49 protein-coding genes and 1 pseudogene (1 of these 50 running past the window's edge) are annotated in these 57,671 nt (G+C 72.4%); 23 read left to right on the forward strand and 27 right to left on the reverse strand.

Features of this window, described 5'->3' with window-relative positions:
• Positions 1-123 precede the first annotated feature (123 nt).
• A complete protein-coding gene (locus MUE36_09950) occupies positions 124-1,518 on the reverse strand; it encodes an amidase (protein ID MCU0311253.1) in 1,395 nt (464 codons plus the stop codon).
• 86 nt (positions 1,519-1,604) lie between these two features.
• On the opposite strand from MUE36_09950, the gene MUE36_09955 reads away from it, so the two are divergent.
• Both MUE36_09955 and MUE36_09960 read left to right on the forward strand, forming a co-directional pair.
• Positions 1,605-2,393 carry a thioesterase family protein gene (locus MUE36_09955; GenBank protein MCU0311254.1) on the forward strand — a complete coding sequence of 263 codons (789 nt, stop codon included), beginning with the start codon at positions 1,605-1,607 and terminating at the stop codon, positions 2,391-2,393.
• Positions 2,366-3,364: an LLM class F420-dependent oxidoreductase gene (locus tag MUE36_09960; protein MCU0311255.1), complete on the forward strand. Its 999-nt coding sequence runs from the start codon at positions 2,366-2,368 to the stop codon at positions 3,362-3,364. The genes MUE36_09955 and MUE36_09960 overlap by 28 nt, the downstream gene beginning before the upstream one ends.
• 30 nt (positions 3,365-3,394) lie before the next feature.
• Here MUE36_09960 and MUE36_09965 read toward each other — a convergent pair whose 3' ends face one another.
• From MUE36_09965 to MUE36_09980, 4 genes are all read right to left on the reverse strand, one after another.
• Positions 3,395-5,269: a DUF4914 family protein gene (locus MUE36_09965; protein ID MCU0311256.1), complete on the reverse strand. Its 1,875-nt coding sequence runs from the start codon at positions 5,267-5,269 to the stop codon at positions 3,395-3,397.
• Positions 5,270-5,412: 143 nt separating this feature from the next.
• Entirely contained in the window at positions 5,413-5,730 is a 318-nt protein-coding gene (locus tag MUE36_09970; protein ID MCU0311257.1) for a hypothetical protein, read from the reverse strand.
• A complete protein-coding gene (locus MUE36_09975; GenBank protein ID MCU0311258.1) occupies positions 5,727-6,731 on the reverse strand; it encodes an LLM class F420-dependent oxidoreductase in 1,005 nt (334 codons plus the stop codon). Before MUE36_09975 ends, MUE36_09970 begins: the two co-directional genes overlap by 4 nt.
• Before the next feature lie 37 nt (positions 6,732-6,768).
• Entirely contained in the window at positions 6,769-8,256 is a 1,488-nt protein-coding gene (locus MUE36_09980) for a serine/threonine protein kinase (protein ID MCU0311259.1), read from the reverse strand.
• A 134-nt stretch (positions 8,257-8,390) separates the two neighbouring features.
• On the opposite strand from MUE36_09980, the gene MUE36_09985 reads away from it, so the two are divergent.
• Positions 8,391-8,561 carry a hypothetical protein gene (locus tag MUE36_09985; GenBank protein MCU0311260.1) on the forward strand — a complete coding sequence of 57 codons (171 nt, stop codon included), beginning with the start codon at positions 8,391-8,393 and terminating at the stop codon, positions 8,559-8,561.
• Between the two features lie 77 nt (positions 8,562-8,638).
• On the opposite strand, the gene MUE36_09990 is transcribed toward MUE36_09985, so the two are convergent.
• The 5 genes from MUE36_09990 to MUE36_10010 form a co-directional block, all read right to left on the reverse strand.
• A complete protein-coding gene (locus MUE36_09990) occupies positions 8,639-9,997 on the reverse strand; it encodes a WS/DGAT domain-containing protein (GenBank protein ID MCU0311261.1) in 1,359 nt (452 codons plus the stop codon).
• A 59-nt stretch (positions 9,998-10,056) separates the two neighbouring features.
• Positions 10,057-10,656: a DsbA family protein gene (locus tag MUE36_09995; GenBank protein MCU0311262.1), complete on the reverse strand. Its 600-nt coding sequence runs from the start codon at positions 10,654-10,656 to the stop codon at positions 10,057-10,059.
• Between the two features lie 67 nt (positions 10,657-10,723).
• Positions 10,724-11,419 (reverse strand): phosphatase PAP2 family protein, encoded by a 696-nt coding sequence (locus tag MUE36_10000; protein ID MCU0311263.1) that lies wholly within the window; start codon positions 11,417-11,419, stop codon positions 10,724-10,726.
• Positions 11,416-12,294 (reverse strand): PD-(D/E)XK nuclease family protein, encoded by an 879-nt coding sequence (locus tag MUE36_10005; protein MCU0311264.1) that lies wholly within the window; start codon positions 12,292-12,294, stop codon positions 11,416-11,418. Before MUE36_10005 ends, MUE36_10000 begins: the two co-directional genes overlap by 4 nt.
• Before the next feature lie 48 nt (positions 12,295-12,342).
• Positions 12,343-13,176, reverse strand: coding sequence for an alpha/beta hydrolase (locus MUE36_10010; protein ID MCU0311265.1), 834 nt, complete (start codon positions 13,174-13,176; stop codon positions 12,343-12,345).
• 41 nt (positions 13,177-13,217) lie between these two features.
• Here MUE36_10010 and MUE36_10015 point away from each other — a divergent pair, with 41 nt between their 5' ends.
• Positions 13,218-13,664 carry a nuclear transport factor 2 family protein gene (locus MUE36_10015; protein ID MCU0311266.1) on the forward strand — a complete coding sequence of 149 codons (447 nt, stop codon included), beginning with the start codon at positions 13,218-13,220 and terminating at the stop codon, positions 13,662-13,664.
• A gap of 47 nt (positions 13,665-13,711) precedes the next feature.
• On the opposite strand, the gene MUE36_10020 is transcribed toward MUE36_10015, so the two are convergent.
• Entirely contained in the window at positions 13,712-15,547 is a 1,836-nt protein-coding gene (locus tag MUE36_10020; GenBank protein MCU0311267.1) for a sodium:proton antiporter, read from the reverse strand.
• A 174-nt stretch (positions 15,548-15,721) separates the two neighbouring features.
• Here MUE36_10020 and MUE36_10025 point away from each other — a divergent pair, with 174 nt between their 5' ends.
• Complete coding sequence (locus MUE36_10025) at positions 15,722-18,268, forward strand: FtsX-like permease family protein (GenBank protein MCU0311268.1); 2,547 nt, start codon at positions 15,722-15,724, stop codon at positions 18,266-18,268.
• A gap of 25 nt (positions 18,269-18,293) precedes the next feature.
• Here MUE36_10025 and MUE36_10030 read toward each other — a convergent pair whose 3' ends face one another.
• Entirely contained in the window at positions 18,294-19,196 is a 903-nt protein-coding gene (locus MUE36_10030; protein ID MCU0311269.1) for an SDR family NAD(P)-dependent oxidoreductase, read from the reverse strand.
• 138 nt (positions 19,197-19,334) lie between these two features.
• Here MUE36_10030 and MUE36_10035 point away from each other — a divergent pair, with 138 nt between their 5' ends.
• Complete coding sequence (locus tag MUE36_10035; GenBank protein MCU0311270.1) at positions 19,335-19,703, forward strand: hypothetical protein; 369 nt, start codon at positions 19,335-19,337, stop codon at positions 19,701-19,703.
• Positions 19,704-19,768: 65 nt separating this feature from the next.
• Positions 19,769-20,800, forward strand: coding sequence for an LLM class F420-dependent oxidoreductase (locus tag MUE36_10040; protein ID MCU0311271.1), 1,032 nt, complete (start codon positions 19,769-19,771; stop codon positions 20,798-20,800).
• An 18-nt stretch (positions 20,801-20,818) separates the two neighbouring features.
• Here MUE36_10040 and MUE36_10045 read toward each other — a convergent pair whose 3' ends face one another.
• The 5 genes from MUE36_10045 to MUE36_10065 all read right to left on the reverse strand — a co-directional run bounded on the left by MUE36_10045 (position 20,819) and on the right by MUE36_10065 (position 24,964).
• The gene (locus MUE36_10045) at positions 20,819-21,781 is read right to left on the reverse strand and encodes a nitronate monooxygenase (protein ID MCU0311272.1); all 963 of its coding nucleotides are present in this window, start codon (positions 21,779-21,781) and stop codon (positions 20,819-20,821) included.
• 105 nt (positions 21,782-21,886) lie between these two features.
• Positions 21,887-22,768 carry a hypothetical protein gene (locus MUE36_10050; protein ID MCU0311273.1) on the reverse strand — a complete coding sequence of 294 codons (882 nt, stop codon included), beginning with the start codon at positions 22,766-22,768 and terminating at the stop codon, positions 21,887-21,889.
• 51 nt (positions 22,769-22,819) lie between these two features.
• On the reverse strand, positions 22,820-23,287 hold the full coding sequence (locus MUE36_10055) for a DUF983 domain-containing protein (protein MCU0311274.1): 468 nt from the start codon (positions 23,285-23,287) through the stop codon (positions 22,820-22,822).
• 7 nt (positions 23,288-23,294) lie between these two features.
• Positions 23,295-23,819 carry an NUDIX domain-containing protein gene (locus MUE36_10060; GenBank protein ID MCU0311275.1) on the reverse strand — a complete coding sequence of 175 codons (525 nt, stop codon included), beginning with the start codon at positions 23,817-23,819 and terminating at the stop codon, positions 23,295-23,297.
• The gene (locus tag MUE36_10065; protein ID MCU0311276.1) at positions 23,816-24,964 is read right to left on the reverse strand and encodes a DUF2332 domain-containing protein; all 1,149 of its coding nucleotides are present in this window, start codon (positions 24,962-24,964) and stop codon (positions 23,816-23,818) included. The genes MUE36_10060 and MUE36_10065 overlap by 4 nt, the downstream gene beginning before the upstream one ends.
• 68 nt (positions 24,965-25,032) lie before the next feature.
• Here MUE36_10065 and MUE36_10070 point away from each other — a divergent pair, with 68 nt between their 5' ends.
• Positions 25,033-25,512, forward strand: coding sequence for a DUF983 domain-containing protein (locus MUE36_10070; protein MCU0311277.1), 480 nt, complete (start codon positions 25,033-25,035; stop codon positions 25,510-25,512).
• Between the two features lie 28 nt (positions 25,513-25,540).
• Here the strand turns inward: MUE36_10070 and MUE36_10075 are convergent, their stop codons facing one another.
• A complete protein-coding gene (locus MUE36_10075) occupies positions 25,541-26,152 on the reverse strand; it encodes a protease inhibitor I42 family protein (GenBank protein MCU0311278.1) in 612 nt (203 codons plus the stop codon).
• Positions 26,080-26,263, reverse strand: a pseudogene (locus MUE36_10080) (hypothetical protein). Before MUE36_10080 ends, MUE36_10075 begins: the two are co-directional and overlap by 73 nt.
• A 16-nt stretch (positions 26,264-26,279) precedes the next feature.
• Here MUE36_10080 and MUE36_10085 point away from each other — a divergent pair.
• Together MUE36_10085 and MUE36_10090 are read left to right on the forward strand one after the other, a co-directional pair.
• Positions 26,280-27,512, forward strand: coding sequence for an acyl-CoA dehydrogenase family protein (locus tag MUE36_10085; protein ID MCU0311279.1), 1,233 nt, complete (start codon positions 26,280-26,282; stop codon positions 27,510-27,512).
• A 70-nt stretch (positions 27,513-27,582) separates the two neighbouring features.
• Positions 27,583-27,990, forward strand: coding sequence for a PH domain-containing protein (locus MUE36_10090; GenBank protein MCU0311280.1), 408 nt, complete (start codon positions 27,583-27,585; stop codon positions 27,988-27,990).
• A gap of 48 nt (positions 27,991-28,038) precedes the next feature.
• Here the strand turns inward: MUE36_10090 and MUE36_10095 are convergent, their stop codons facing one another.
• The 4 genes from MUE36_10095 to MUE36_10110 form a co-directional block, all read right to left on the reverse strand.
• Entirely contained in the window at positions 28,039-28,899 is an 861-nt protein-coding gene (locus MUE36_10095) for an amidohydrolase family protein (GenBank protein ID MCU0311281.1), read from the reverse strand.
• Positions 28,900-29,063: 164 nt separating this feature from the next.
• A complete protein-coding gene (locus MUE36_10100) occupies positions 29,064-29,276 on the reverse strand; it encodes a hypothetical protein (GenBank protein MCU0311282.1) in 213 nt (70 codons plus the stop codon).
• Positions 29,277-29,421: 145 nt separating this feature from the next.
• Complete coding sequence (locus tag MUE36_10105) at positions 29,422-30,549, reverse strand: flippase-like domain-containing protein (GenBank protein MCU0311283.1); 1,128 nt, start codon at positions 30,547-30,549, stop codon at positions 29,422-29,424.
• A gap of 68 nt (positions 30,550-30,617) precedes the next feature.
• Positions 30,618-31,847: a CoA transferase gene (locus MUE36_10110; protein ID MCU0311284.1), complete on the reverse strand. Its 1,230-nt coding sequence runs from the start codon at positions 31,845-31,847 to the stop codon at positions 30,618-30,620.
• Between the two features lie 143 nt (positions 31,848-31,990).
• Here MUE36_10110 and MUE36_10115 point away from each other — a divergent pair, with 143 nt between their 5' ends.
• The 10 genes from MUE36_10115 (at position 31,991) to mptB (ending at position 47,505) form a co-directional block, all read left to right on the forward strand.
• Complete coding sequence (locus MUE36_10115; GenBank protein MCU0311285.1) at positions 31,991-32,185, forward strand: ferredoxin; 195 nt, start codon at positions 31,991-31,993, stop codon at positions 32,183-32,185.
• Positions 32,186-32,225: 40 nt separating this feature from the next.
• Positions 32,226-33,458 carry an FAD-dependent oxidoreductase gene (locus MUE36_10120; protein MCU0311286.1) on the forward strand — a complete coding sequence of 411 codons (1,233 nt, stop codon included), beginning with the start codon at positions 32,226-32,228 and terminating at the stop codon, positions 33,456-33,458.
• Positions 33,455-33,961 (forward strand): NUDIX domain-containing protein, encoded by a 507-nt coding sequence (locus MUE36_10125; protein ID MCU0311287.1) that lies wholly within the window; start codon positions 33,455-33,457, stop codon positions 33,959-33,961. Before MUE36_10120 ends, MUE36_10125 begins: the two co-directional genes overlap by 4 nt.
• Before the next feature lie 10 nt (positions 33,962-33,971).
• On the forward strand, positions 33,972-34,613 hold the full coding sequence (locus tag MUE36_10130) for a lysoplasmalogenase (protein ID MCU0311288.1): 642 nt from the start codon (positions 33,972-33,974) through the stop codon (positions 34,611-34,613).
• A gap of 21 nt (positions 34,614-34,634) precedes the next feature.
• A complete protein-coding gene (locus MUE36_10135; GenBank protein MCU0311289.1) occupies positions 34,635-36,212 on the forward strand; it encodes an FMN-binding glutamate synthase family protein in 1,578 nt (525 codons plus the stop codon).
• A 50-nt stretch (positions 36,213-36,262) separates the two neighbouring features.
• The gene (locus MUE36_10140) at positions 36,263-38,305 is read left to right on the forward strand and encodes an alpha-1,4-glucan--maltose-1-phosphate maltosyltransferase (GenBank protein ID MCU0311290.1); all 2,043 of its coding nucleotides are present in this window, start codon (positions 36,263-36,265) and stop codon (positions 38,303-38,305) included.
• Positions 38,306-38,358: 53 nt separating this feature from the next.
• Entirely contained in the window at positions 38,359-41,730 is a 3,372-nt protein-coding gene (gene treS, locus MUE36_10145; protein MCU0311291.1) for a maltose alpha-D-glucosyltransferase, read from the forward strand.
• A complete protein-coding gene (malQ, locus tag MUE36_10150; protein ID MCU0311292.1) occupies positions 41,727-43,850 on the forward strand; it encodes a 4-alpha-glucanotransferase in 2,124 nt (707 codons plus the stop codon). The genes treS and malQ overlap by 4 nt, the downstream gene beginning before the upstream one ends.
• Entirely contained in the window at positions 43,847-45,772 is a 1,926-nt protein-coding gene (glgB, locus tag MUE36_10155) for a 1,4-alpha-glucan branching protein GlgB (protein ID MCU0311293.1), read from the forward strand. The genes malQ and glgB overlap by 4 nt, the downstream gene beginning before the upstream one ends.
• An 83-nt stretch (positions 45,773-45,855) precedes the next feature.
• Positions 45,856-47,505: a polyprenol phosphomannose-dependent alpha 1,6 mannosyltransferase MptB gene (gene mptB / locus MUE36_10160; GenBank protein ID MCU0311294.1), complete on the forward strand. Its 1,650-nt coding sequence runs from the start codon at positions 45,856-45,858 to the stop codon at positions 47,503-47,505.
• Here mptB and MUE36_10165 read toward each other — a convergent pair.
• From MUE36_10165 to MUE36_10175, 3 genes are all read right to left on the reverse strand, one after another.
• Positions 47,481-48,710: a glycosyltransferase 87 family protein gene (locus tag MUE36_10165; protein MCU0311295.1), complete on the reverse strand. Its 1,230-nt coding sequence runs from the start codon at positions 48,708-48,710 to the stop codon at positions 47,481-47,483. The two genes, mptB and MUE36_10165, sit on opposite strands and share 25 nt — an antisense overlap.
• Before the next feature lie 101 nt (positions 48,711-48,811).
• Complete coding sequence (glgX, locus tag MUE36_10170) at positions 48,812-50,995, reverse strand: glycogen debranching protein GlgX (GenBank protein MCU0311296.1); 2,184 nt, start codon at positions 50,993-50,995, stop codon at positions 48,812-48,814.
• A gap of 35 nt (positions 50,996-51,030) precedes the next feature.
• Complete coding sequence (locus MUE36_10175) at positions 51,031-53,670, reverse strand: M1 family metallopeptidase (protein ID MCU0311297.1); 2,640 nt, start codon at positions 53,668-53,670, stop codon at positions 51,031-51,033.
• 24 nt (positions 53,671-53,694) lie between these two features.
• Between MUE36_10175 and MUE36_10180 the strand changes: the two genes are divergently transcribed.
• Positions 53,695-54,705, forward strand: coding sequence for an adenosine kinase (locus tag MUE36_10180; GenBank protein MCU0311298.1), 1,011 nt, complete (start codon positions 53,695-53,697; stop codon positions 54,703-54,705).
• A 47-nt stretch (positions 54,706-54,752) separates the two neighbouring features.
• Positions 54,753-55,589 carry a crotonase/enoyl-CoA hydratase family protein gene (locus MUE36_10185; protein MCU0311299.1) on the forward strand — a complete coding sequence of 279 codons (837 nt, stop codon included), beginning with the start codon at positions 54,753-54,755 and terminating at the stop codon, positions 55,587-55,589.
• Between the two features lie 42 nt (positions 55,590-55,631).
• Here the strand turns inward: MUE36_10185 and MUE36_10190 are convergent, their stop codons facing one another.
• On the reverse strand, positions 55,632-56,237 hold the full coding sequence (locus tag MUE36_10190; protein MCU0311300.1) for a hypothetical protein: 606 nt from the start codon (positions 56,235-56,237) through the stop codon (positions 55,632-55,634).
• A gap of 128 nt (positions 56,238-56,365) precedes the next feature.
• Between MUE36_10190 and MUE36_10195 the strand changes: the two genes are divergently transcribed.
• Positions 56,366-57,671: the 5' portion of a ferric reductase-like transmembrane domain-containing protein gene (locus tag MUE36_10195; GenBank protein MCU0311301.1), read on the forward strand. 5 nt of this gene lie beyond the right edge of the window; the window shows 1,306 of its 1,311 coding nt (coding positions 1-1,306); the start codon lies at positions 56,366-56,368; its stop codon lies off the right edge, out of view.

The following is a 57,671-nucleotide window of genomic DNA, read 5'->3' on the forward strand; positions in this document are numbered from 1 at the left end:
AGGACTCTCCAAGAAGGAGATCATCCGCTGCCTCAAGCGCTACATCGCCCGAGAGATCTACAACGACTTGCGCAACCTCAATCAATAGGAGCATCAGTCACCTGCGGGCGGGGTCGGCTGAGCTCAGACCGGTGCCCCGGGCGCGACGAGGGGCCAGGGCCGCTCCCGCTCCACGACCCCGGCCAGGTCGAGCAGCAGGTCGTCGGCGTGGTGGCGGGCGATGAGCTGCATCCCCACCGGCAGCCCGTCGATCACCCCGATCGGGATCGACACCGCCGGGCATCCCGTGATGTTGGCCGGGATCGTCAGCGCGCCGTTGTTCTCGGGCCCGACGCGTTGCTCGCCCACCCTGGTGTTCAGCGTGACCCCGGCCGGGTAGGCGACGTCGGGGTTCGTGGCGCACAGCACCAGGTCGACCTGGTCGAACACCGCGGCCATGGCCTCGTTGGCCGCGGTGCGCCGCTCCAGGACCCGGGCCGCCATGGCCAGGTCGAAGTGCTCCTCGGCCACCTGCACCCCGAAGGCCATCTCCTCGGTCAGGAGCGGACGGTCCTCGGGCCACCGGTCGCCGAGGTCGGACAGCACGCCGGCCAGGCCGCTCATCGCCCACTCGAACCCGAGCCCCGGGACGTCGACGACCACGTCGTCCACCCGGCGCAGCCCGGCGGCCGCGACGAGCTGCTCGCCGGCGTCACGGACCATGGCCTCCACCGCAGGGTGCACCACGGCGGTGGCCAGGTGGGGCACGACGGCGATGCGCAGCCCGCGCAGGTCGTGGGTGCCGAGGCCGGCCTCCCAGCCCCCCGGTGAGGGCAGGCTGTACGGGTCGCGGCTGTCGTAGCCGGCGCAGACGTCGAACCAGCGGGCGGCGTCGCGCACCGATCGGGCCAGGCAGCCGACGACGACCGTGAAGTTGCCGACCTGCGTGTACGGCCCCCGCGGGATGCGCCCGATCGTGCCCTTCAGCCCGAGCAGTCCGTTGAACCCGGCCGGGATGCGGATCGAGCCGCCGCCGTCCCCGCCGGTGGCGATCGGGACCAGCCCACCGGCCACGGCGGCGGCACTGCCCCCCGACGAGCCGCCGGCGGTGCGGGTGGGGTCCCAGGCGTTGCCGGTGACGCCGTTGAGCTTCGTGACGCTCACGTTGAGCCCGCCGAACTCCGATGCCGTCGTCTGCCCGACCGCCACGGCACCGCCCTGCTCGACCGCCCGGCGGACCATGGTGGAGGTGTGCCCGGCGACCCGGTCGGCGAAGACCAGCGACGCCTCGGTGTGGGGCCACCCCTCCACGGGGGTGAGCTCCTTCACGCCGAGGGGGACGCCGCCGAAGGGCTCGTGGACGTCGGCGACGGCGGCCCTTTCGAGGGCACGGTCGCCGTCGACGAACGAGAACGCGTTGAGCGCGCTCGATTCCACCGCCCGGAGGGTGGCCTCGAGCTCCTCGACCGGTGAGCGTTCCCCGGCACGGAACGCCTCGACGAGAGAGACCGCGTCGCCTGTCCACGGTGCGTCGGCCATCGGGCGACCCTAGTGCCGGACGGGTCGGCGGCCTCGCCCCGGTGCGTCCCCTGAGGCGCCCGGCGCCCCCTTGTAGAGTCCCGCCCGTGAACGCACGTGAGTGGCTCGGTCTGGAGCCCACGCACAACCCGATGCGCTGGTACCTGCCCGTCACCCCGGGCATCTGCAGCGGTCTGGGCACGCTGTTCGGGGGCTGTGGGCTCGGTGCGGCCATCGAGGCCCTCGAGCGCACCACCGGGCGGCCGGTGGTGTGGGCGTGCGCCCAGTACCTGAACTACACCCGCCCCCCGTCGGTGGTCGACCTCGACGTCCACATCGGCGCCCACGGCCGGTCCACCACCCAGGCCCGCGTGCTCGGCCAGGTGGGCGACACCGAGATCTTCACGGTCAACGCCTCGCTCGGGAGGCGGGACTTCCACGAGGAGGGCCAGTGGGTCACCATGCCGGACTCGCCCGGGCCCGAGGAGTGCCCGCCCCGCGAGTACCGGTTCGATCCGGGCAACACCATCGCCAGCCGCCTCGAGTCCCGCATGGCCGTCGAGTCGCCGGGCACCGGTCGCACCGCGTTCTGGACCCGCATGCCCGGGCTCTCCATGAACTCCGCAGCGGCCCTCGCCATCCTCGGCGACTTCGTACCGATGGGCCTCGGCCAGACCCTCACCAGCGAGATCAGCTCCAACAGCCTCGACAACACGCTGCGGGTGCTGCACACCGCCGCCACCGAGTGGGTCCTCGTCGACGTGCGCATCGAGGCCGTCGCCCGGGGCTTCGGGCACGGCCACATCTACCTGTGGGCCGAGGACGGCACCCTCATGGGCACCGCCAGCCAATCGGCCATGATCCGCGCGTGGCGAGAGCCGCCGTCGAGCCGGTGAGCGCGCCGGTCCGTCACGGCATGACCATCCCCTTCGACGGGGTGGCGCTCGGCGAGCAGCGGGAGTGGATCGAGGAGCTCGCCTCGCTCGGCTACACCGATGTGTGGTCGGCCGAGGCCGACGGGGCCGACGGGTTCACCCCCCTGGCGCTGGCGTCGGTGTGGGCGCCACGCCTGCGGCTCGGCACGGCGATCATCCCCGCGTACACCCGTGGCCCGGCGTTGCTCGCCCAGAGCGTCGGGGCGATGGCCCAGGCGGCGCCGGGGCGCTTCGTGCTGGGCCTCGGCACGTCATCGAACGTGATCGTCGAGCGCTGGAACGGCATCCCCTTCTCCGAGCCCTACGCCCGCATGCGCGACACCGTCCGGTTCCTTCGCCAGGCCCTCAGCGGCGAGAAGGTCACCGAGACCTACGACACCTTCGCCGTCCAGGGCTTCCGGCTGAAGGTCCGCCCGCCCGAGCCGGTGCCGATCCTCGTCGCCGCCCTCCGGGAAGGCATGTTGAACCTGGCGGGCCGCCACGGCGACGGCGCCATCATCAACTGGCTCTCGGCCGACGACGTCACCCGCGTCGCGCCGATCGTCACCGCCCACGGCGCCGACAAGGAGATCGTGGCCCGGATCTTCGTCGCGCCGTCCGAGGACACCGAGACCGTGCGCGCCGCCGCCCGCTACGCCATCGCCGCCTACCTCAACGTGCCGGTCTACCGCGCCTTCCACGAGTGGCTGGGCCGCACCGACGCGTTGGCCGACATGTGGGCGGCCTGGGAGGCGGGTGACCGCCCCGCGGCCCTCGCCGCCATCCCCGACGAGGTGGTCGACGCGCTGGTGGTCCACGGCTCGCCGGCGCAGTGCCGCGCCCACGTGCAGCGCTACGTCGACAACGGCGTCACCACCCCTGTCCTCGCCGTCCTCCCGCTGGCACCCGACGTCGACGTGCGCCGGGCGTTGGCCGACCTCGCCCCCCGCTGAGGCTCCGACCGGTCAGCCGCGCCCGAAGGGTCACGCCACGGGCAGCAGCCGGTCGAAGTCCCCGACCGACCCGCCGTCGTTCACGCAGGCGATGATCTCGTGCCCGAGCGGGTCGAGGTCGGGGAGGACGAACTTCTCGAGCTCGGCCACCGCGAAGTCCTGCAGCTGGCGGGCCCCCACGTCGTAGATCTCGGCGTGCAGCTCGCGTTGGAGCTCGACGTGGAAGAGCCAGCGGGGGATCTGCTGGCCCTCGACGGTGATCCCCATGGGCGCTCGTCCGAGCAGCGGCAGCCGGGCGTCGACGAGCGTCCCTGGTTCGAAGCGAGCCGAGCCGCGTCGGGCGAAGTACTCCCTCCCGATCCACTGCGGCATGAACCCCACCTTCCAGCACCCGATGTGCTGGTTGGGGAACAACAGGTAGTCCACGGCGGTGGTCGTCTGGATCTGGCGCAGCAGCAGGTTGGCCTGGTCGACGCGCCGACCCGTCGCGAAGGGCCAGTAGGAGCCGACGCCCTCGCTCGACATGCCCTCGGTGTCGACGATGCTCGGGTTGTCGTGCCCCCTCGGGGCGATGAGGCGCCACACCCAGGCCAGCGCGGGGGGCAGGCTGTGGAAGAGGCCGATGACCCCGTAGCTCGGGGTCTCCGCGGTGCACGGCGGCGTGCGGATGCCGAAGCTGCGGATGTCGACCTTCACGGTGCCGTCCACCACCCCGGGCACGATGTGACGGGGGATGACCACCCGGGGGTTCGGGGTGGGGACGCCCGGGGCGTCCATGGTGTGCTCCCAGATGAGCGCCCGGCTGTCGGGGGCGGCGTCGATGTTGAGGAACAGCAACGGCTCCGGCGGGTCGGCGGTGAGGCGTTCGAGGTTCGGGTCGGTGCCGTAGTGGGTGATGTGGTTCACGCGCACGAACCAGGCGTCCTCGGCGTCGCGCAGGTGCAGCTTGGCGTCGCCGGTCTGCAACGACGGGTGGCACATGGCCATGTCGTCGGTGACGGGACGCAGGTCGCAGGTCTGCGTGGGCAGGACGATCGTCCGCACGTCGTCGCGCAGGACGTTGCTCCCCAGGACGAGTGCACCGTCGGTCTGGCGGTGCGGGTACTCGAGCATCTCGCTCTTGCCCGACCCGCTGGCCCCCTCGTGCATGAAGGTGACGACGTTGTCGTAGGGCGTGACCACCTGGACCGTCGAGCAGTGGGCCACCACCCATCCCTCGTGCTCGCCGATGTTGATGAGCACGCCGTAGACGCCCTTCTTGGCGCTGGGGCCGGGGTAGAGGTTGTAGCTGAAGAGCTCGTGGAGCGGCGGGTCGTCGCTGCGGTTGTGGACCACGACCTGGCGCCCGTCGAAGTGCGTGTGACGGAAGGGCGGCGCCACGTACAGCACCGCTCTCGGCACGAACGGGTCGGGCAGGTCGTCGATGTCGACCAGGCCCTGGAGCAGGGCGAGGCCGAGTGCGAAGAAGCCGGCGTTGGCCGGTGCGACCACCACGGCCGGGACGCCGGTGTCGTGCTCGCCGGCGATGAACGGGAACACCACCAGGTCCTGCTCGGCGAGCCAGTCGAGGGTCGCCTCGCGCACCGGCGCGAACTCCGCGCCGAAGCGGTCGCGGTAGTGGGTCTTGTCGGTCGGCAGGTCGTCGCCCACGACGAGGGCGTCGGCGTCACGGCGCCGCATGTACGGCTCCACGTAGTTGGCGCTCACGCCGTTGCGCACCGCGACGGCGACGGCCTCGACCACCCGTCCCCGACCCGGCACGTCGTAGGCCACTTCCGTGACCCCGTCGCCGACCGCGGCGGCGGCGAGCTCCTCCGTGGTCCGGGGGACCACGACCGACGGGGCCCGCGAGAGGACCTCCACGGTGTCGGGGGGAAGGGTGAGTCGGCGCCACTGCTCGTCCATACCGATGCTCTAGTTGCTCGGCGGCGCGTCGCGAGGGCGCGACGGCGACCGTTCGATGAACTTCTCGTGACCTCAGGTTGACGGTGGTGTGCGTCGGGGCCCTCGGGGCAGGGTCCGGGTGGCTCCGCGGCCCTGCTCTGCGCTCAGAAGAGGTCCAGTTGCTCGGTCCGCGCCGCCCGCTCCGGCAGGGGCTCCCACGCCACGCCGCCTCGGGGTCCGACGGTGCGCACCTCCACCAGCTCGAGGGGGAGGGCTCGCAGCGAGCCCTTCGCGTCACGCACGCCGAGGCTGCCGTCGGCCTCCCGACGCGAGACGACGCCCTCCTTCCAGCGCTCGGTGGGCCGGCGGCGGAAGCGGACGACGGCACCGGTGCGAAGGCCCAGCGCGGTCAGCCCGTCGAGGCGCCCTCCCGGGTCGGGGTCGCCTCCGCCTCTCCGGGCACGGGGGGCCCGGGGGGTCACGACCCGGGTGCCGCCGGGACGCCGGCTGCGGCGACCATGGTGGCGCGCACGGTGGCCATCCGGTCCGGCCCCCAGGGCAACGGCATCACGACGGGCACCTCGACGCCGGCGTCGACGTAGGACCGCACGGTGGCGTGGACGTGCTCGGCGTCGCCCATCACGTCGATGGCGTCGATCATCCGGTCCGACACCGCCGCCAGCGCTCCCTCCCGGTCGCGGGCGGCGTGATGCTCCCGGATGGCCGCCACCTCGTCGGCGAACCCGGCCCGTTCGAAGTTGCGGGCGTAGCTGTCGACGACGGCGTAGGAGAACAGGTCGCGGCGGGCGAGCTCCACGCCGTCGGCCCGGTCGCAGACGCCCACGTGCACGTAGGCGTAGACGGTGGCGTCGCCCCCGGCGCGCACCTGCTCGACCGACCACGGGACGTGGGAGGCCGGGAGGTAGTTCAACAGCACGCCGTCGGCCACCTCGCCGGCGAGGCGCAACATCGCCGGGTTGAGGGCGGCGACGACGATCTCGGGGCGTCGCTCCCCGAGGCGCACCCCCAGCCGGAACCGGCGCACCTGGTAGTGGTCGCCCTCGAAGGTCACCGGCTCCCCGGACAGGCACTCGCGGAGGAGCGCGACGTACTCGCGGACCTGGGCGAGGGGGCGCTCGCCGTACTCCGCGCCGTGCCACTGTGAGGCCACGACGGGCGACGAGATCCCGATGCCGAGCAGGATGCGCCGCTCGGGGTGGAGCGCCTGCAGCGTCGCCCCGGCCATGGCCACCACGCCCGGGGTGCGCAGCTGGAGGGCGATCACCCCCGTGCCGAGGTCGAGGCCCGGGTTGGCGGCACCCGCGGCCGCGAGGGTGACGAAGGCCTCGGGCCCGGTGGTCTCGGCGGTCCAGAAGGACGAGTAGCCGAGCTCCGTCGCCCACCCGGCCGCCGTGGCGGCACGGTCGAGGCCGAGGTTCATGAATCCGGCGAAGGTGACGCCCAGGTCGGGTACCGCTGACATGGGCTCGACGCTACCGAGCGCGCCGGCCGGGACGGGCCTACCAGCGCCCCGAGCGGGTGAGCAGGTACGCTTCGCCGGTCCGGGCCTCGCCCACCCAGCCGACGCGGGCCTCGAGGTCGCGGTTCGTGTTCCCGAAGCAGTCGGGCTGGTCGAGCGACACGGTGGCCGCCACCCCGTCGGTGCTCACGGCCGTCCCGAGCGTCTCACCCTCGCTGAGCACGTCGAGGCGCATGGTGGCGCCGGGCGGGGCGGTGAGCGTCACCCGTAGGACGTTGTCGCAGAACAGGTTGAGCGAGTGGTCGACCCGGAACGGGTAGACGTCGACCGCGTCGGCGGGGACGAGGTTGGCCCGGATGCGGTCGACGAACTCCGCCCCGCCGACGTCGTCGGACGCGACCTCGCACCCGGTCGCCGGGTCGCCGTCGTAGTCGGCGCGCCCGGGCAGGCACGCGGTGCCGTCGGTGCCGATCGCGGGCGGCTCCCCGCACGGCTGGTAGGGGAGGTCCTCGCACGGCGCGGGGTCGAACGGCACCAGACCGGTCGCGCTGAGGCCGTCGGCGTCGTCGAGACGATCGGCGACGGCCACCGCGCCGAGCACCACGACCAGCGCCGCAGCGGTGCCGGCCGCCAGGCCGACCAGTCGTCCTCCTCGTCGCCGGGGTGCCGGAGCGGAGATCCGCGTGCCTTCGGGGCCGACGGCGTCCTCGGCCCCCGTCCGCCGCGAGGCTGCGGCCCGCCGGCCTCGTCCCGGGGCGCGGTCGACGGCGGCCACCGCGGCGCTCGGCCGGCGCTGTGGCGCCCGGGCCAGGGCCGGCGCCAGGCGCCGTCGCACCGAGCGGTCGAGGCCGGCCGGGAGGGGGGCGAGACGCCCACGGGCCGCCCTGGGGAGCAGGATCGCCGGGTCGCCCCGGCCGTAGGGCGGTTGGCCCGTCGCTCCGAACAGGAGCGTCGCCGCCAGGGAGAACACGTCGGCGGGCGGCCCGCTCTCCTCGCCCCGGGCCTGCTCGGGAGCCATGAACTCCGGGGTGCCGATCACCGCCCCCGTCACCGTCAGCCCCCCGGTCGAGTCGCGGATCGTGGCCACACCGAAGTCGGCGAGGAACGGCGTGCCCCGCTCGTCGAACAACACGTTGGCGGGCTTGATGTCGCGGTGGGTGATGCCCTGGCGGTGGGCGGCGGCCAGTGCCGCGAAGAGGGCATCGGCGAGCTCGTGGACCTGGCCCGGGCTGAGCGGGCCGTGGTGGTGGACCTGGTCGGCGAGCGTGCCACCGGGGAGGTAGGGGAGCACGAGCACCACGTCGTCGCCGTCGTCGAGCACCTCGAGCAGCGGGACGATGTTGGGGTGGTCGAGCCGGGCGAGAGCGGCCGCCTCACGTCGGATCCGGGCCCGGGCACGGTGCATCTCGTGGGCGCTGCCGTGCAGGAGCAGCCGCTTGCAGGCCACCGGGCGGCCGGCGTCGTCGAGGGCGAGGTCGACCACGCCCATCCCGCCACGGCCGAGTCGGCGCTGCACCACGTAGCTCACGAGGCGTCGAGCCTACGGGGCCGTCGCCGCGGTTCGGGGTCACGGCGGGCCACGAAAATGATCTTCCCGAAACCTGACTGTCACAGGTCTCCGCCTACGATGGGGATATCCCGCCGGCCCTGACAGGAGCCACCATGACCGAGACCCACGAGCACGAGAGCATCAGCGAGGCGCTGTCGATCATCGACCGGGCCCTCGGTGAGATGCTCAACCGAGAGCTCGTGAGCACCGACGAGGTGTCCGACCTGTTGCTCGACGTGCGCACGCTGCTCACCAACGAGGACTCGGCGCTCGCCCAGAACTAGCGGGGCTCGGCCCTGGCCGTCCGCACCGTGGCGATCTCGAGGCGCGGCCCCAGGGCCGCGTCTCGCCGCGTCCGGGCTCAGGCGGCGAACAGCTCCGAGAAGCTCTGGCCGAGGAGCACGGCCAGACGCTCGGGATCGGTGACGGCGCCCTGGTCGGAGTGCAGGCCGATGTTGCACGTGCCGTCGTAGGAGAGCAGCGAGACGTTGAGCGCGGCCGCGGTGAGCGGACCGATCGGGTAGTCGGCCAGCACCTCGGCTCCGGCCAGCCAGAGGGGGACGGGCGCGCCGCGGAGGTTCGACGCCGCGAAGTCGACGGCGCGGGCCTGATCGCGTAGGACCCGGGTGACGAGCGGTGTCGGCAGGAGGTTGGCCACGCTGGCCAGCTGCTCGATGACCCCGAACGCCGGCTCGTCGCGGGCCGGGGCGAGGAGGTCGTGGATCGTGGTGAGCCGACGTCGGGGATCCCCGTCGGTGACGGGGACGACGATCCGGGCGGGTACGAAGGCGTTGCCGGCGCCGGATCCCCGGCGGCGCAGGCTGACCGGCATGGCCATCCTCAGCTGCTCGGCCGGACGGCCGGACTCACGGTGCAGCTCGCCGATGGCGGCGGTCAGCGCGGTGACGAACACGTCGTTCACCGTGGCGCCGAACGCCCGGGCGGTGGCCTGCATCGGGGCCAGTGGCACGTCGAGCGTGTCGAGGCGGCGGCGCAACGTGCGGTTCGTCCACAGCGGCGACAAGGCACGGTCGTGGACCTTCAGCTGGTCGATCACCGACCGGGCCGTCTCCACCCCGGTCGACACCGCCCCCGGCACCTGGCCCGGATGGGCGACCAGAGTGACCGCCTCGCCCACGACGGACTGCGCCGCCCGCCCGGCTCGTTGCACGGCCACGCCGGCGGTCTGGGCGACGAGCCCCAGCGCCCCCGGGCCCGAAGCGTCCTGCATCGCAGGGGTGTGCTCGTCGAGGGGGGCGAGGCCGGGTTCGAGGTCGAGGATGGCGGCGGCCGCCCGCAGGCCCCCTTCGCCGTCGGTGATGGTGTGGTGGATCCGTTGGACCACGCCGGTCCCGCCGTCGGCGAGACCGGCGATCACGACGAACTCCCACTGCGGCCGATCGTCGGCGAAGGGCTCCTGCACGAGCCGGACCGCGAGGTCGAGGAGCTGGCGGCGTGACCCCGGTGGCGGGAGCGTGACCGTGCGGAGGTGGTTGTCGACGTCGAACCGGGGATCGTCGCACCATGCCGGCGGGGTGAGGCGGCCGACCGGGGTGCTGACCCGCTGGCCGAAGCGGGGGGTGTTGGCCACGAGGCGCAGCAGCCGACTGCGCAGGTGGTCGATGTCCGGAGCGGAGCCCAGGACGGTGAGGCTCCCGAACGTGGGGTCGAGGAAGGGGTCGTGGCCGACGTGCCACATGAGCGCCTCGGAATCGCTCATCCACCCCGTCGTCATGGTGCCCGTTCCTCGCCCCGCGTGGTCCCGCCCCTGCGACGACGCTACCTCTCGAGGCTGGTGTGCTTGAACTCGTTGAGCGAGGGCCAGCCGGCGAGCATCTCGACGCACCGCTCGACGTTGCGGCGGGCGTCGGCCGCGTCGGCGGGCAGCTCCATCAGGCGGACGAACGCCGCCCTTCCTCCGGCCATGAAGGTCGGGACGCCCCAGACGTCGAGGTCGGTGGCGACCGCCTCGTGCTCGCGGCGCACCGTCTCGAGGGGTCGGCCGCTGGCGATCTCGTCGAAGACGGCCTCGGGATCGGCGCCGCCGGTGACCAACAGCGCGCGCACGACACCGGGATCTCGCAGCTGGGCGCCGTCGACGTGGCGGGCTTCGAACAGGGCCCGGTGGACCGGGAGGAAGTGTGCGGGTTGCTCGTCACGCACCACCACCGCCGCCTGGAGGGCGAGGATGCCCGTGTCGTCCTGCGGGCGCTCCCAGATCGGGGGTTCGCCGGGCTCGACGTGCACCTGGCCGAGGCTGAACGGCACGAAGGTCACGTCCCAGTCGGCCCCGTCGAGCAACCCGTCGATCACGTGGCGGTGCGCGATGCGGGCGAAGGGGCAGCGGTAGTCCCAGGTGATGGCGAAGGTGAGGGTCACGCGGGTTCGGAACCGGCGGGGGAGCACGGGTATTCCGCCGTCCGGGCGGCGCCGGTCCGGCGGATGCTCAGGATCGGCGGCGCAGCGGCCAGACCTTGCGGGCGATCAGCCCCAGGGTGGTGCCCACCACCACGCCGCCCACGACGTCGGAGGCGTGGTGGATGCGCACGTGCACCCGGCTCGCGGCGATCAGGCCGGCCAGGACGAAGTACAGCGGTTTGGCCTTCGTCCGGGGGTCGGCGGTCATGAGCAGCGAGGCGACCATTGCCGTGCTGGCGTGACCGCTCGGGAACGAGGTGGTGAGGGGGATGCGGATGCGGTACGGGCGGGTTTCCTGGACGACAGGGCGCTCGCGCTTGAACTGGCTCTTGACCACCCCGTTCAGCAGCGTCGACTCGGCGCCGAGCGCCACGGCCAGGCGGAACGCGGCGTCCGCGTCGGCGTCGGACCGCAGGCCCTTGGTGAACCCGATGAGCATCCAGATGAGCCCGAAGTCGCCGAGCTCGGTGAGCGCGTAGAGGACCCGGTCGGCCGGTTCGGTGCCTCTGATCCGGTCGAAGGCCCGGTCGACGGCATCGTCGAAGCGGTGGACCGCCGAGCGTCGGTGGGGCGGTTCGAAGCTGTGGTGCGGCAGCGGCAGCTCGGGGTGGGCCTCCGTGAGGCGCTCCAGCTCGGCGTCGAGGAGGTTCCGAGGTGGGAGGGGCTCGTCGGGGGCGGCGTCGTCGGCCGCAACGGCGTCGAGTCCGAGGTCTGGTGCGGTCACCGGGCTGATGCTATGGGCACGGCCGTGCCGGCTCCGCCCGTGGCCGTCCCGGTCGCCTCGGCGGCGGCCCGCCGCAGCTCGACGGCGACGCGTCGACCCTCCTCGGGGTCGCCGCCGAAGGCCGGGCAGTACGGCCGGTAGGCGCAGTAGTCGCACAGGCGCGAGGTGCGGGGTCGGAAGTCGTCGCGCTCGCAGGCTCGCTCGATGGCGGACCAGATGGCCTTGACCTTGCGCTCGAGCGCCCGCACCGACTGCTCGCTCGGCACGGTGGTGATCGCCACGGGGTCGGCGAGGTAGAGGAGCTGGACCCGGGCCGGTCGCCGTCCGAGGACGCGTTCGCAGAGGAACGCGTAGAAGTGGACGCCGCTGAGGCGGGACTGCTCGAAGTTGGCGCCCGGCGCCCGACCCGTCTTGTAGTCGGTGACCACCAGTTCGCCGTCGCCGTCGACCTCGAGGCGGTCGATGATCCCGCGGAGGCGGAGGCCGTCGAGCTCGACGTCGAGCTTCAGCTCGAGGCCGATCGGGGTGACGGCGGTGGGGTCCTCGATGTGGAAGTAGCGCTGCACCAGCGCCGCCGCCTCGTCGGTGAGCGTCGCCCGCTCGTCGTCGTCGAGGTCGAGCGCCAGCAGCTCCGGGTCGTCGGCCATCGCGGCGGCGGCTTCGACGAGGCAGGTGGCCGCGGCGTCGGGGGTCCGGTCGTGGGGGGCGCGGAGCATGAGCAGCTCGAGCGCGGCGTGGACCAGCGTGCCTCTGACCGTGGCGACGGTGGGCGGATCGGGGAGGCGGTCGATGGCCGAGAACCGGAAGGCGAGCGCACACTCGCTGAACGACGACACCTTCGACGGCGACAGCGAGGTGGGCAGCTCGAGCGGCATGGCTCCAGGGTAGGCAGCCCCGGCGACAGTGCCCGGGACAGCCACTGCTCAGAGCCCGGCGAACGCCTGTCGGATCCCGAGGGCGACGGCGGCGGGGTCCTCGAGGGGGGCGAAGTGGCCGGCGTCGGGGAACGCCTGCAGATGCCCCTGGGGGAGCGCCGCGGCGATGTCGGCGGCGAAGGCCGCCGGCCCGGGACCCGAGGTGTCGCCGACGGCGACGGTGACCGGGCACGCCACCTCGTGGAGGTGCAGGAAGGCGTCGCTCACCGAGCCGCGGGCGAAGATCTCGGCTTCGTGCTCGGGTGCGCACTTGAGTCGCACCGACCCCTCGCCGTCGTCGGCGAACCCGTGGGCGACGTAGGCCTCGAGGGCGCGGGGGTCCAAGGCGTCGAAGGGCGGCTTCGACGCGTAGTTCGCCACCGCCGCGGCGAACGACGGGAACCGGTCACGACGCCGCCGGGCGCCGGCCGACATCGGGTTGTCCGCGATCGGCTCGTCGGTGATGAGCGCCGCGGGCATGATCACCGGCTCGAAGCACCACAGGGCCCGGAAGGTGCCCGGCCGGCGCAGCTCGGCCATGACGAGCGCTGCGCCGCCGAGGCTGTGACCGATCCCGAACGGCCGTTCCAGGCCCAGCCCGTCGACGACGGCCAGGACGTCGTCGACGAACCCCGACCAGCCGAGCTCGACCCCCACCGGCAGCGGCGAGTCGCCGTGGGCCCGCAGGTCGACGCTCCAGCAGTGCCGGTCGGGGATCCGCTCGGCCACGACCGGCCAGACCAGACCGTGGAGCCCGTTGGCGTGCACCATCAGCGCGGCGGGCCCGTCGCCCCCGAGGTCGTGGACGGCGAGGTCGACACCGGAGGTGGAGGGGAGGCGCATGCGGGCCAATCCTGGCCCGGGCCACCGCTACGGTGCACGCCGTGCCCGGCCCCCTCGATCCGTCCGTCCCCGCCGACGCCGCGGCGCTCGAGGCGGTGCAGGCCGCCAACGACGCCTTCTACGCGGCGTTCGAGGCCCGTGACCTCGACGCGATGTCCGACCTGTGGGCTCACGACGACCGGGTGAGCTGCGTGCACCCGGGGTGGGTCACCCTGCGGGGGTGGGGGGCGGTGGCGTCGAGCTGGGCGGCGCTCTTCGGCGGACCCCAGCGCCTCCAGTTCATCGTCACCGACGTGAGCGTGGTGGTCGCCGGCGACGTGGCCTGGGTGACCTGCGACGAGAACCTCCTCGGCGGCGACGGGGGCGCCACCGTCGCGGTGGTCAACCTCTTCGCCCGCGACCCCGATGGGCACTGGCGGATGATGGCCCACCACGGCTCGCCCGTGATGGGCCGCTCCAGCGGTGCCGACGCCGCCGACGGCCACTGAGGCGCCCACCGCGAGCCCACCGGGGCGCGTGGCGACCCAGCCTCGTCTCAGGCGAGCACGATCAACGTGTCACCGGCTGCGAAGGTGCTGCGCCGGGGTGCGAGGTCGAGGTGCCCCGCCCGTGTGACGAGGCACAGCAGCGCGGCGTCGCCGATCGCGGCGTCGGCGGCCCCGTCGTCGTCGGGCCCGATGGCCAGCGTTCGCACCGTGGCGCCTCGCTCGAAGGCCCGCTGCAGATCCTGCTGGGTGACCCCGCGTCCGAACGGCCGGCGGGTCCAGGTGGTCGCAGGCGCCACCTCGACCAGTTCCTCGTCGCCGCCGTCGGGCTTGCGGGTCCGCCCGCCGCCGCCGATCACCAGGTCGCGGAGCCGTCCGATCCGGGAGTCGGCGGTGACGGCTTCGGTGCGCCCGTGGGCGGGCAGCACGAAGACCTCCTTGCGGGACAGGTCGTCGAGACAGCGGGTGAGGGCGACGGCGTTGTGCTCGTCGTCGGGCGAGGCGATGACCGCCGAGCGGATGCCCTGGAACGCCACGTCGAGCCGGTCCGAGAGGATCGGGGCGGTGAGGAGCCGCCACGGGTGGGTCCGTCCCACGAGGTCGTAGCGGCCGCTGGCCGCGACGGTGACGTCGACGCCCTGCTCGGTGAGTCGGTCGGCCAGCGCCAGGAGCCATGGCTCTCCCCCGACGAGGAGGACGCCACTCGGGTCCGGTGACGTGACGCCGAGGCGCCGGGCCACGGGTCGGGCGCTGAGGCCGTAGACGAGGCAGGTGCCGACGATCACGAGGAAGACGACCGCGGCGACCTTGTCGCCGTCCTGGCCGGCATCGGTGAGCTTCAACCCGAAGAGGGCCGACGTGGCCGCGGCCACGATGCCCCGGGGCCCCATCCAGCCGATGAAGGCCCGGTCGGCGGGCTTCATCCCGGATCCGGCGGTGCACACCCACGCCACGAGGGGTCGCACCACGAGCACGGCGAACCCGACGAGCACCAGCGAGGGCACGAGGACCTCGGCGAGCTGGTCCACCTCGGTCCGTGCCGACAAGAGGATGAACAGGCCCCCGAGGACGATGATGCCGATGTCCTGGTTGAAGGCGGTGATGCGCCGCACCTGGATGAACCGTTGGTTGGCGAGGGCCACGCCCAGGGCGGTGGTGGCGAAGAGCCCGGCCTCCGACTGGAGGGCCTCGGCGGCCGCGTAGGCGCCGACGACGATCATGAAGGTGACGGCGAGCTCGAGGTCGTCGGGGACGAGGAACCGACGCAGGGCGGCGACGATCAGCGCCGCACCGACGAGTCCGAAGGCGATCCCCACCCCGGCGGTGCCGAGGAGGCCTCGGCCGGGCGATCCGTCGTCGAGCACCACCTGCAGCACGACGAGGGCGAGGGTCGCCCCGATCGGGTCGATCATGATGCCCTCCCACCGCAGGACCGTCGACGCCGGGGGGCGGGGGCGGGCCAGCTTCAGCAGCGGTCCGACCACGGTGGGTCCGCTGACCACGAGGAGGGCGCCGAGGACGGCGGCCTCGCCGGTCTCGAGGCCGAAGAGCGGCACCGACACGACGGCCAGCAGGCTGCCGGTGATGAGCACACCGATCGTGATGAGGCGCACCACCGGCTTGGCCCCGTGGGTGCGCAGCTCGGCGAGGTCGAGTCCGAGCCCGCCCTCGAAGAGCAACAGGCCGACGGCGAGCGAGACGACCGGGAACAGGGAGTCGCCGAAGATCTCGTCGGAGTCGACGAGGTCGAGCCACGGCCCGACGACCAGTCCCGCGGCGATGAGCAACAGGATGGCCGGGAGCCGGACCCGTCGGGCCAGCCACTGCATGCCGACCCCGAGCACCACGATCGTGCCCAGGCCGACGATCACGGAGTTGTCGTCCATGGGGGCGAGGTCTCCCGGTTCGGGCGAGGTGCGGTCGGTCGGGTGGTCGGGTGGTCGGCGGTCGGGGGATCCTAGGACGGGGCACGACCCGGTCCCCGTCCCGGCGCGGATGGTGCGAGACTCTGACACCGCGGACCGGCCGGTCCGACCCGTTCGAGCGGACAGGGGTCAGCGGTGCTGCGTGTCACCTTGCGGGGGCTCATCGCCCACAAGCTGCGGCTGGCCACGACGGCGCTGGCCATCCTCCTCGGGGTGGCGTTCATGTCCGGCACGCTCGTGCTCACCGCCACCATCGGGGCCACCTTCGACGGGCTCTACGCCGACATCAACGCCGGCACCGACGTCCAGGTGCGCTCCGCCGAGGTGGTCGACACCGAGTTCGGTGAGCAGCGCGGCACGCTCGACGAGGGGATCGTCGCCGAGGTGGCGGCCGTCGACGGCGTCCGGACCGCCTCACCGGACGTCACCGGCTACGCCCAGTTCGTCGACAAGGACGGCCGAGCCATCGGGAACCCGAACCAGGGCGCGCCGACCCTCGGCTTCAACTGGATCGAGGATCCCGAGCTGAGCCCGCTGAACCTCGCCGCCGGCCGACCCCCGGAGGGGGACGGCGAGGTCGTGATGGACAAGGGCACGGCCGACGCCAACGGCTTCGAGGTCGGCGACGAGGTCACGGTCCTCTCGGCCTCGGGATCCGAGGCGTTCACCGTGGTCGGCACCACCCGCTTCGGGAAGGTCGACAGCCCCCTCGGGGCCACGCTCGCCGTGTTCGACCTCCCGACGGCACAACGGGTCGTCGGGCTCCCCGGGAGGCTCTCGGCGGTCTCGGTGATCGCCGAGGAGGGGGTCGGCCCCGACGACCTCGCCGCCCGGCTCGACGCGGCCCTCCCCGAGACGGCGCAGGCCATCACCGGCGCCGAGCTCACCGAGGAGCAACAGACCCAGACCCGTCAGGCTCTCGGGTTCTTCAACACGTTCCTGCTGGTGTTCGCGCTCATCGCCCTGTTCGTCGGCTCGTTCATCATCTACAACACCTTCTCGATCATCGTCGCGCAGCGCACCCGCGAGATGGCCCTGCTGCGGGCCATCGGGGCGGGTCGCCGCCAGGTGCTCGGATCGGTCATGGTCGAGGCCCTCGTCACGGGCGTGCTCGCCTCGGCGCTCGGCGTGGTCGCCGGTCTCGGGGTCGCCGTCGTGCTGCGCAACCTGTTCGCCCTGCTCGGCATCGACATCCCCGCCACCGGGCTCACCATCGAGCCGAGCGCGGTCGTGATCCCCCTGGTCGTCGGCGTGGTGATCACCCTCGCGTCGGCCTACTTCCCGGCCCGCAAGGCGTCCCGGGTGCCGCCCATCGCCGCCATGCGTGACGTGGCGATCGACGAGTCGGGCCGGTCCCTCACCCGGATGCTGGCCGGTGTGGCGATCCTCACGCTCGGGATCGTCATGGTGGCCGGCGGTCTGTGGGCCGACATCGACAACGCCGTCGCGCTCGTCGGGCTCGGAGCGGCCGTCACCTTCCTCGGCGTCGCCGTCCTCGGCCCCGTGCTCGCCCGTCCGCTGGCCGGGGCGCTCGCCTCCCCCCTGCCCCGCCTGAGGGGCATCGCCGGTCGGCTGGCCCGTGAGAACGCCATGCGCAACCCCAAGCGCACCTCGGCCACCGCCGCCGCGCTGATGATCGGGGTCGGGCTCGTCGGCTTCATCACCATCGTGGCGGCGTCGGCGTCGACCTCGATCCGGGGGACGGTCGACGAGGGCTTCCTCGGCGACCTCGTCGTGCAGAGCAACGCCGGGATCGGCGGCGGGCTCCCCCCGACGGTGGCCTCCGGGATCGCCGCCCTCCCCGAGGTGGCGGTCGTCTCGTCCGAGCGCATCGGCCCGGCGCTCGTCGACGGCTCGGGTACCCTGCTCTACGCCGTCGACGCGTCCACGTTCGTCCAGATCGGCGACCTGCAGGTCTCCGCGGGCGACCTCACGGCCCTCGACGAGCCGGGCACCATCGCCGTCTACCAGGGCACGGCCGACGAAAAGGGCCTGGCCCTGGGCGACACCGTCCCGGTCGTCTATCCGGCCACCGGGGCCCAGGAGCTCGAGGTCGTGGCGTTCTTCGACGAGCAGCAGATCCTCGGCGAGTACGCCACCGGGCTCGCCACGTTCGAGGCCAACAACGACGTCCAGCTCGACACCTTCGTGTACCTACAGCTGGCGCCGGGCGTGTCGCTCGACGAGGGCCGGGCGGCGGTGGCCGCCGTCACCGATCCCTTCCCGAACGCCGACCTCCAGGACAAGACCGAGTTCGCGGACTCGATCGTCGGACAGATCAACCAGCTCCTGAACCTCGTCTACGTGCTGTTGCTCCTGGCGGTGGTCATCGCGCTCATCGGGATCGCCAACACCCTCGCCCTGTCCATCTTCGAGCGCACCCGGGAGCTCGGCCTGCTGCGGGCGGTGGGGATGACCCGCAGGCAGCTCCGGTCGGCGGTGCGCTGGGAGTCGGTGATCATCGCCGTGATGGGCACCGTGCTCGGCCTCGTGATCGGAGCCTTCTTCGGGTGGGCCCTCGTCACGTCGTTGCGCAGCGAGGGCTTCACCGACCTCACCTTCCCGGTCGTCCAGCTCGTCGTCGTGGTGGTGATGGCCGCCGCCGCCGGGGTGCTGGCGGCCGTGCCCCCAGCGCGTCGGGCGGCCCGCCTCGACGTGCTGCGGGCCATCTCCACGGAGTGACGGGCGGCCGGCGACCGGTGGGGGGTCAGCCCCTGCCCAGGACCGTGTCGACGATCTTCGAGATCTCGCCGCTCGAGTCCTCGGGGACGATGTAGCCGGTCTCGTCGCGGATCTCGTCCCAGTGCTCGGCGATGTCCTCGGCCGTGAGCTGCGGGTTGTAGTACCCCGGGGTCAGCCCGACGAAGAACCGGCTGATGATGCCGCCCGCCGCGGAGTAGACCTCGCCGCTCACCTCGCAGGCTTCCGATGCGAGGTACGCGACCAGCGGGCTCACCAGCCTGGGGTCGAGCGCCTCGCCGGCCGCACCGAACATCTCCTCGGTCATCCGGGTCTTGGCGACCGGGGCGATGGCGTTGACCTTGATGTTCGCCTTGCGCCCCTCGATGGCCAGCACCCGCGTGAAGCCGACGAGGCCCATCTTCGCCGCCCCGTAGTTGGCCTGGCCGAAGTTGCCGAGGATCCCCGAGTTCGACGACGTCGACACCACCCGCCCGTAGCCCTTCTCGCGCATGATCAGCCAGGCGGGCTGGGTGACGTGGAAGGCGCCCAGCAGGTGCACCTGGATCACGGGCTCGAGCAGTTCGGGGGTGAGGTTGTGGAAGGACTTGTCGCGCAGGATCCCCGCGTTGTTGACCACGATGTCGACCGTGCCGAACGCGTCGAGGGCGGTCTGCACGACGGCCTTGCCCCCGTCGGCGGTGGCCACGGAGTTGGTGTCGGCGACGGCTTCGCCGCCGAGGGCGACGATCTCCTCGACCACCTTCTGGGCGGGGCCGACGTCGCCGCCCTCGCCGGACACCGAGCCGCCGAGGTCGTTCACCACGATGCGGGCGCCGCGGCGGGCCAGCTCGAGGGCGTGCTCGCGCCCGAGGCCGCCGCCCGCCCCGGTGATGATGGCGACCCTTCCGTCGAAGCCGATGTCGGCCATGTGTGGTGTCCTCCTGGGCGCCCGTGCGGGCCCGTGGTCGTTCGAGGCCACGACAGTACCGAGGTCCCGTGGCCCCGCCCAACGGACAGGGGGCTCCCGTCGTCTTCGTCGGAGGCCTCCCCGACCGGTAACGTCGCCGTGTCCCCCGTCCCGCCCGGACGGGGCCCCACCCCGGAGCGCCCCATGGTCCCGTCGATCAGCACCGAACAGGTCTTCCGCCGCCACCAGAAGGTGGTCGCCGTCGCCGACCTGCCGGGCGTCCCGGCCGGCACGCCCGGGAGGGTGTACTACGTCGCCGGCGTCACGTGGATCCGCTACCACGTCCTCTTCGAGAACGGCATGGAGCTGTCGAGCCTCGATGCCGCCCAGCTCGCCGACCTGAAGGACTGGAAGGCCGACGCCGCGGCACGCGCCCGTGAGGCCCAGCAGGCCGAGTGGGAGGCCCAGCGCCGCGAGCGTCGCGAGGCCGCGCTGGCCGACCTCGCCGACGGCCCGGCGGGGCACTGACCGCACCGACTCGACGTCGCGACCGCCACCGGCCCACGGCCGGGGTCGCAGGACAGGGGGACACCGTGAAGCTGGGCATGCAGATCGACTACGCCGGAGGGTTCAAGGCCTCCGCCGAGCGGGTGTCGACCTACGAGAAGGCGGGTCTCGACATCGCCTGGGTGGCCGAGGCCTACGGCTTCGACGGACCGAGCTTCATGGGGTACCTCGCGGCGACCACCGACACCATCACCATCGGCGCCGGCATCCTGCCGATCTACACGCGCACCCCGACGTTGATGGCCATGACCGCCGCAGGCATCGACGCCTTGTCCGACGGTCGCTTCATCCTCGGGCTGGGCGCCTCCGGACCGCAGGTGATCGAGGGGTTCCACGGCGTGAAGTACGACGCGCCCCTGGGGCGCACCCGGGAGATGATCGACATCTGCCGGTCGGTCTGGCGGCGTGACCGGGTCACCTACGAGGGACGCCACTATCGGCTCCCGCTCCCGCCCGGGGAGGGGACCGGGCTCGGCAAGCCCCTCAAGATCATCGCCCACCCCGTCCGCGAGCGGATCCCGATCTGGGTGGCGTCGCTCGGCCCCCGCAACGTGGCCATGACCGCCGAGAAGGCCGACGGCTGGCTGCCCATCTTCTTCGTCCCCGAGCGGGCCCGGGAGGTGTGGGGCGACGACCTCGACGCCGGCGCCGCCCGTCGCGAACCGGACCTCGGTCCGCTCGAGATCGCCGCCGGGGGCGTGGTGGCGATCGGGGAGGACGCCGGCCCCACCGTCGAGATGACCCGACCCATGGTGGCGCTCTACGTCGGCGGCATGGGCGCCAGGGGCCGCAACTTCTACAACGACCTCATGTGCCGGTACGGCTACGAGGCGGAGGCCGCCGAGATCCAGGACCTCTACCTCGACGGTCGGAAGGACGAGGCCGCCGCGAAGGTCCCCGCCGACTTCCTCGAGCTCACCAACCTCTGCGGGCCCGAGGGCTTCGTCAAGGAGCGCCTGGCCGCCTACGCCGAGGCCGGGGTGACCGTCCTCAACATCGTCCCCGTCGGCCCCGACCCCCTCGCGATCATCGAGAAGATCAGGGAGTGGACGGCCTGACCCCGGGCTGAGTCCCGTTCAGCGCAGCGAGGCGACCCGGTCGAGGACGGCTTCGGCCTCGGCGACGAACCTGCGCACGACGTCGCCGGCCGGCTCGATCCCGTCGATGCCGCCGACGGCCTGGCCGGCGGGCCAGAACTCGATGTCGGGATCGACCTCGGTGTCGGGACCGAGGCCGAGGTGGTTGGCGCCGTCGCCCATGGACTTCACGAACTGCGCCGGGAACGGGTCGGCCCGTCCGCCGGCGTCCTCGAAGGCCTGGGTGTAGGCGTTGCGGTTCACCCGGCAGGTCTTGCCGGTGTAGGCGCGTGTGACGACCGTGTCGTCCTCGGCCATGGCCACGAGGCGCTCCTTGTACCCGGGGGTGCCCCACGCCTCGGGCGTGGCGATGAACCGGGTCCCCACCCACACCCCGGCCGCACCGAGGGTGAGGGCAGCGGCGAGCCCCCGCCCGTCGAAGAGACCGCCTGCGGCGACCACCGGCACCCGACCCTCGACGGCGTCGACGACCTGGGGGACCAACGCCATGGTGGCCACCGTCCCGGTGTGGCCGCCCGCCTCCGTGCCCTGGGCGATCACCAGGTCGCAGCCCGCGGCGACGGCGGCCACGGCGTGGCGGACCTTCCCGCACATCGACGCGATGAGGATGTTGTTGTCGTGGCACAGCCGGACGACGTCGCGGGGCACGCCCAGCCCGGCCACGAAGACCCGTCCGCCGTGGTCGATGATGGCCTGCACCTGGGCGGGCATGTCGCCGGGCATGGCCGTCAGGAGGTCGACGCCGAACGGCTTGGCGGTGAGCCCTCGCACCAGCTCCATCTCGGCGATCATCCGTTCGGTGCTCATCGTCGAGGCACCCATGCACCCGAAGCCCCCGGCCTCGCTCACCGCCGCCACCAGCGCGTGGTAGCTGACCCCGCCCATGCCGGCGAGCATCACCGGGTGCTCGATCTCGAGGACGTCGGTCAGTGCGGTGTGCATGGCGGTAGCCCACACCCTCGGGTCCGGTCGGTCAAGCAGCCGCGCCGCGACGGGCGCCCCTGTGGGGGCGGGCGAGCTCCGGATGCCCGCCGCCCGCCGACCGGATCACTCGTAGTCGCGGAGGCGGGCCTCGACCTTGGCCAGCAGGCGGGCCAGCTCGGAGCCGGCGGCCGGGGCGGGGCGGTCGTCGACGGTGGGCAGCGCAGTCGCCGCGCTGGCCTCGAGGATGTCGTCCGCGGTGTGGATGTGCTCCTCCACCGGGTGCACCGGACCGGACCAGTCGATCAGTCCGTTGCCGTTGCGGGACACGCCGGCCGTCGCGAAGCTGAGCGTCTCGGCGTGGGTGCTCTCGTGGATCTCGACCGGCGCCGCCACTGGCCCTTCGGCGACGCCGCCCAGGGAGCCGTCGTGGCCGGGCGCGTCGTCCGGCGTCGCCCAGTCGTCACCGACGACCGCCGGGCCCGACTCGGGGGGCTCGTCGTGACGGGCGGCCTCGTCGGCCCGGTCCCCGTCGTCGCCGAAGGTCAGCTCCACGACCTCGCCGGGCGTGCCCTCGTCCACGGTGGACTCGTCGGGCAGAGGGCCCTGACCCCACTCGGCGGGGACGGACCAGTCGATCGGCGCATCCCCGGCGTCGGCCAGGGCGCTGTCGGTGAGCCCCTCGAAGCCGTCGGCGGCGTCGGCCACGGCAGGGCTGGCGAAGACCGAGGGATCGATGACGAGGCGCCCCGACCGGGCCGGGGTGGGCACCCACCCGCCGAGGTCCTCGTCCGTGACGGCGGCCTCGCCCAGCGTCTCGACCCAGTCGGCGCTCGCAGCCTTCTCCTGACGGGCGGCCTGGAAGCGCAGGACGACCAGCGCGACCACCACGAGGACCAGCAACACCACTGCACCTGCGAGCAGACCCGCCGCGGCGGCTGCGACGGTGGCGACGGCCACGGCCACGACCACCGCTGCCGCAATCAGGTACTTGGTGAGCTTCGCCACGATGGCCCGACCTCCCGGAACGCGTGTCCGGCCTCGCCAGACTCCTGGCAGTTATCGGCGCGATCGCGGCGGAGGTGGAGTGGATTCTGTGGAAACGCCCCCGAAGCCCTCGCGGACCTCGCCGGGCTCGAGCGGGCGGAGCATGAGGTCGATGGCGAGCCAGATGGTCTTCGAGAACGGGAGGAAGGCCAGCGGCACGATCGCCGCAGTGGCCACGCCGGCCAGCACGAGGCCGAGCCCGGGGGGGTCCGGCCAGGTCACGAAGAACCCACCGAGGAGCACCAGGAGCAGCGCACCGAAGCTGACGATCGTGTTGATCCCGATGTCGCCGGTCCAGTGGCCCTCGATCCGGTTGAACCGCAGACCGCATCGGGGGCAGCGGTCGAGCATCCGGAACCACCGGCGGAACAGCCGGCCGCGTCCGCACACCCCGCAGCGCTTCGTGCACCCTCTCAGGAAGGTGCGGGCGAGGTGCTCGGTCGGGTCCCCGGCACCGCCCCGTGCGGCTGTGCGGCTCACCTGCGGATCACGATCGGTCGAACGGTCCGGGGCCGGAGTGCGTGATGTCGAGCGGCTCGTGCGGGAGGCGGCCGGCCACGAGGTCCGGCAGGAACTCCCGAAGGCGCACGGGCAGCACGGTGTCGTCGCTGGCCAGGAGCTCGTCGAGCTCCCACCACCGTGGCCCGGAGAAGGCCATGGCCTCGAACGCCTCGAGGCCTCCGGGGCGCAGCCGGGTCAGGTCGACCCCGTCGCACCAGCCGACGTGGACGTGTTCGTGCTGGTCGAAGCGCCAGCCGGCGAAGGTGAAGCGCGCATGCTGGGTCCACACGCACGGCCCGATCTCGACGTCGCTGATCCCGGTCTCCTCGAACAGCTCACGACGGGCGGCGTCGGCGGAGTCCTCGGCGCCGTCGATGCCCCCGCCGGGGATCTCCCACCACGACCCCTTGCCGGCGTCGGCGGGATCGCGGGCGGACAGCAGCAGCACCCGCGCTGCTTCGTCGAGCAGCACGACCCGCGCCGCTCGCCGACGGAGGACGAAATCGCTCATCGTCGTTCACCCCAGTCCAGCCAGCGTCCGTGGGGGTGCATCCACCCGAGCGCCGTGGTCTCGACCTCGCCGCCCCGCCACTGGCGCAGGCCGAGCAGGGTCGCCGTCCCGTCGCCGTCCGTCGTCGTCCGCTCGTGCTCGGTGTCGTCCACCCATGGGGTGACGTGGGGGCTCTCGGCGGTCACGAGGGCGACGTCGCGGTCTCGTCCGAGCGCGTCGACGGTTGCGCACACGTCCCGGCGGCCCTGACCGTCCAGGTAGGCGAGCGCCCACGTGGCGATCACGATCGGCACCGTCGCGTCGGGGACCGCGGCCAGCAGCGGGGCGAGGTCGGTACGGGCGTCGCCTCGGTGGAGCACCGGCGGGTCACGCCGCGCCACGGTGATCGCCGCCTCGAGGCGGTCGGCCCGATCGGGGACGCCCGGCCAGATGCAGGCCGACAGCCATCGGCAGGCGACGGGGTCCGTGACGTCGATCGGGTTCGGATCGATGCCTTCCCGGCGAACGATGTCGAGGGGTGAGGTCGGCAGCGGGGGGAGCGCCGAGCGGACCTCGCAGGTGAGGCGCACCGGTGATTCCGTGGGGCCGGCCCGGACGAGGGGCGTGGCGTCGGCCCCGAGGTAGGTCACCGAGAACCGGTCGAAGAAGAGGTTGAGCCCGGCGCTCGGCCCGATCTCGACCAGCGCCACCGGTCTGTCGCCGTCGACGCGCGCCACGGCCTCGGTGACCGCCGGGAGCAGTGCGGCGGAGCGGCCCACCTCGTTGGTCTGCACGGTGCGCGCCGCCATCGCGGCGCGCACCTCGGCGGTCCGCTCGAGGAGCAGGGAGCGGAACGTCGGCCAGGGGTCGTCGCGGTCGGCGCCCCGGTAGAGCCGGGCGAGGCGACCGGCCGGTTCGGCCAGCGCCATGTCGTGGGTCACCGCGAGGAGCAGCACCGGCGCCTTGCCCGGGGACACCACGCCGGCCACCGCGGCCAGGGCCTCGGGGTCCCCGGCCAGTGCGGTGGCGAGTCGGTCGTAGACGGGGGAGTAGTCGCGGAGGTCGCTCTCGGCGAGCGCCAGCAGCTTCTCGGCCAGGGCACCGACCTCGTCCTCGCGCCCCTCGGCCTCGGGTCGCGGTTGCGCTCGTCCCGCCCCTTCGTCCATCCGGCGAGGCTACCCAGCGTGTCGCCCCGGGCTCGGCAGTGGCGCGCCCTGTCGGGCACACTGGGACGGTGTCGACGCCCACGTCCACGATCCTGCGCCGGGGCTTCACACGGCGTTGCGCGGTGTGCGGCGAGGGCCACCTGTTCCGGCAATGGCTGCGGATGGTGCCGTCGTGCCCCCGGTGCGGACTGCGGTTCAACCGCCTCCCCGGTCACTGGCTGGGGTCCTGGTTCCTCAACGTCGTGCTCGTCCAGGTCGTCGTGGTCGCCATCCTCATCGTGGGCATGGCGAGCACCTACCCCGAGACCCCGATGGCGGCGATCGGCCTGATCGACCTGGCGGCGGCAGTCGCCGTGCCGCTCCTCTTCTTCCCGTTCTCACGCACCATCTGGCTGGCCATCGACGTCGTCATGCGCCCCCTCGCCCTCGAGGAGGACGTGCCGCCGGGCTATCTGCTCGAGGACGACATCCGCCGGCTGCGCGACGAGCGGGAGCCGTCGGAGGGCGGAGAGGGCGCGGGGGGTCGGGAGGGCCGCGACGCCGCCTGACGGTGACGTCACCGCAGCAGTGCTGCGGTCAGGCCGGGACCGGCACCTCCATGACGAAGGTGACGGTGGTGGTCGAGTCGTCGGCGACGGCGCCCACCCGGAGGTAGCGGAGGGTGACCGCGGTCGATCCCGGCGCCCGGGCGACGTAGGACAGGACCTGGGCGGCACGGGTGGGCACCGTGGTGGTCGGCGCCTCGGTCGGCGGGGGCGGGGCGGTCTCCGCAGGCGGCGGCACGGGCACATCGGTCCCCACCGCGGGCGCGTCGACGGGCGCGCCGGGATCGGGGGGTGGGGGCGGCGGGGTGGTCGTGGTGGTCGTGGTGGTCGGCACGCTCTCGCGGGGCACGAACTGCAGGCCGAGGGACACCACCACGTCGGGGTTCGGGCCCTCGACGACCTCCCAGCGGAACCCCTCGGTCGGCTCGGCGGGCAGCACGATGGCGAAGCGCTCACCGACCTGGGCGACGATCAGCGTCGTCGGATCGGTGTAGGTGGCGAAGGCCAGCGGGTCGTCGACGGGCACGGCCTCCGGGGCGAGGGTGGTGGAGGTGGTCCCGCCCCCGGCGTCGGTACCGTCGTCGGTGCACGCGGTGAGCCCGGCGGCGGCGACGGCGAGGCCGACGACGCCTGTCGCGAGCACGCGCCGGGCCCCCGCGAAGGTGCGAGCGGCACGGGTTCGGAGCATGGCGTCCCACCCTACGGCGGGCCCCGGGGCGACCGGCGACGGGGTTGGGGGGCCGGGGACGGGCGGCTCTAGAGTCGGCGGCGTGAACTTCGACGAGTCCCCCGAGGAAGCTGCGCTCCGGGCCGAGATCCGGGCGTTCCTGCAGGCCCACGCCACCCCGAAGACCGGCACGGACGCCGACTGGTCGCGCGGTCCGGTGGACGAGAGCGAGGAGGCCGCCGAGGCCTACATGGAGCGCACCCGAGAGTGGCAGCGCACGCTCTACGACAACGGTTGGGCGGGCATCACCTGGCCGAAGGAGTTCGGCGGCCGGGGCGGGTCGCCGGCCGAGGCCATCATCTTCGGCCAGGAGGCGGCCGCCTTCGACGTGACGGCCGGCTTCCTCGGAGCGGCGCTCTCCCTCGTGGGCCCGCCGATCATGCGTCACGGCAACGCCGAGCAGCAGGACCGGTACCTTCAGCCGCTGTTGCGTGGCGACGAGATGTGGTGCCAGCTCTTCAGCGAGCCCGGCGCAGGGTCCGACCTCGCCGCCCTCGGCACCCGGGCGGTGCGTGACGGCGACGAGTTCGTGGTGAACGGCCAGAAGGTCTGGAACACCCAGGCGCAGTTCGCCGACTACGGCATCCTCATCGCCCGCACCGATCCCGACGTGCCCAAGCACAAGGGCGTCACGTTCTTCATCGTGGACATGCACTCCCCGGGAGTCGAGGTGCGCCCGCTGCGCCAGGCCACCGGCCAGGCGCACTTCAACGAGGTGTTCTTCAACGACGTCCGCATCCCGGTGGAGAACGTCGTGGGCGAGGTCAACGGCGGCTGGCCGGTCACCCGGACCGTGCTCACCAGCGAGGCCGGCATGATCGGGTCCGGGGGCGGGGGCGCGTCGAGCTACGCGTCGCTGCTGTCGGCGGCCAGGGCCCACGGCCGCACCGACGACCCGGTGGTCCGCCAGGGGCTCGCCGACGTGTATTCGCGGGAGAAGATGCTGCAGTGGTTGGGTCTGCGCATGCAGACGTTCATCATGCACGGCAACGGCTCGCCGCCCGACCCGTCGGTGATGAAGAACTTCCTCACCCAGTCGACGGAGATCAAGGTGAACCTCGGCCTCGCCGTCGAGGGGGCCGGCGGCCTGCTCTCCGCCGGCGACGCCTTCGAGAACGGGTTCTGGCAGACGGCCGTGCTCAGCCAGTTCGCCTCGCGGATCGGTGGGGGGACCAACGAGGTGCACCGCAACATGATCGCCGAGCGCGCCCTCGGCCTGCCCAGGGACGCCAGCCCCGACAAGGACCTGCCGTGGCGCGACATCCTGAAGGCGTGAGCGGCCACGGCGACGGTCCACCGGGGCCGTGTGCGTCGTCGTTGTCGCCCGGACGGGCCAGACTGGACCCGTGAGAGGCATCGGCTTCCGTCTGCACATGCGGCCCGTGGCCCGCGTGGTGCGCACGGTCGTGCTGGTCGTGTGCATGCTGCTGGCCGGATCATGGGCGTGGTTCGCGGGGCCCGAGCTCTGGTTCCGGGTGGCCAGTGCCGTCGTGGCGCTGGCGTGCGTCGCCGGACTGCGCATCCTGTGGGGTCCCGTCGTCGTGGTGCGTCCCGAAGGGCTGCGCATCCAGCGCAACTGGCCCCTGCGCCGTGACATCCCCTGGTACCGGATCCTGGCGATCGACGTCATCCCCGGCTTCTGGAACCTCGAGATCGAGCTCAACTCGGGCCAGCGACTGGCGCTGCCCGCCGTCGACGACCTCGACCGGCTGTACCGGCTGATGGAGCAGCACCGCCAGGCCCTCGACGCCTGAGACCCGACCGCAGCGCGCGACGCGCCCCGGCCGGGGCTCCGGCGGAGGTCAGCCCAGCTTGAGCACCCTCAGGGCGTTCTCACGGAGGAACTTCGGCCACACGTCGTCCTTGAGGCCCACGTTCTCCATGTCCCCGAAGATCCGCTCGTAGCTGAGCCCGGCGGGGAAGTACCCGGCGTACATGACCTTGTCGGCGCCGCGCGTGTTGGCGTAGTCGAGGATCGCCTTCGGGTAGTGCTTCGGGGCGAACGCCGACGTCGAGTAGTAGAGGTTGGGCCACTTGAGCATGAGCTTCATGGCCAGCTCGGTCCAGGGTTCGGCGCCGTGGCGCATCACGAAGGTCAGGTCGGGGAAGTCGTACATGACCTCGTCGATCAGCTCCACGTGCTGGGGTGCGAAGGGGATGCGGGGCCCTGGGATGCCCACGCAGACGAAGATCGGGAGGTCGAGCTCCACGCACGTGGCGTAGACGGGGTACATCTTCTTGTCGTTCAGGGGGACCCGGTAGCCGGCCGGGAAGGTGCTCACGGCGCGCACCGGGAACCGTTCGACGGACTCGCGGATCTTCGCGATCGCCGGCATCGTGTCGTTGGGGTCGATCTCCACGCAGGTGACGAACCGGTCCGGGTGCTCCTCGACGGCCCGGGCGCAGTCCGGGTTGTCGGTGAGCCCCAGCATCGCCGTCTCGATGTTGTAGCGGTCGAGGTTGTCGACGAGGAGGGCGACGGGGTCGACGCTCTCCTCGATGTCGCTGGGGACGTCCTTGAACATGTACTGCGCAGGGAAGCGCATGTCCTTGCTCGAGTCGTCGCGGAGGTGGGGGGCGAGGAACTTGTAGACCTCGCGACGGTTGCGGCTCGGCATCCCGACGAAGGTCTCGATGATCCGGATGTCCTTGGGGTACCCCACGTGTGCTCCTCGTGTCGTCGTCGCGCCCGGCCGGCGCCCCGGGGATCGTAGGCGGCGCCGGACGCGGCGATGCCCGCCCCGGGGAGGGCGGGCATCGCATGCGCTCGTGGAGGGGGACCACGGCGCGGACGGGGCGGGTGGGGGGACCCGCTCCCGTCGGGGGATCAGGCCGCGGAGTGCACCTCGGGGGCCTCGACGCCGGCCTGGGCGTCGAGGAGGAAGGCCTCGAGCTCGAGCTCGCTGGCCCGGCGGCGGTAGGTGAGCGAGAGGACCTCGTCGAGGGACCCCGCCTGCTCACGCAGGCTGGTGGCGCGGGCCCGCAGGGTGGCGGCCCCGTCGAGGTGTCGGGCGGACGTGGTGGTGGTGGACTCGGCCATCTCGTGGCTCCCCTTCGGAACGGACTGACCTCTGCAACGGCGGAGGCCCCGGATTCCTTCCCGGATCGTCGCGTGACGTGCGTCATCGGCCCCGGAGTGATCGGCGGGGAGGGGCGTGACCTGTAGTGAGGCGGGTCCGGTCAACTCAGGTGGTGAGGGGGACCGCGGCGCTCCCGTAGCGGTGCCGGAAGGCGAAGTGGGCCACGAGTCCCGCCGGCAGCGGCAGCCAGTACGAGACGACCCGGTAGGCCAGCGTGGCCAACAGGGCCTGGTCGGAGGGGACGCCGGCCAGTACCAGCATCGCCGTGAGGCCCGCCTCGACGAACCCCAGCCCACCGGGGGTGATGGGGATCATGGCCAGCACCGCGGCGGCACCGTAGGCCAGTAGCACGAGGCTGAACCGGGGGCGGACCCCGACCGCCATCAGCGCGCAGACCAGCGCGAAGTAGTCGAGGAGCCAGTTGCCGATCGCGGCCACGAGAGCCGTGCGCCACCGCGCCCCCAGGCCCTCGACCATGAGGTTGCGTTGGGCCACCAGCCCCTCCGCGGTGGGACCGCCCTCCCGGTGGAGGCGGCGCAGGACGGGTTCGGACGCCCGCTCGACGAGACGGCCGAGCACCTGGAGGGGACGGTCGAACCGGACGAGCACGAAGCCCACCACCAACATGAGCACGAAGAGAGCGGCCCCTCCCCAGGCCACGCGGTCCAGCCCGTTCGGCACCGGTGCGCCCACGATCGAGAGCAGCAGCGCCACCAGCGGGAGCATGAACAGCACGCCGTTGGAGATGATCGCCGTCGCGGTGAGCGCTGCGCCCGCCGTCCCCTTGTTGATCCCCGAGACGGACAGCATGCGGAAGCCCGCGGCAGCCCCCATCGCACCTCCGCCGGGCACGGTCTTGGCCACGGCGTTCGAGACGAGTTGGGAGGTGGTGGCGACGAACCAGGAGACCTGCGGCAGCGCGATGCGGGTCAGCCACCACACGCACGCGTAGCTCCCCGCCATGAGCACGAACATGACGGCGAACCAGAGGAAGGGCAGCCCGAGCAGGCGCGGCACCGTCTCCCACATGTCGAGCAGCTGCGGGGCCAGGCCGTAGAGCGCGACGGCGGCGATGCCGAGTACGAGGATGCGCCCGATGATCCGCAGGACCGACGGCGTGCGCGGAACCTGGGTGTTCATGACACCCGCTCCGGCCGGCATGTGCCCGGCGTCGGCCTTCGGCACCCGGCCGAGCGACGCCGACGGATCGGCGAGTGGTCGGTCCTCGGGCACGCTCCGACGTTAGCGGCGTGGCTCGCGACGCCGCCGGGGCGGGGAGCCGCTCGCGATCAGCGGCGGGCCTACGTGACCGCGCCGGACGCCCGGAGGGCGGCGATGCGGTCGGCGTCGTAGCCGAGCAGCTCGCTCAGGACCTCGTCGGTGTGCTGGCCGGTGGTCGGGGCCATCCCCGGGTCGGGGAGCTCGGCGCCGACGAGCTTGACGGGGCTCGGGAGCATGTCGGCCCCGTGGGTCTCCTTCGGGAGCCACGGCATGCGGGCCTTGAAGTGCGGGTCGTCGGCGAGGGTCCGGGGCGTGTTGACCGGAGCCAGGAGGGCGTCGTTCTCGGCTGCCCACGCCATCCACTCGTCGGAGGTCTTGGTGAGGAAGATGTCGCGCAGCTCGGCCTGCAGCTCCCGGTTGCCGCGGGCGTGGTCGGCGTACTTCGAGCCGGGGTAGCGCTCGAACAGGTCGGGCCGCCCGATGTTCTCGCAGAAGCTCTTCCAGAAGGACTGCTCCGACGACATGAACAGGATGTGCCCGTCGGCGCTGTCGTACATCTGGTACCGGACGCCCTCCTTCATGCCGCCGGTGCCCGGGGCACGGCGCTCGTAGCCGTCGGCCTTGTTGCCGGTGACCTCGGACTCGGGCCGCTCGTAGGCCCGGTAGGTCTCGCTGCGCAGCCAGTCCATGGCCGCCGCGGCGTCGGCCTGGGCGATCTCCATCTGGCACCCCTCGCCGGTGGCCTGGGCCTTCACGATCCCGGCGAGGATCCCCATGGCCCCCATCACCGGGGCGGCGTTGATGCCCACCGAGAGGTGCTCGGGGATGTAGCAGAAGCCTTCTTCGTCGTAGGCGGGCGACACGATGCCGGCCCACGTGTCGTAGGCGATCCCGTGCGACGGCAGGTCCTTGTAGGGGCCGGTCATGCCGTAGCCGGAGATGGTCATGAAGACGATCTTCGGGTTGACGGCCTTCAGGTCGTCGTAGCCGAGGCCCCGGCGGGCCAGGGCGCCGGGGCGCATGGCCTCGACGACCGCGTCGGCGGTGCGGGCCAGCTCGCGGAAGACCTCCACGCCCTCGGGCGTGCGCAGGTCGATGGCGATGCTGCGCTTGCCGCGGTTGGCGTGCAGGAAGAGCAGCGAGGTGCCCTCGACGATCGGCCAGGTCATCTCGCGCCCGTAGTCCCCGGCCGGCGGCTCGACCTTGATGACCTCGGCGCCGAGGTCGACGAGGGGCTGGGTGATGGCGGCGGGTCCGAGCATCGAGGCCTCGAGGATGCGGACGCCGGCGAGCGGGGCGGTTGAGGTCATCCCGACAATCTGACACACCCTCAGATCGGCGGCACACCCCATCGGCCGGTGCCGCTGCGAGCCGGGCTCCGGTGCGCCGGCCTTCCCGGGATGGGGCATGATGGGCGGGCCGTCAGACGAGCCGGACCAACGAGGGGATCATCATGCGAGTCGTCGTCGATTTCGACCTGTGCGAGAGCAACGCAATCTGCATGGGCATCGCGCCCGAGGTGTTCGAGGTGCGTGATGACGACTTCCTCTACGTGCTCGACGAGACGCCCCCGGAATCGATGAGGGCCAAGCTCGAGGAAGCGGTGCAGCGCTGCCCGAAGCAGGCGATCTCGATCGCGGAGGACTGAGCGGTCACGATCCCCACCCACGAGGCGGGGCCCGTGACCCATGGATGACTCGATCGCCGTCGTCGGCGCGTCGCTGGCCGGCCTGCACGCGGCGCGGACCCTCCGCCACGAGGGGTTCGGCGGGCGGTTGACCGTCGTCGACGCCGACCCCCACACGCCCTACGACCGCCCTCCGCTCTCGAAGCAGGTCCTCACCGGGGACTGGGGGATCGACCGCATCGTCCTGCCCGCCGCCACCGAGGACCTCGATCTCGAGTGGCAACTCGGTTGCCGGGCGGTGGCGCTCGACGCCGCCACCCGTCGCCTGAGCCTCGACGGCCCGGGCGCGACGACGACGGAGGAGTTCGGACAGGTCGTCGTCGCCACCGGCGCCGCGGCCCGTCGCCTCCCGGGCACCGAGGGCATCGCCGGCATCCACGTGCTGCGTGATCTCGACGACGCGGTGGCCGTCCGTGAGGCCCTCGACGGCGGAGCGGCCCGGGTGGTCGTGATCGGTGCCGGCTTCATCGGCGCCGAGGTGGCGGCGAGCTGTCGGCACCGCGACCTCGCGGTCACGGTCGTGGAGGCCCTGCCCGTCCCGCTCGAGCGGGCCCTGGGCGCCGAGATGGGCGCGGTGTGCGCCCGCCTCCACGAGCACCACGGCGTCGACCTGCGGCTCGGTACCGGGGTCCAGGGGTTCGAGACCGACACGGCGCCCGACGGCGCCGAGCGGGTCCGGGCGGTGGTCCTCGCCGACGGCTCGACCGTCGACGCCGACCTGGTCGTCGTCGGCATCGGCGTCGCGGTGAACACCGGCTGGCTCGAGGGATCCGGGCTCCGCCTCGACGACGGCGTCGTCACCGACGAGACGCTCCTGGCCGCCCCGGGGGTCGTCGCCGCCGGCGACGTGGCCCGGTACCCCAGCGCCCGGTTCGGCCAGCCCCTGCGCGTCGAGCACTGGGAGCACGCCATCAGTGGTGGGGAGGCCGCCGCCCACCGGCTGCTGGCCGAGCGCGCCGGCACGGCACCGGCGGTGTTCGACCCCGTGCCCTGGTTCTGGAGCGACCAGTACGACCGCAAGATCCAGCTCGCCGGCCGTCCCGGTCCGGGCGACGAGGTGGCCGTCGTGCACGGCAGCACCGACGAGTTCCGGTTCGTGGCGCTCTACCGCCGGGGAGACCGCCTCGTCGGCGTCCTCGGCATGAACCGACCGCGCCACGTGATGCAACTGCGGGCGCTGCTCGAGGAGGACGCCGACTGGGACGCAGCCCTCGAACGGGCGGCGGCGCTGTGAGCGACGCCGACCCCGACGAGGAGATGGTCGAGATGCTCGACGACCTCGGCCAGGTGGTCTCGCTCGTCACGCGCCGGGAGATGCGCGAGCGCAACCTGTTGCACCGGGCGGTCTTCGTCGCGGTGGTCAACGGGTCCGACGAGATCCTCGTGCACCGGCGAGCCCCCTGGAAGGACATCTGGCCGGACGCCTGGGACATCGCCGTGGGCGGCATCGTCACCCCCGGGGAGGCCTGGGAGGCCGCCGCGGCGCGCGAGCTGGTCGAGGAGACGGGGGTCACCGTCGAACTCGGCTACCTCGGTGAGGGGGAGTACTCCGACGGCGAGGTGCGGGAGCTCGCCCGCGTGTACCACGCCCGCTCGGAAGGGCCCTTCACCTTCGTCGACGGCGAGATCGTCGAGGCGGCGTGGGTCCCGATCGCGCAGCTGCGGGAGTGGCTCGTTGGCCGGGCGGTCTGTCCTGACAGCATCGCCCTGGTCCTGCCCCGCCTCGACGCACCGTGAGGGGAGCGCCGTGAACGCCACGGCGTTCCTCCTGCTCTCGATCACCGTCGTCGTGGTGGCCCTCGACTGGCTCGCCGTGGCGACAGGCCGGCGGCCGGCGGAGCTGGTGCTCAAGCCGTTGGCCATGGTCGGGCTGCTCGGCGTCGCCCTGGCGATCGACGCGTCCGATCCGGCGGCGCGATGGGCCGTCGTGGTCGCCGTGGTGTTGTCGCTGGTGGGCGACGTGTGCCTCATGGTGCGACGCGACCTCTTCGTGCCCGGCCTGGCCGCGTTCCTCCTCGCCCACCTCGCCTACATCGTCGCCTTCGTCGTGGTCGGTGCCTGGGGATCGGGGCTCCTGGTCGGGGCGGCCGTCGTCGCGGTGGCGGTGGTGGTGGTCGGGCCCCGGATCCTTCGGGGCGCGGCGGCCGAGTCGCCGGCGCTGCGGGTGCCGGTCACGGCGTACCTCGTCGCGATCTCCGCCATGGTCGTGCTGGCCTTCGGGACGGGCTCGGTCACGGTCGTCGCCGGCGCCGTGCTCTTCTACCTGAGCGACGCCCTCATCGGCTGGACGCGGTTCGTCCGCGACCTGGAACGGGGCCGGCTCGCGGTGATGGTCACCTACCACCTCGGTCAGATCCTCCTCGTCCTCGGGATCCTCCTCGCGGCGTGAGCGCTCCGTAGGCTCCTGATCATGTGGTGGCTCGTCGCGCTCGCGGTCGTCGTGGTCCTCCTCGTCGCGGTCGCCGTCTACGACCTCGTCCAGCGTCGCCACGCCATCCTGCGCAACTTCCCGGTCATCGGGCACCTCCGCTTCATCCTGGAGTCGATCGGCCCCGAGGTCCGCCAGTACATCGTCACCGACAACGACCAGGAGCGTCCCTTCAGCCGCGACCAGCGGCGGTGGGTGTACACGTCGTCCAAGGCGGGGAACACCTACTTCGGCTTCGGCACCGACAACAACCTCGACATCGCCGAGAACTACCTCGTCATCAAGCACGCCGCGTTCCCGCTCCCGGCGCCGCCCGGCGAGCCCGTCCACCCCGACCCCGACGTGCCGCTCCCGTGCGCCAAGGTCCTCGGTCGGGCCCGCGGTCGTCGGCACGCCTTCCGACCCGACTCGGTCGCCAACATCTCGGCCATGAGCTTCGGCTCGCTCAGCGCCCGCGCCGTCGAGGCGTTGAACCGCGGCGCGGCGATGGCGCACGCGTTGCAGACCACCGGCGAGGGGGGCATCTCCGAACACCATCGCCACGGGGGCGAGCTCATCTGGCAGATCGGCACCGGCTACTTCGGGTGCCGCGACGAACGTGGCGACTTCGACCTTGCCCGCCTCGTCGACGCGGCGGCGGGAGCGCCGGTGCGGGCCATCGAGATCAAGTTGAGCCAGGGTGCCAAGCCGGGCCTCGGCGGGATGTTGCCCGGCGCCAAGGTGACGCCCGAGATCGCCGCCATCCGCGGCGTCCCGGTGGGCAAGGACTGCCTGAGCCCTGCGGCGCACCGGGCCTTCTCCGACGTCGACGGGCTCCTGGAGCTCCTCGAACGGATCGCCGACGCGACCGGACTGCCCGTCGGGATCAAGTCCGCCGTCGGTGAGGGCGCGTTCTGGGAGGACCTCGCCCTGCGCATGGTGCGCACCGGGACGGGCCCCGACTTCGTGGTGATCGACGGTGGGGAGGGCGGCACCGGCGCGGCGCCGCTCACGTTCTCCGACCACGTGTCGCTGCCGTTCCGGTGGGGCTTCTCGCGCGTGTACCGGACGTTCCGGGAGCAGGGCCTCACCGACGACCTGGTCCTCGTCGGTTCGGGGAAGCTGGGGTTGCCGGAGAACGCCCTGTCGGCGATGGCGATGGGCGCCGACATGGTGAACGTCGGTCGCACCGCCATGTTCTCGATCGGGTGCATCCAGGCCCAGCGCTGTCACACCGATCGCTGCCCCGTCGGGGTCGCCACCCAGTCCCCCCGCCTCCAACGCGGGCTCGACCCCGACCTCAAGTCGGTCCGGTGCGCCAACTACCTGGCGTCGTTGCGCTTCGAGCTCGTCCGCCTCGCCCGGGCCTGCGGCGTGTGCCACCCGGCCCTCGTCCCCGCCGAGCGTCTCGAGCTCCTCCAGGACCGTTGGCAGTCGGTGCCGCTCCCCGACGTCGTCGGCTACGCGCAGGGCTGGGGGTTGCCGCCGGCGTCGGACCGCGCCGAGATCACCCGGGTCATGGCCGATCTGGCCCGACGGCGCCCGGCGACGACCTCCGACGGGCCGGCCGGGCGGTCGTGACCGTTCCCGCCCCGGTCTCGGCGGACGGGGTGACCGACTAGAAAGTCCCCATGAGCCCCGGCGCTCCCCCCCGTGTCGTCGTCGCCGAGGTCTCCCCCCGGATCGACGGCGGGCGTCATCCCGTCAAGCGCGTCGAGGGCGAGCCCGTCGTCGTCGGGGCCACGGTGTTCGCCGACGGCCACGACGTCCTCCACGTGGTCCTCAGCCACCGTCCGCCCGGTTCGAGCCGGTGGGTCGATGTCCCCATGATCCCGGTGAACCCGGGACTCGACCGATGGGAGGCGACGTTCGTCCCCGTGGACCAGGGCACACACCCCTACAAGGTGCTCGGCTGGATCGACGGCTTCGCGACCTGGGCCCACGGGACGTCCCGCAAGCTCGAGGCCGGCCAGGCCGTCGACTCCGAGCTCCTCGCCGGTGCCGCCCTGCTCGAGGCCGACGCCGAGGGAGCACCGCGACGCGACGCCGCGCTCCTGAAGGAGGCGGCCGCCCGGTTGCGTTCCGGCGACCTGAGCGACCTCACCGACCCCGGCAGCGACGACCGGCCCTCCGCCGCCACGCTGCACCGCCGTCGGTTGCGGCGGGCCGACGCAGGGTCGGGTCCCGTCGTCGAGGTGGTCGTCGAGCGCGAGCGGGCGCTGTTCAGCACGTGGTACGAGCTGTTCCCCCGTTCGACGTTCGTCACCGGGCCCACTGCGGCCGACGAGTCCGCACCGCTGCGCCACGGCACGCTGCGCGGCGTCGCGGAGCAGCTCGACCGGATCGCCGAGATGGGGTTCGACGTCTTGTACCTGCCGCCCGTGCACCCCATCGGCACCTCCTTCCGCAAGGGGCCGGAGAACGCCGAGACAGCCGGACGCGGCGATCCGGGGAGCCCGTGGGCGATCGGCTCCTCCGCCGGGGGCCACACCTCCGTGCACCCCGAGCTCGGCACCCTCGAGGACCTCCACCACCTCGTCGAGGCGGCTGCGGCGACGGGCGTCGAGATCGCCCTCGACCTGGCGTTCCAGTGCTCTCCCGACCATCCCTGGGTCACCGAGCACCCCGAGTGGTTCGCCCACCGCCCCGACGGCACGATCCAGTACGCCGAGAACCCGCCCAAGCGCTACCAGGACATCTATCCGCTCGACTTCTCCGGGTCGGCGTGGCGCGAGCTCTGGGAAGCGCTGCTCGAGGTCGCCGAGTTCTGGATGGACCGGGGGATCCGGATCTTCCGGGTCGACAACCCCCACACCAAGCCCTTCGCCTTCTGGGAGTGGTTCATCGCCCAGCTGCGCCGACGCGACCCGGAGGTGGTGCTGCTGTCGGAGGCCTTCAGCCGTCCCGCGATCATGGCCGAGCTGGCGAAGGTCGGGTTCACCCAGAGCTACACGTACTTCACGTGGCGCACGACCAAGGCCGAGCTCACCGACTACGCCCGGGAGGTCACCACCGGGCCGGGAGCCGACGCGTCCCGGCCGAACTTCTGGCCGAACACCCCGGACATCCTGGCTTGGCACCTCCAGGGTGCCAGCCGGGCGATGTTCGCGCTCCGCCACCTCCTCGCCGCCACCCTGAGTGCCAGCTACGGCGTCTACGGCCCGGCCTTCGAGCTGTGCGAGAACGTCCCGGCGGGCAACGGCAAAGAGGAGTACGGGCGGTCCGAGAAGTACGAGCTGCGCCGTTGGGAGCTCGACGCCGACCCGAGTCTCCGTGACCAGCTGACCAGGGTGAACCGGGTCCGCCACGAGTGCCTCGCGCTGCACACGAACCGCACCCTGCGGTTCCACCACGCCCCCAACGACCAGGTGCTGGCGTACTCGAAGACCACCCACGACGGCCCCGACCCCGATCCGGCCCGGCCGGCGCGCAATCCCGTGCTCGTGGTGGTCAACCTCGACGACCGCGAGGTCCAGCGGGCCACGCTCGAGCTCGACCTCGCGTCCCTCGGCATCGACCCCTCCCGACCGTTCCACGCCCTCGACCTGCTGACCGGACGCCGCTTCGCGTGGGAGGGTGCACATCCCTTCGTCGAACTGGACCCGGAACGCCAGCCCGGCCACCTCCTGCGGATCAGCCAGCCCCCCGCCGACGGGACCGACCCCCGCCCCTGAACCACCCCGCCACATCCCACCTTCCGCCCCCCCAACGCCCCCGGGATCACGCGATGCTCGACGACTCGACCGACCAGCACGACTGGTACAAGGACGCCGTCATCTACGAGTTGCACGTCCGCGCCTTCGGCGACTCCGACGACGACGGCATCGGTGACTTCGACGGGCTGACCGACAAGCTCGACTACCTCGCCCAGCTGGGCGTGACCGCCCTCTGGCTCCTGCCGTTCTACCCGTCGCCGCTGCGCGACGACGGCTACGACATCGCCGACTACGGCGACATCCACCCCAGTTACGGCGATCTGCGGGCTTTTCGCCGGTTCCTCCGCGAGGCTCATCGCCGGGGTCTTCGGGTGATCACCGAGCTCGTGCTCAACCACACCTCCGACCAGCACCCGTGGTTCCAGCGGGCCCGACGGGCGCCGCCGGGAAGCCGGTGGCGGGACTTCTACGTGTGGAACGACACCCCCGACCGCTATCCGGGCGTGCGGATCATCTTCGAGGACTACGAGACGTCGAACTGGACGTGGGACCCGGTGGCCAAGGCCTACTACTGGCACCGCTTCTTCTCCCACCAGCCCGACCTCAACTTCGACAACCCCGAGGTGCGCACCACGATGCTGCGCGCCGTGGACAAGTGGCTCGAGCTCGGGGTCGACGGCGTGCGCCTCGACGCCGTTCCCTACCTCTTCGAGCGCGACGGCACGAACTGCGAGAACCTCCCCGAGACCCACGAGTTCCTCAAGCAGCTCCGGGCCCACGTCGACAGCCGCTTCCCCGGCCGGATGCTGCTCGCCGAGGCCAACCAGTGGCCCGAGGACGCCGTCGCCTACTTCGGGGACGGCGACGAGTGCCACGCCGCCTTCCACTTCCCGCTCATGCCCCGGCTCTTCATGGCCCTGCGCATGGAGGACCGGTCCCCGGTCATCGACATCAGCCAGCAGACACCCGAGATCCCCGCGAACTGCCAGTGGGCGATCTTCCTGCGCAACCACGACGAGCTGACGCTCGAGATGGTCACCGACGAAGAGCGTGACTACATGTACCGGGCCTATGCCGCCGACCCGGAGATGCGGGTCAACGTGGGCATCCGGCGGCGCCTGGCGCCGCTCATGCAGAACGACCGGCGGAAGATCGAGCTGATGAACGGGTTGCTCTTCGCCCTGCCAGGGGCCCCGGTCATCTACTACGGCGACGAGCTGGGCATGGGCGACAACGTCTACCTCGGCGACCGTGACGCGGTGCGCACGCCGATGCAGTGGAGCCCGGACCGCAACGCCGGCTTCTCGGGAGCCAACCCGCAGCGCCTCTACCTCCCGGTGATCATCGACCCCGAGTACCACTACGAGACGGTCAACGTCGAGGCCCAGAACAACAACCCCAGCTCGTTGCTGTGGTGGATGCGACGGCTGATCGCGCTGCGCGCCCAGCACCGGGTCCTCGGTCGCGGCGACATCGAGTTCCTCCTCCCGGAGAACGGCAAGGTGCTGGCCTTCCTGCGCCGCGACGAGCACGAGACGGTCCTGGTGGTCGCCAACCTCTCGCGCCACGCCACCGCGGTGTCGCTCGACCTGCACGAGCACCGGGGCTCGGTGCCGGTCGAGATGTTCGGCCACACGGAGTTCGCGCCGGTCGCCGACGGGCCGTACCAGTTGACCCTCGGCCCCCACGGCTTCTACTGGTTCTCGTTGGAGTCGCGACGCTCCGACGTGTCACCGGAGTTCCCGCACGGGCGCGACCTGCCGACGCTGTCGGTCGCGTCGGATTGGCGGACCCTCCTGCGGGGCAGGGGTCGGAGCGCCTTCGAGCGGGCGCTCCCGCGCTATCTGGCCGACAGCCGCTGGTACGCGGGCAAGGGACGCACGATCCGAGCCCTCGAGACGCTCGACGTGGTGCCGCTGGCGCGGACGCGTGCCCGCCAGGCGACGGCACAGGCCTTCCTCGTCCTGACCCACATCGACTACGCGGAGGGTGAGCCGGAGACCTACCTGCTCCCGCTGACCGTGGCCGATGCGAACCGGGCCGACGAGCTGCTCGCCGACCACCCCAACTGCGGCATCGGGTGGGTCGACGTCCGCGCCACCGGCGAGCGGCTCTTCCTCCACGACGCGCTCGTGGACCCGACCCTCATGACCTCGGCGCTCGAGGCGTTCCGCAACCGGCGGACCTTCGCGTCGACCGGAGGAGCGGACCTGCGGGCTTCGGTGAACGCCCGCTTCCGGCGCGCCATCGCCGACCTCCCCGCCGACGAGTTGGCGGTGCACACCCTCGGCGGGGACACGAGCAACACCTCGGTCGGGTTCGGCCAGCACTTCGTCATGAAGATCTTCCGGCGGGCCCAGGAGGGGGTCAACCCCGACCTCGAGATCGGCCGGTTCCTCACCGAAGAGGCCGGGTTCACCCATTCACCCCCCCTCTTCGGGGCCCTCGAGTACCAGAAGGGCTCGCGACGCGAGCCTCGCACCCTCGCGGTGCTGTCGGGGTTCGTCCCCAACGAGGGCGACGCGTGGCAGTACACCCTCGACCAGCTGGGCCTGTTCTACGAGTCGGCCCAGCAGCGGATCCCCGACAGCGAGGCGTGGGTGCCACCGTGGTCGACGTGGCTCGACTCGCTCTGGTGGCAGCCGGCCGATGCGGTGGCCGACGCCCTCGGCCCCTACCTGGGTGCCGCCGAGCTGCTCGGCAGGCGCACCGCGGAGCTCCACCACGCCCTGGCCTCGGGCGTGGACGAGGCGTTCGCCCCCGAGCCGTTCACGACGCTCTACCAGCGGTCGCTCTACCAGTCGATGCGGGCCCAGGTCCGTCCGACGCTCGGGGCGGTACGCAAGGCCCTCAAGGGGCTGGACGACGAGGTCCGCCCGCTCGCCGAGGAGCTGCTGGCCAGTGAGGCCGAGATCCTCGACTGCTTCTCGCAGCTGCGGTCGCACCGCTTCGACGTCCATCGGATCCGGGTCCACGGGGACTACCACCTGGGCCAGGTGCTGCACGCCGGTCGCGAGTTCGTCATCGTCGACTTCGAGGGCGAGCCGTCGCGCTCGCCGACCGAGCGGCGCATCAAGCGCAGCGCCCTCTCCGACGTGGCCGGCATGGTCCGCTCGTTCCACTATGCCCAGGTCGCCGCCCTCCGCGACCTCGACCACCAGGGGTGGTTGCCCACCGAACAACGCGAGCCGATGCGCGATCGGGGGCGCGTGTGGCAGTTCTGGGTGACCATCCGGTTCCTCAGGGGCTACCTCGACGCCGCCGAGGGGTCGTCCTTCCTGCCTGTCGACATGGCGGACGTCGACGCCCTGTTGACGACCTACACCCTCGACAAGGCGCTCTACGAGGTGCGCTACGAGCTCGGCCACCGGCCCGACTGGGCGAGCATCCCCGTGCGCGGGGTGCTCGACCTCGTCCGACCTCACGGATCGCCGGCATCGTGACCGAGGACGGCCTCGGCGAGCTGGGTCGGCTGGCCGAGGCGGCCGGCGTCCAGACGTCCTACTGGGACACCCGGGGAGGGCGCCACGTCGCCACGCCCGACGCAGTGGTGGCGGTGCTGTCCTCGTTGGGGGCGCCGATCGACCGACCCGACCGGCTCGACGACCTCCGCGCCGCCGTCGAGCTCGAGGGCGTCGACCTCCTCGAGCCCGTCGTCGTGCACTGGGTCGACGGGCAGGCCGTCGACGTCGACGTCTGCCGACCCCGTGGCGCCGCGGCCACCCCGGTGCGCTGGGTCGTCACCGTCGAGGACGGGGGGATCGTCGAGGGGGTGGTGGCCCCCGATGCCCGGCCCCCCGTCGCCGCGCGGGAGGCCGGCGGCCGCCCCCACGACGTGCACCGGATCGCCCTGGAAGGCACGGACCGCCTCCCGGCCGGGTACCACCGGCTGTTCGTCGAGGCCGACGGCCGCGGCCACGTCGCCACGCTCGTGGTCGCTCCCCGCCTCGTGGCCCAGCCGGCGCCGGCGGAGCGCACCTGGGGCGTGGTGGCACCGCTGTCGGCGCTGGCCGCCCCCCGTCCCACCGGTCCCGCGGTCGCCGACCTCGACGGGGTCGGCCGGTGGATCCACTCCCACGGCGGACGGATCGTGGCGACGCTGCCGATCCTGGCCGCCTACCTCGACGAGCCCTGCGACTTCAGCCCCTACACGCCGGTGAGTCGCCGATTCTGGAACGAGCTGTACCTCGACATCGAGGCCACACCCGAGCTCGCAGCCAGCCCCGAGGCCCGCGCCCTGGTCGACGCGCTCGTCCCGTCGAGCGACGCGGTGCGGTTCGACCACCGCGCCCACCATCTCCGGCTCCGCCCCGTCCTCGAGGCGCTCGCCCGGACGTTCTTCGCCGCACCGGCCTCCACCCGGGCACCGTTCGAGGAGTGGATGGCCGCCGATCCGACGGTGGGTGCCTACGCAGCCTTCCGCGCCGCCGGGGATCAGACGCGGACCGGCTGGCACGCCTGGGGGGTCGGCGCGGGACGACTGCCCGCCGGCGTCGAGGTCGACGGTGAGCTGGCGCGCTACCACCTCTACGTCCAGTGGACGATGCGCAACCAGCTCGCCGCCGTGGCCGGGCGGCTGGCCTCCCGCGACCAGCGGCTGTACCTCGACCTCCCGGTCGGCACCCACGGCGACGGCTTCGACACGTGGGCCGAGTCCCACCTCTACGGATGGGGGTGCGCGGTGGGGGCACCCCCCGACGACTTCTTCGGAGAGGGCCAGAACTGGGGGTTCCCCCCCACCAACCCGCGTGCCGCTCGGGCCGACGGGCACCGACAGCTCGTCGCCGCGCTGCGCCACCACATGCACGTCGCCGGGGTGTTGCGCCTCGACCACGTGATGGGCCTCGAGCGGCTCTACTGGGTGCCCGACGGGGCCCACGCCCGCGAGGGCGTGTACGTGCGCTACCCCCGTGAGGAACTGTTCGCCGTGCTCTGCGTCGAGTCGATGCGTCGCGACTGCCGGATCGTCGGCGAGGACCTCGGGACGGTGACCGACGAGATCCGCGAGGCGATGACCCGGCACGGGCTGCTCGGGATGTACGTCAGCCAGTTCCGGCTGCCCGGCCACGACGCCACCGTGCCCGTCCCCGGTGATCGTCAGGTGGCAGCCATCGACACGCACGACACGCCCACGTTCGCCGGGTGGATGCAGGGTCTCGACATCGGGATCCGGAGGGCCACGGGCCAGATCGAGCCGGCGGAGGAGCACGATCGGTACGAGGAGCGACGCATCGACGTCGCCCGCCTCGTCGCGGCCCTGCGTCGCACCGGGAGGTTGGGCGCGGGTGACGAGGACGCCGACGCGGGGGTCGTCCTCGCCGCCCTGCTCGAGGAGCTCGCCGCCTCGCCGGCCGCCGCGCTGCTGGTGGGCATCGACGACCTGGTTCTCGACACCGAGGCCCAGAACGTGCCCGGCACGCCGCTCGACCGCCCGAACTGGGTACACATCCTCGACAGCTCCCTCGCCGACCTCGCCACCGATGACGAGGTGACCGCCCTGCTCCGACGGGTGCAGGGCGCTCGTCTGTCGGCTCATCAGCACGCTCTGGAGGACCCATCGTGACGCCGCTCACCGACGACGATCTCTGGCTCTTCAACGAGGGGGTGCACACCCGCCTCTACGAGCGCCTGGGCGCCCACCTCGGTGTGGGCCCCGAGGGGGAACCCGGCTGCACCTTCGGGGTCTGGGCGCCGAACGCCCGGCAGGTCTCGGTCGTGACCGACGCCAACGGTTGGCGACCCGGGGCCCATCCGCTGGCCCCGCAGGCGAGCTCGGGGATCTGGAGCGGCTTCGTCGCGGGCATGGGCCTCGGCGACCGGTACAAGTTCCACGTCGAGTCCCGCGCCGGGGGCCATCGCGGCGACAAGGCCGATCCGGTGGCGTTCCAGGCCGAGATGCCGCCCCGGACGGCGTCGGTGGTGGCCGACCTCGACGCCCACGGGTGGGGCGACGCCGACTGGATGCGGGAACGTCGGCGACACAACGCCCTCGACGCCCCGATGGCCATCTACGAGCTCCACCTGGGCTCGTGGCGCCACGCCCCCGACGAGCTCCGCTCGCTCAACTACCGCGAGGTGGCCCCGGTCCTCGCCGACTACGTGACGGCGCAGGGCTTCACCCACGTCGAGCTGCTCCCGGTGATGGAGCACCCGTTCTACGGCTCGTGGGGGTACCAGACCACCGGGTACTTCGCCCCGACGTCACGGTTCGGCACGCCGGCCGACTTCATGTTCCTCGTCGACACGCTGCACCAGGCCGGGATCGGGGTCATCCTCGACTGGGTGCCTTCGCACTTCCCGACCGACGCCCACGGTCTGGCGGTCTTCGACGGCACCCACCTCTACGAGCACGCCGACCCGCGCAAGGGTCACCACCCCGACTGGAAGAGCGCGATCTTCAACTACGACCGCCACGAGGTGCGCAGCTTCCTGTTGTCGAGCGCCCACTTCTGGCTCGACCGCTACCACGTCGATGGCATCAGGGTGGACGCGGTGGCTTCGATGCTCTACCTCGACTACTCACGCGAGGCGGGGGAGTGGATCCCCAACGAGCACGGCGGCAACGAGAACCTCGGGGCGTTGCGCTTCCTGAAGAAGCTCAACGAGACCGTCTACCGCGACTTCGGCGACGTGCAGGTGTTCGCCGAGGAGTCCACCGCCTGGCCGATGGTCTCCCGTCCGATCGAGTTCGGCGGTCTCGGGTTCGGGCTGAAGTGGGACATGGGCTGGATGCACGACACCCTGCGCTACTTCGAACGCGAGGCCGTCTACCGCCGTTATCACCAGGACGAGCTGACCTTCCGCATGGTGTACGCGTTCACCGAGAACTTCTGCCTCCCCCTCAGCCACGACGAGGTCGTCCACGGCAAGGGCTCGCTGCTGTCGAAGATGACCGGTGACCGGTGGCAGCGACTCGCCAACCTCCGGTCGTTGTACGGCTACCAGTACGGCCAGCCCGGCAAGAAGCTGTTGTTCATGGGGGCCGAGCTCGCCCAGGAGACCGAATGGGACCACGACGGATCGTTGTCGTGGTGGCTGCTCGACGACCCCGACCACGCCGGGATCCAGGCCTGGGTGCGCGACCTGAACCGCCTCCATCGCCTCGAGCCCGCCCTCCACCAGGTCGACTTCGAGCCGGCCGGGTTCCAGTGGGTCGACGCCTCGGACAGCGCGGCCAGCGTCCTCGCGTTCCTGCGCCACCCCCGGCCCGGCGCCGAGGGCGTCCCCGACGCCCACGCAGGGCGCGAGGTGCTCGTCGTGTGCAACTTCACCCCGGTGCGACGCGACGGCTATGCGATCGGCGTGCCCCGTCCGGGACGCTGGGTCGAGCTCGCCAACTCCGACGCCGCGGAGTACGGGGGGTCCGGCGCGGGGAACGGCGGGGCCGTCGACGCCACGGACGAGGGGCGCCACGGGTTCGCATGGTCGCTGCCCCTCACCCTGCCGCCGTCGGCGGTGCTCTTCCTCGCTCCCGACGGCCCATGACACCCGTCACATGGTGCGCTGACGAGGGGAAAGAGGCCTCCGGCCTCCGTGGCCGGGGCCACGTCGGCCAGTAGTCTCTCCTGGTGCCCACCACGATCGAACGCGCCCGGGCGGCCGTCGCCCGGACCCCCGAACTGCAGCGGTGGGCCGACTGGAGCAGGGACCTCCTCTACGGCACGCCCGGCGACGGCGGGATCCGCCGCTCCGAGATCTCGCCGTGGCGTCCGCCCCAGTCCGGGCCGAGCCGTCGCTGGGTCACCGTCCTCGCCGCGCTCGGCGGGTTCCTCGGGGCGTTGCTGTTGTCGACGTCGGCGCCGGTGTGGCGTCTCGCCCTGCCGTCGTGGCGCCTGACCCTGCCGTTCATCCCCCATCCCGGCACCACCATGCAGTCGGCGGCGCTCTTCGTCTCGGGGCTGATCCTGCTCGGGCTCTCGTGGTTCGCCCTCATCCACCGTGCCGGCCGGCGGGGTGACGGCCGACGGCGGATGGCGATGGTGGCGGCTGTCATCGCCCTGTGGTGCCTCCCGTTCCTGCTGGGGCCGCCCCTGCTCTCCAACGACGTCTACAGCTACGTCGCCCAGGGCGAGATGGCCAGCCAGGGTCTCGACCCCACGGCCACGGGGCCCATCGCCCTCGGCCGGGGCGACTGGCTCCGCCAGGTCGACCCGGTGTGGCGGGCGGCGCCCGCCCCCTACGGCCCGGTGGCCATCGGGGTGGGTGAGCTCGTGGTCGAGGCGAGCGGGCACGACCCGGCCGGCGCGGTGTGGATCTTCCGGGGCGTGATGGTCCTCGGCGTCGTCATGGGTGCCGTGGGGGTGGCGCTCGTGGCGCGCCGCGCCGGCGTCAACCCGGCCGTCGCCGTCGCGATCGGGATCGGCAACCCTCTCGTGACGCTCTACCTCATCGGCGGGATCCACAACGACGCGCTGATGTTCGGCTTCCTCATGCTCGGTCTGGCCGCCGCTCAACGCGACCGCAAGGGCCTCGCCGTCGCGTTGATCACCGCCGCCACCGCCGTGAAGCTCCCCGCGGCGGTCGGGCTCGTCTACCTCGGCTGGACCTGGTCGGGGCCGCTGGCCGGCTTCGGCCGCCGGGTCCTCGACACCGTCAGGGTCGTCGCCCTCGCCGCGGCGGGCATCGCCGTCGCCTGCGTCGTGGCGGGGATCGGCATCGGATGGATCACCGCGCTCGAGTCGACCGGCAAGGTCACCACCACGTTCTCGCCGACCACCAAGATCGGCTACAGCATCGGCGAGGTGCTCACCTGGGTCGGGCTCCCCGTCGACCCCTCGACGGTCGCCGCCGGCTGGCGGCTGTTCGGCCTCGCCGTCACCGCCGCGCTCGGCCTCTTCCTGATGCTGCGCAGTCCCCGCATCGGCCTGATCCGGGCCACCGGCTTCATGCTGGTCGCCTACGTGCTGCTCGGCCCGGTGCTGTGGCCCTGGTACCTGCCGGCGGGCTTCGCGGTGCTCGCCTCGGTCGGCCTCGGCCGCTATCGCCCCTCGTATCTCGTGGTGTGCGTCGCCATCAGCTGGTTCGTGTGGCCGACCTCGGTGATCGCCGTCGACTACCTCACCGAGTACCAGCACCTCCTGGGGCTGCTCGTGGTGGCGCTCGTGAGTGGGCTGGCCTTCGGGGCGCAGCGCTTCTCGTCCCGGTGGGAGCGGCGCATGCAGCGGGCCCTCGGGGAGCCCGATCGGACCGACGATCAGGCGCCCGTCGCCGTCGGCTGATCCGCGGACACCGCCCGGTCGGTCCCGACGGGTCCGCAGGGCCGGGCTCCGAGCCGGACGAGGCGCACGAGCGCGACGGCCAGCAGTGCCACGAGCGTCACGTTGCGGACCGCGACCGTCGCCACCGCGAGCCCGTCGCCGGCGATCAGCTCCTCGATCCACAACAGGCCCAGCGTGCTCGACAGGCCCGCCGCCAGCGTGAGTGCCGCCACCGTCCGGTCACCCCGGACGGTGACGATCGCCGCGAACGGCAGGAACCACAGCACGTACTGCGGCGAGATGATGCTCGACAGCACGAGCACGGCGGTGACCGCGGCCAGGGGGGCGTAGCCCTCGACCGCGGCGTCGCCGGGCTCCATCTCCCGCCCGCCGGGCGTGGCGAGGTGGTGCGCGGGGGTCGGCACGCGGTGGGCCAGCCACCACGCGACCGCCACGACGGTGAGGGCCGCCAGGCTCAGCGCGGCGCGCACGGCGTCCGGTGCGGTCGTGGCCGTGCGCCACGCCCCCTGTTGCACGGTGGAGCCAGCCGGGTCGAGGCCGTGTAGCACGATCCCCGGGATGCTCTCGATCTGCCAGCCGGTCGCGCCGCGGAAGGTGAGGATCTGGCGGATCCCGTCGGGGCCGGCCCACGCGACCCACGCCCCGAGCGCGACGGCCCCGGTGATCGCCCAGGCCACCAGTCCCTGCCCGCGGCGTCGCACGACCATCGACGGGGCCAGGACGAGCGGCCACACCTTGGCGAACACCGACAACGCCAGCGCGGCGCCGCCGCGGCGATCGAGCCCTCGGCGCAGGAGGCCCAGTCCCAGCACGGCCAGGAAGACCGAGAGCAGGTCCGTTCGCAGGTAGGCGAACGGGTAGACGAGCATCGGGCTGGCCAGGACCAGGTAGGCGACGGCGGCCCGGCGCGACCAGGCCCACGCGAGGACGACGGCGGTGGCCAGCTCGAGGAGCAGCTGGCTGACGGCCAGCACGGTGAGCGTGCCGAGGGTGGTGGGCCGGTCGACGAGGTGGACGAGACCGAGGGTCAGCGGGGGGTACTCGACGTCGAAGTCGCGGTACGGGCGCCCCGGTTCGTCGACGATGGCTTCGTAGCGGCGGGCGTCGCCGCCCAGGATCGAGAACTCCTCCTCCTGCCCGCTGCGCAGGACGGCGACGACGGCGACCACCCGGACGGCGACCAGGACCACGACGAGCAGGGCCACGGCCCAGCGCCCTCGGCGCCTCGTGCCCGTCACCGTTCGTGGGCTGAAGCGCCGACGGTCGGCAGGAGGCCGACGGGCGGCCGACGACGAAGGCGCATCGGTCAGTTCGCCGACGGGGTCCGGTGGTCGACGCTGAGGTGGCGCTCGTCCCGATCGCCGGGTGATCCGAGGCGTCGGAGCAGGACGACGGACCGGGCCACGACCTCGACGACCTCGCCGGCGGCCGTCGTGCCGTCGCGTCCGGGGGGGAAGCCCAGGTCGACGTCGTCGATCGCCGTGTCGAACACCATCGTCCAGGCGTCGCCGTAGGTCGGGTCGGGCAGGACGAAGGCGACGTCGTCGGCCGACGCGTTGAACACCGCGAAGAAGCTGTGGTCGATGATGCGCTCGTTGCGGGGCCCGCGTCCGGGGAGCGCCTCGCCGTTGAGGAACACCCCGATGCAGCGGTTCTCACCGTTGCGCCAGTCGTCGTCGTCCATCCGGGTGCCGAAGGGGGTGAACCACCCGATGTCGTCGACGTCCTCGCCCATGATCGGTTGGCCCTGGAAGAACCGACGGCGGCGGAACACCCGGTGGGCGCGCCGCAGGTGCACGAGGCGGCTCGTGAACGTCAGCAGGTCCTCGTCGACGGTCGCCCAGTCGTACCAGGAGATCTCGTTGTCCTGGCAGTAGGCGTTGTTGTTGCCCTGCTGCGTCCGGCCGAGCTCGTCGCCCCCGAGCAGCATGGGGACACCCTGGGAGAGCATCAGGGTGACGAGGAGGTTGCGTCGTTGGCGGCGCCGCAGGGCGCTCACCGCCTCGTCGTCGGTCGGACCCTCCGCCCCGCAGTTCCACGACCGGTTGTCGGTCGTGCCGTCACGGTTCTCCTCGCCGTTGGCCTCGTTGTGCTTCTCGTCGTAGGCGACGAGGTCGTGGAGGGTGAAGCCGTCGTGGGCGGTCACGAAGTTGATCGAGGCCGAGGGGGTGCGCCCGTTGGCCTGGTAGAGGTCGCTCGACCCCGTGAAGCGGTAGCCGAACTCGGCCATGCTGTGCTCGGCGCCGCGCCAGAAGTCGCGGATCTCGTCGCGGTACTTGCCGTTCCACTCCGACCACAGCGGGGGGAAGTTGCCCACCTGGTAGCCGCCCTCGCCGACGTCCCAGGGCTCGGCGATGAGCTTGACCTGGCTGACGACCGGGTCCTGTTGGATCAGGTCGAAGAAGGACGACAGCTTGTCGACGTCGTGCAGCTCCCGGGCCAGCGTGGCGGCGAGGTCGAAGCGGAACCCGTCGACGCGCATCTCGGTGACCCAGTAGCGCAGGCTGTCCATGATGAGCTGGAGCACGTGGGGGTGGCGCATGTTCATGCTGTTCCCGGTGCCCGTGTAGTCGACGTAGCGGCGGCGGTCGTTGGGGTCGAGGCGGTAGTAGGCGGCGTTGTCGGCCCCCTTCATGGCCAGGAGGGGCCCACCGTCGTTGCCCTCGGCGGTGTGGTTGTAGACGACGTCGAGGATCACCTCGATGCCGGCGTGGTGGAGGGTCTTCACCATCTGCTTGAACTCCTGCACCTGCTGGCCGCGCTGGCCGTAGACGGCGTAGTCGCCGTGGGGGGCGAGGAAGGCGATGGAGTTGTAGCCCCAGTAGTTGTCGAGGCCCATCTGGTCGAGGCGGTAGTCGTGCACGAACTGGTGCACCGGCATGAGCTCCACGGCGGTGACGCCGAGGCGGGTGAGGTGGTCGATGATCGGCTGGCTGCACAGGCCGAGGTAGGTGCCGCGCAGCTCCTCGGGCACGTCGGGGTGGGTGGCCGAGATGCCCTTCACGTGCGCCTCGTAGACGACCGTCTCGTGCCAGGGGGTGCGGGGGCGGTGGTCGTGGCTCCAGTCGAAGTACGGGCTGATGACGATCGACTTGGGGACGAACGGGCCGGAGTCGCTGTGGGTCGGGTCGCCGTCGGGGCCGGAGTCGAAGGCGTACGGGAACACCGCCTCGGCCCACTGCACGCGGCCCTCCACCGCCTTGGCGTAGGGGTCGATCAACAGCTTCGCCGGGTTGCCGCGGGTGCCGTTCTCCGGGGCCCACGGGGCGTGAACCCGGAAGCCGTAGCGCTGGCCGGGCTGGACCCCCGGCACGTAGCCGTGGTGCACGAAGGCGGTGATCTCGGGCAGCGTCAGGCGGGTCTCCCGGCCGGCGTCGTCGAAGAGGCACAGCTCGACGCGTTCGGCCACCTCGGAGAAGAGCGAGAAGTTGGTGCCGGTCCCGTCGAACGTGGCGCCCAGCGGGAAGGCTTCACCAGGCCAGATCTCCATCCGGTCCAGCGTACGCGGCGGGCGCGACCGTCCGATCAGGCGAGTGCCTCGTTGAGCGCGCGGCCGTCGCGGGCCAGGAGGGCGACGTTCACCTCGAGGCGTTCGAGGTGCTGGGCGAGGATCTTGTCGCCCTGGGGCACCTCGTGGGTCTCGAAGAAGGCGAACACCGACGACGCGACCTCGGGGCTCGACAGCGAGCGCACGCCCTCCAGGAGGCGGGCGATCGAGTTCGACGGGAACCGGTCGTTGATCGTGTCCCACTCGTCGGCCACGAAGTACCAGGCGAGGGGGCCCTGGGTGCGGTTGGTGAGCGCCCGGCGCAGCAGCAACGGGGCGTTCTGGGTGCGGATCTCCGTCGTGGAGAGCGTCAGGAGCCGGCGCATGAGGTCGGGGTCGTCGAAGTCGGCCAGCGCCGAGAGGTAACGCAGCTCCTCCTGAGGTGTGGAGGCGTCGCGGAACCGGCGGAGGAAGAGCTCGAACTCGGCCTCGCCGCCGGTGGCGGCGACGACGTTGACGGCCGCGGCGACCATCGCCGGATCGGCGGTCGCGGGGTGGGCCACGATGGTCCGGGCGGCGGCGGCCACCGCCGTGCTACCCGCCAGCACCCCTCTGGCCTCGAACAGGACGCCGCGGAGCGCCCGCTGCCGGTCGCTCTCGTCCGAGCCGGGCTCGGGGCCGAGGCGGTCGGCGGCCGGGCCCAGCAGCGCGCCGACGCGACGCCGGAAGCCCGGGCGGACGTCGTCGTCGACGAGGCGGTGCAGCGCCGTCAGGCACCCCACGATGCGCTGCCAGACCGACAGGTCGGACTCCCCGGCGAAGGCGGGGAGCATGTCGAGGAACGTGAGGCTCGTGGTGTCGCCGGCCAGCACGGAGGCCCAGGTGTCGTCGACCACGGCGTAGCGTTCGACCGGGGAGAGGTCGGCCTGAGCGTGGGTCACCAGGGCGGCCAGGAGGTCGGGGGCGTAGCGCGCCCGGTAGAAGCCGGTGCTCTCGGTGTTGGCGAGGACCCACTCGACCGCCTCGATGAGGGTGACGTCGAGGGTGTCGTCCTCGAGGAGGACCCGTTCGAAGGTGACGAGGTCGTCGTGGGTCGTCTTCTGGCTGAGGATGACGGGGATCGACCAGCGGCTCGCGTGGTCGAGCGCCGGCGCGGGCGTGTCGTCTCCCTCGCCGAGGTCACCGGCGTAGCCGAAGCGGTGCTGGCCGAGGCGCAGGGTGGCCCCGTCGTCGACCAGGTCGACGGTGACCTCGGGGAACCCGCCCTGGAGGATCCAGGAGTCCATGATCCGGCGGACCGGCTCGCCCGTGGCCGCCTCGAGGGCGTCCCAGAGCTCGGTGGTCTCGGTGTTGCCGTAGGCGTAGGTGCGCAGGTAGTGGCGGATCCCGTCCCGGAACGCCTCGGCTCCGAGGTACTGCTCGAGCATCCGCACCACCGCCGCGCCCTTCTCGTAGGTGAGGATGTCGAACATCCCCTCCGCGTCGCTGGGTGACACCACCGGGTACTCGATCGGGCGGGTGCTGGCCAGGGCGTCGGTGTCGAACGCCGCGCTGCGGGCCAGGCCGAAGGTCGCCCAGCGGTCCCACGCCGGGCGGAAGGCGTCGGTGGCGTGCATCTCCATGAAGGTGGCGAAGGCCTCGTTCAGCCAGATGCCGTTCCACCACTTCATCGTGACGAGGTCGCCGAACCACATGTGGGCCAGCTCGTGGTTGATGACGTCGGTGACGTTCAACAGCTCGGCCTGGGTGACCTCGGCGGGGTCGACGAGGAGCAGGACCTCCCGGAACGTGACACACCCGAGGTTCTCCATGGCCCCGAAGGCGAAGTCGGGGACGGCGACGAGGTCGAGCTTGTCGCCCGGGTAGGGGATGTCGTAGTACTCGGCGAAGTGACGGAGGCAGAACTCGGCGACCTCGAGGGCGTAGGCGGTGAGGTGGCCCTTGCCCCTCGGGAAGACCACCCGCACGGGTGTCCCGTCGACGTCGACCGGGTCGGTCGCCTCGAGCGGGCCGACGACGAAGGCGACGAGGTAGGTGGACATCACCATGGTGTCGGCGAAGCGCACGACGTGGCGCGACGGGTCGTCGGGGTGGGCGCCGCGGGCCACCTCGGCGGCGTTGGACACGGCGAACAGGTCGGCGTCGACGACGAGGGTGACGCCGAACACCGCCTTGTGGGCCGGCTCGTCCCAGCACGGGAACGCCCGCCGGGCGTCGGTGGCCTCGAACTGGGTGGTGGCGATGGTCTGCTCGACCCCGTCGGTGTCGGTGAACGTGGATCGGTAGAAGCCCCGGAGCTTGTCGTTGAGGATGCCCCGGAAGCGGACGTGGAGGGTGATCGTCCCGATGTGCACCGGCTCCGCGAGTCGGAAGGTGACCCGTTCCGTCTCGGCGTCGAGGTCGACGCCGAGGGTCTCGATGCGCTCGCCGGCGTCGGTGACCACCCAGGCCTCGTCGACCTCGAGCTCCACTGCGTTCGCGACGATCCGGGTGCTCGGCTCCTCGACGGCGAGGACCACGGCCACGGTGCCGTCGAAGGTCGCCGCGGCGAGGTCCGGCTCGAGGCACAGGTCGTAGCGGACCGGCCGCACCCCGGAGGGCAGGCGGAACGGATCGAACCCCGGGTCGTCGGGGGAGGTCGAGGCGGGGGAGGGCTCGGCGGGTTCGCGTTCGGTCACCGCGGCAGCGTAGGGTCGCCGGCCGTGACCGTGCTCAAGCCCCCGCCCGATCGCGACCTCGACGTGGTGTGCGTCGGCAACGCCATCGTCGACGTGCTCGCCCCGGCCGACGAGGACTTCCTCGCCCGTCACGGCATGGTCAAGGGCGCCATGCAGCTCATCGACGCCGAGGTGGCCCACCGTCTCTACGCCGCCATGCCCCCGGCCGTCGAGGCCTCAGGCGGTTCGGCGGCCAACACCGCCGCCGGGGTCGCGGCGCTCGGCGGGTCCGCCCGGTTCGTCGGCCGCGTCGCCGACGACCAGCTCGGCGAGGTCTTCGCCCACGACATCCGCAACGCCGGTGTGGTCTTCGACGCCGCGCCGGCACGGGGCCACGCCGCCCAGGCGGGCACCGCCCGCTGCCTCATCCTCGTGACCGACGACGCGCAGCGCACCATGAACACCTATCTCGGGGTGTCGGCCCACATCGGGCCGGACGACGTGGGCGGCGTCGACCTCGTCACGGCGAAGGTCCTGTACTGCGAGGGCTACCTGTGGGACGAGCCGACGGCCAAGGCCGCGCTGCGCCACGCCATGGACCACGCCCGGCAGGTGAGCACGCCGGTGGCGTTCACCCTCTCCGATGCGTTCTGCGTCGACCGGCACCGCGTCGAGTTCCTCGACCTCGTCGCCGACCACGTCGACATCCTCTTCGCCAACGAGTCCGAGATCTGCTCGCTGTACGAGGTCGACGACCTCGACGAGGCCGCCGAGCGGGTGGCGGGGCACGTGGGCATCGCCTGTCTCACCCGCAGCGAGAGGGGCTCGGTGATCCTCGCCTCCGACGGCAGCCGGGTCGAGGTCGCGGCGGCGGCCACCGACGTGGTCGACACGACCGGCGCCGGCGACCTCTACGCCGCGGGGTTCCTCTCGCGCTGGGCCGTCGGCGCGGATCTCGCCGAGTGCGGTCGGGTGGCGTCGCTCGTGGCGGGTGAGGTGATCTCCCACATGGGTGCCCGTCCCGAGACCGACCTGCGTCGCCTCGCCGGACTCTGACGCCGGCTCGTCGGCGACCCGCCCGGCGGGATCGGTACGCTCCCGCCATGGGGTATCGCTGCTTCGAGGTGGAGGTCGCCGACAAGGTGGCCCACGTGGTCATGTCCAGGCCCGACGAGTACAACTCGATGGTCCGCGAGTTCTGGACCGAGCTGCCCGCCATCGCCCGCGAGCTCGACGCCCGAGGCGACGTGCGGGCCATGGTGCTGTCCTCCACGGGCAAGCACTTCACCGCCGGCATGGACCTCGCCGTCTTCGCCGGTGACGCCCTCGGCGGGGGCGACGCCGAGATCGGCCGGGTGCGGGCCCGTCTCCGCCAGACCGCGCTCATGTTGCAGGACACGTTCACGGCGCTCGAGACGACCCGCTTCCCGGTGCTCGTCGCCGTGCAGGGCGGCTGCATCGGCGGAGGGGTCGACCTCGTGTGCGCCGCCGACATGCGCTACGCCAGCGCCGACGCCTGGTTCGTCGTCCAGGAGATCAACATCGGAATGACCGCCGACGTCGGCACCCTCCAGCGCCTGCCCCGGCTGATCCCCGAAGGGGTGGCCCGGGAGTTGGCCTATACGGGCCGGCGCATGCCCGCCGCCCGGGCGGCCGAGGTGGGGCTCGTCAACGAGGTATTCGCCGACCACGACGAGCTGGTGGCCGGGGTGCTCGCCATCGCCGCGGAGATCGCCACCAAGAGTCCGCTGGCGATCTGGGGGACCAAGCAGTCCCTCGTCTACGCCCGGGACCACCGCATCTCGGACGGGCTGGAGTACATCGCCACCTGGCAGACCGGCATGTTCCAACCCGACGACATGGCCGAGTCCTTCGCCGCCCGGGCCGAGAAGCGCGACCCGGTGTACCCCGACCTGCTGCCCTCGCCCGACACCTTCTGAGCGGTAGCGGGCGCGGCCGCCGGGCCGGCCCGCCTGCCCCTGTCAGTCCCCGTCGTCGTCGAGCGGCGGCAGGTGGTCCCAGCGCACGTCGCCGACCTTCACGAGGATCGACGAGATCCACCCGCCCATCGCCGACAGGTGCGTGTCGAGCACCGCGCCGTCGGCCAGCGTGGCCTCGTCGACCTCGTACACGCCCTCGTAGCTGACCTCGATGGCGTACTCCGGCTCGGCCAGGTCGCCCGGGTAGGCCGTCTCGACGGTCGGGCCGGAGCGCTCGAGGCGGTCGTGGCCGATCTCCGGGCTCATCTCGGGGAGCACGTCGAGCAGCGCCCGGGGCTCGGGGGCCGACGCGAGGCGTTGCACCCGCAGCACGATCTCGATGTCGATCCTCGGCGGCTCGTCGAGCGGCTCGCCGAGGTACCACGACCGGTAGGCGGTCTGGGCCCAGGTGGGCCATTCCAGGGTGATGTCGGCCTGCACCCTCGGGGGGAGACCTTCGCCGGGGAGGCCGTAGCTGGTCTCCCACGTCATGTCGCCGAGCAGGACGTCGACGTGGAACCGCTCCTCGAAGGCCTGACGTTCGAGGAGCGCGCCCTCGAAGGCGTCGCGGAGCGCCCCGATGGCGTCGGTGAAGACGTGGTCGAGCATGGCGCGCTGACCCTACCGGTCGGCCGGCCCGCCGCCCGCCGTTCCGACTCGACGGGGCAGGGCGAGGCCCGCGCCCCGGCGGGGTTCGCTAGGTTCCACCCGCAGGGTGCCGCGAGCGAGGAGGACGGGTGCGCGTCCTGGTCCAGGGCTTCGTCTACATCGCGGTGTTCGTGGGCGTCGCGCTCGCACCGCTGGTCTTCGCGGCCATCGGAGTGGCGGAGTCCGAACGCGGCGTCCTCACCGAGCTGAGCGCGGCGTTCGGTTTCGTCGGTCTGGCGCTGATGGGCCTCGAGTTCGCGCTGATCGCCCGGTTCAAGCAGGTCGCCGCCCCGTTCGGCACCGACGCCCTGCTCCAGTTCCACCGCCAGATGGGATTGGTCGGCCTGGCCCTCATCCTCGGTCACGTCGCCATCTCGGCCGACTGGGGCATGGTCGCCACCTTCTGGACGGCCGACACCCCGTGGCGGGTGCGCTTCGGGCTGCTGGCCGTGGTGGCACTCCTCGCCCTCGTCGCGATCTCCGTCTGGCGCACGGAGCTGCGCATCCGTTACGAGATCTGGCACGTCGCCCACGGGGTCCTCGCCGTGGTGGCGGTCACCGCCGCCGTCGTCCACGTCGTGCTGGTCGACTTCTACCTCGACGTCGCGTGGAAGCGCGCCCTCTGGTTCGTCATGGCCGCCACCTTCCTGGGGCTCCTCGGCTGGGTGCGCCTGGTCAAGCCCCTCGTCCTGCGCCACCGTCCATGGGTCGTCACCGACGTGCGCCACGAGCGCGGGCGCACCGCCACCTTGACGATGCGCCCCGACGGCCACGCCGGGTTCGGCTTCGAGCCGGGGCAGTTCGCGTGGATCGTGGTCGGAGGCTCACCGTTCTCGGTGACCCAGCACCCGTTCTCGTTCAGCTCGAGCGCCGAGGACCCAGGGCAGGTGAGCGTCAGCATCAAGGCCCTCGGCGACTTCACCTCGACGGTCGGCGACACCGCGGTGGGCACCAGGGTCTACGTCGACGGCCCCCACGGCGTCTTCAGCCTCGACCGCTACGAGGGGGCCGGGTTCGCCTTCGTGGCCGGCGGCGTGGGCATCACCCCCACGATGAGCATGCTGCGCACCCTCGCCGACCGCGGCGACGTGCGCCCGGTGGTGGTGTTCGTCGGCGGCGGACGGTGGGACGACCTCACCTTCCGGGAGGAGATCGAGGAGCTCGAGCAGCGCCTGGACCTCACCGTGGTCTGGGTGCTGACCGACCCGCCCGAGGGCTGGGCGGGGGAGTCGGGGTTCATCACCGCCGAGGTCCTGGACCGTCACCTGCCCCGGGCCCGGGCCCGCTTCCAGTACTTCGTGTGCGGGCCGAACCCCATGATGGACGCCATGGAGGACGCGCTGCTGGCCCTCTCCATCGCCCCCGAGCGGATCCACACCGAGCGGTTCGGGTGGG

The sequence above is a fragment of the Acidimicrobiales bacterium genome (genome assembly GCA_025455885.1).
In the GTDB taxonomy this organism is placed as follows: domain Bacteria; phylum Actinomycetota; class Acidimicrobiia; order Acidimicrobiales; family Acidimicrobilacustridaceae; genus Rhabdothermincola_A.

Bases quoted from the DNA above. Each gene is read 5' to 3' on its own strand.
- MUE36_09950 (MCU0311253.1), bottom strand. From the start codon at position 1,518: ATGGCCGACGCACCGTGGACAGGCGACGCGGTCTCTCTCGTCGAGGCG.
- MUE36_09965 (MCU0311256.1), bottom strand. From the start codon at position 5,269: ATGGACGAGCAGTGGCGCCGACTCACCCTTCCCCCCGACACCGTGGAG.
- MUE36_09975 (MCU0311258.1), bottom strand. From the start codon at position 6,731: ATGTCAGCGGTACCCGACCTGGGCGTCACCTTCGCCGGATTCATGAAC.
- MUE36_09985 (MCU0311260.1), top strand. From the start codon at position 8,391: ATGACCGAGACCCACGAGCACGAGAGCATCAGCGAGGCGCTGTCGATC.
- MUE36_09990 (MCU0311261.1), bottom strand. From the start codon at position 9,997: ATGAGCGATTCCGAGGCGCTCATGTGGCACGTCGGCCACGACCCCTTC.
- MUE36_10005 (MCU0311264.1), bottom strand. From the start codon at position 12,294: ATGCCGCTCGAGCTGCCCACCTCGCTGTCGCCGTCGAAGGTGTCGTCG.
- MUE36_10010 (MCU0311265.1), bottom strand. From the start codon at position 13,176: ATGCGCCTCCCCTCCACCTCCGGTGTCGACCTCGCCGTCCACGACCTC.
- MUE36_10020 (MCU0311267.1), bottom strand. From the start codon at position 15,547: ATGGACGACAACTCCGTGATCGTCGGCCTGGGCACGATCGTGGTGCTC.
- MUE36_10030 (MCU0311269.1), bottom strand. From the start codon at position 19,196: ATGGCCGACATCGGCTTCGACGGAAGGGTCGCCATCATCACCGGGGCG.
- MUE36_10045 (MCU0311272.1), bottom strand. From the start codon at position 21,781: ATGCACACCGCACTGACCGACGTCCTCGAGATCGAGCACCCGGTGATG.
- MUE36_10060 (MCU0311275.1), bottom strand. From the start codon at position 23,819: ATGAGCGATTTCGTCCTCCGTCGGCGAGCGGCGCGGGTCGTGCTGCTC.
- MUE36_10065 (MCU0311276.1), bottom strand. From the start codon at position 24,964: ATGGACGAAGGGGCGGGACGAGCGCAACCGCGACCCGAGGCCGAGGGG.
- MUE36_10100 (MCU0311282.1), bottom strand. From the start codon at position 29,276: ATGGCCGAGTCCACCACCACCACGTCCGCCCGACACCTCGACGGGGCC.
- MUE36_10110 (MCU0311284.1), bottom strand. From the start codon at position 31,847: ATGACCTCAACCGCCCCGCTCGCCGGCGTCCGCATCCTCGAGGCCTCG.
- MUE36_10115 (MCU0311285.1), top strand. From the start codon at position 31,991: ATGCGAGTCGTCGTCGATTTCGACCTGTGCGAGAGCAACGCAATCTGC.
- MUE36_10120 (MCU0311286.1), top strand. From the start codon at position 32,226: ATGGATGACTCGATCGCCGTCGTCGGCGCGTCGCTGGCCGGCCTGCAC.
- MUE36_10135 (MCU0311289.1), top strand. From the start codon at position 34,635: ATGTGGTGGCTCGTCGCGCTCGCGGTCGTCGTGGTCCTCCTCGTCGCG.
- MUE36_10140 (MCU0311290.1), top strand. From the start codon at position 36,263: ATGAGCCCCGGCGCTCCCCCCCGTGTCGTCGTCGCCGAGGTCTCCCCC.
- treS (MCU0311291.1), top strand. From the start codon at position 38,359: ATGCTCGACGACTCGACCGACCAGCACGACTGGTACAAGGACGCCGTC.
- glgX (MCU0311296.1), bottom strand. From the start codon at position 50,995: ATGGAGATCTGGCCTGGTGAAGCCTTCCCGCTGGGCGCCACGTTCGAC.
- MUE36_10185 (MCU0311299.1), top strand. From the start codon at position 54,753: ATGGGGTATCGCTGCTTCGAGGTGGAGGTCGCCGACAAGGTGGCCCAC.
- MUE36_10190 (MCU0311300.1), bottom strand. From the start codon at position 56,237: ATGCTCGACCACGTCTTCACCGACGCCATCGGGGCGCTCCGCGACGCC.